Origin of the sequence: Microcoleus sp. B3-D7, from assembly GCF_036705305.1 — a bacterium.
Lineage (GTDB): Bacteria > Cyanobacteriota > Cyanobacteriia > Cyanobacteriales > Microcoleaceae > Microcoleus.
In genome coordinates this window covers 336,677-394,108 of the sequence record NZ_JAUBUE010000001.1, presented here as the reverse complement: position 1 = coordinate 394,108, position 57,432 = coordinate 336,677, and the positions used below count along the sequence as shown (strand labels likewise).

Annotated in this window: 56 protein-coding genes, 1 tRNA gene and 2 pseudogenes (1 of these 59 running past the window's edge); 23 read left to right on the top strand and 36 right to left on the bottom strand. The window is 44.7% G+C overall.

All coding sequences use genetic code 11. The features are described 5' to 3' along the window. Window positions 1-105: 105 nt before the first annotated feature. Window positions 106-537, bottom strand: a complete 432-nt coding sequence (locus tag QUB25_RS01515) for a hypothetical protein (protein WP_333181770.1) — start codon at window positions 535-537, stop codon at window positions 106-108. Between the two features lie 105 nt (window positions 538-642). On the opposite strand from QUB25_RS01515, the gene QUB25_RS01510 reads away from it, so the two are divergent. Together QUB25_RS01510 and QUB25_RS01505 are read left to right on the top strand one after the other, a co-directional pair. Beyond that, window positions 643-876 (top strand): hypothetical protein, encoded by a 234-nt coding sequence (locus QUB25_RS01510; RefSeq protein ID WP_333181769.1) that lies wholly within the window; start codon window positions 643-645, stop codon window positions 874-876. Window positions 877-1,253: 377 nt separating this feature from the next. After that, a complete protein-coding gene (locus QUB25_RS01505) occupies window positions 1,254-1,391 on the top strand; it encodes a hypothetical protein (RefSeq protein ID WP_333181767.1) in 138 nt (45 codons plus the stop codon). Window positions 1,392-1,677: 286 nt separating this feature from the next. On the opposite strand, the gene QUB25_RS01500 is transcribed toward QUB25_RS01505, so the two are convergent. From QUB25_RS01500 to QUB25_RS01485, 4 genes are all read right to left on the bottom strand, one after another. Next, a complete protein-coding gene (locus QUB25_RS01500; protein ID WP_333181766.1) occupies window positions 1,678-7,002 on the bottom strand; it encodes an AAA family ATPase in 5,325 nt (1,774 codons plus the stop codon). A gap of 181 nt (window positions 7,003-7,183) precedes the next feature. Further along, complete coding sequence (locus QUB25_RS01495; RefSeq protein WP_333181764.1) at window positions 7,184-7,636, bottom strand: hypothetical protein; 453 nt, start codon at window positions 7,634-7,636, stop codon at window positions 7,184-7,186. 235 nt (window positions 7,637-7,871) lie between these two features. Further along, window positions 7,872-8,213, bottom strand: coding sequence for a HepT-like ribonuclease domain-containing protein (locus QUB25_RS01490; RefSeq protein ID WP_333181762.1), 342 nt, complete (start codon window positions 8,211-8,213; stop codon window positions 7,872-7,874). Further along, window positions 8,210-8,518 carry a nucleotidyltransferase family protein gene (locus tag QUB25_RS01485; RefSeq protein WP_333181760.1) on the bottom strand — a complete coding sequence of 103 codons (309 nt, stop codon included), beginning with the start codon at window positions 8,516-8,518 and terminating at the stop codon, window positions 8,210-8,212. Before QUB25_RS01485 ends, QUB25_RS01490 begins: the two co-directional genes overlap by 4 nt. A 145-nt stretch (window positions 8,519-8,663) precedes the next feature. Between QUB25_RS01485 and QUB25_RS01480 the strand changes: the two genes are divergently transcribed. Then, a complete protein-coding gene (locus QUB25_RS01480; protein ID WP_333181758.1) occupies window positions 8,664-9,191 on the top strand; it encodes a GNAT family N-acetyltransferase in 528 nt (175 codons plus the stop codon). Between the two features lie 121 nt (window positions 9,192-9,312). Beyond that, complete coding sequence (locus tag QUB25_RS01475; protein WP_333181757.1) at window positions 9,313-9,615, top strand: hypothetical protein; 303 nt, start codon at window positions 9,313-9,315, stop codon at window positions 9,613-9,615. Window positions 9,616-9,709: 94 nt separating this feature from the next. On the opposite strand, the gene QUB25_RS01470 is transcribed toward QUB25_RS01475, so the two are convergent. Further along, on the bottom strand, window positions 9,710-9,868 hold the full coding sequence (locus QUB25_RS01470; protein ID WP_333181754.1) for a hypothetical protein: 159 nt from the start codon (window positions 9,866-9,868) through the stop codon (window positions 9,710-9,712). 178 nt (window positions 9,869-10,046) lie between these two features. Between QUB25_RS01470 and QUB25_RS29710 the strand changes: the two genes are divergently transcribed. Continuing rightward, on the top strand, window positions 10,047-10,466 hold the full coding sequence (locus tag QUB25_RS29710; protein WP_445251919.1) for a GFA family protein: 420 nt from the start codon (window positions 10,047-10,049) through the stop codon (window positions 10,464-10,466). A 460-nt stretch (window positions 10,467-10,926) separates the two neighbouring features. Here QUB25_RS29710 and QUB25_RS01465 read toward each other — a convergent pair whose 3' ends face one another. Then, window positions 10,927-11,028 (bottom strand): DUF72 domain-containing protein, encoded by a 102-nt coding sequence (locus QUB25_RS01465; protein WP_333181753.1) that lies wholly within the window; start codon window positions 11,026-11,028, stop codon window positions 10,927-10,929. Between the two features lie 165 nt (window positions 11,029-11,193). Here QUB25_RS01465 and QUB25_RS01460 point away from each other — a divergent pair, with 165 nt between their 5' ends. From QUB25_RS01460 to QUB25_RS01450, 3 genes are all read left to right on the top strand, one after another. After that, window positions 11,194-13,134: an AAA family ATPase gene (locus QUB25_RS01460; protein WP_333181751.1), complete on the top strand. Its 1,941-nt coding sequence runs from the start codon at window positions 11,194-11,196 to the stop codon at window positions 13,132-13,134. 37 nt (window positions 13,135-13,171) lie between these two features. After that, a complete protein-coding gene (locus QUB25_RS01455; RefSeq protein ID WP_333181749.1) occupies window positions 13,172-13,564 on the top strand; it encodes a hypothetical protein in 393 nt (130 codons plus the stop codon). A 194-nt stretch (window positions 13,565-13,758) separates the two neighbouring features. Further along, window positions 13,759-14,505: a PEP-CTERM sorting domain-containing protein gene (locus QUB25_RS01450; protein WP_333181747.1), complete on the top strand. Its 747-nt coding sequence runs from the start codon at window positions 13,759-13,761 to the stop codon at window positions 14,503-14,505. A gap of 30 nt (window positions 14,506-14,535) precedes the next feature. On the opposite strand, the gene QUB25_RS01445 is transcribed toward QUB25_RS01450, so the two are convergent. Next, window positions 14,536-14,787: a hypothetical protein gene (locus QUB25_RS01445; RefSeq protein ID WP_333181745.1), complete on the bottom strand. Its 252-nt coding sequence runs from the start codon at window positions 14,785-14,787 to the stop codon at window positions 14,536-14,538. A gap of 292 nt (window positions 14,788-15,079) precedes the next feature. Here QUB25_RS01445 and QUB25_RS01440 point away from each other — a divergent pair, with 292 nt between their 5' ends. Further along, window positions 15,080-21,187: an SdrD B-like domain-containing protein gene (locus QUB25_RS01440; protein WP_333181743.1), complete on the top strand. Its 6,108-nt coding sequence runs from the start codon at window positions 15,080-15,082 to the stop codon at window positions 21,185-21,187. Window positions 21,188-21,626: 439 nt separating this feature from the next. On the opposite strand, the gene QUB25_RS01435 is transcribed toward QUB25_RS01440, so the two are convergent. Continuing rightward, the gene (locus QUB25_RS01435) at window positions 21,627-22,370 is read right to left on the bottom strand and encodes a 3-oxoacyl-ACP reductase family protein (RefSeq protein ID WP_333181741.1); all 744 of its coding nucleotides are present in this window, start codon (window positions 22,368-22,370) and stop codon (window positions 21,627-21,629) included. Between the two features lie 112 nt (window positions 22,371-22,482). Between QUB25_RS01435 and QUB25_RS01430 the strand changes: the two genes are divergently transcribed. Continuing rightward, window positions 22,483-23,091, top strand: coding sequence for a TetR/AcrR family transcriptional regulator (locus QUB25_RS01430; RefSeq protein ID WP_333181739.1), 609 nt, complete (start codon window positions 22,483-22,485; stop codon window positions 23,089-23,091). A gap of 344 nt (window positions 23,092-23,435) precedes the next feature. Here the strand turns inward: QUB25_RS01430 and QUB25_RS01425 are convergent, their stop codons facing one another. Beyond that, entirely contained in the window at window positions 23,436-26,297 is a 2,862-nt protein-coding gene (locus tag QUB25_RS01425) for a DEAD/DEAH box helicase (protein ID WP_333181737.1), read from the bottom strand. Window positions 26,298-26,635: 338 nt separating this feature from the next. Between QUB25_RS01425 and QUB25_RS01420 the strand changes: the two genes are divergently transcribed. Together QUB25_RS01420 and QUB25_RS01415 are read left to right on the top strand one after the other, a co-directional pair. Then, window positions 26,636-27,928 (top strand): Rieske 2Fe-2S domain-containing protein, encoded by a 1,293-nt coding sequence (locus QUB25_RS01420; RefSeq protein WP_333181735.1) that lies wholly within the window; start codon window positions 26,636-26,638, stop codon window positions 27,926-27,928. Window positions 27,929-28,277: 349 nt separating this feature from the next. Continuing rightward, window positions 28,278-28,490 carry a hypothetical protein gene (locus QUB25_RS01415; protein ID WP_333181733.1) on the top strand — a complete coding sequence of 71 codons (213 nt, stop codon included), beginning with the start codon at window positions 28,278-28,280 and terminating at the stop codon, window positions 28,488-28,490. A 145-nt stretch (window positions 28,491-28,635) separates the two neighbouring features. Here the strand turns inward: QUB25_RS01415 and QUB25_RS01410 are convergent, their stop codons facing one another. The 3 genes from QUB25_RS01410 to QUB25_RS01400 are packed head-to-tail and all read right to left on the bottom strand — an operon-like array spanning window position 28,636 to window position 29,633. After that, a complete protein-coding gene (locus QUB25_RS01410) occupies window positions 28,636-28,866 on the bottom strand; it encodes an HNH endonuclease (protein ID WP_333181731.1) in 231 nt (76 codons plus the stop codon). Continuing rightward, on the bottom strand, window positions 28,863-29,168 hold the full coding sequence (locus tag QUB25_RS01405) for a hypothetical protein (protein WP_333181730.1): 306 nt from the start codon (window positions 29,166-29,168) through the stop codon (window positions 28,863-28,865). Before QUB25_RS01405 ends, QUB25_RS01410 begins: the two co-directional genes overlap by 4 nt. A 51-nt stretch (window positions 29,169-29,219) precedes the next feature. Further along, window positions 29,220-29,633 carry a hypothetical protein gene (locus QUB25_RS01400; RefSeq protein ID WP_333181728.1) on the bottom strand — a complete coding sequence of 138 codons (414 nt, stop codon included), beginning with the start codon at window positions 29,631-29,633 and terminating at the stop codon, window positions 29,220-29,222. Between the two features lie 221 nt (window positions 29,634-29,854). On the opposite strand from QUB25_RS01400, the gene QUB25_RS01395 reads away from it, so the two are divergent. After that, the gene (locus QUB25_RS01395) at window positions 29,855-30,586 is read left to right on the top strand and encodes a hypothetical protein (protein ID WP_333181726.1); all 732 of its coding nucleotides are present in this window, start codon (window positions 29,855-29,857) and stop codon (window positions 30,584-30,586) included. 519 nt (window positions 30,587-31,105) lie between these two features. Then, window positions 31,106-32,605, top strand: coding sequence for a hypothetical protein (locus QUB25_RS01390; RefSeq protein WP_333181725.1), 1,500 nt, complete (start codon window positions 31,106-31,108; stop codon window positions 32,603-32,605). 563 nt (window positions 32,606-33,168) lie between these two features. Here the strand turns inward: QUB25_RS01390 and QUB25_RS01385 are convergent. The 17 genes and pseudogenes from QUB25_RS01385 to QUB25_RS01305 form a co-directional block, all read right to left on the bottom strand. Next, window positions 33,169-33,516 (bottom strand): hypothetical protein, encoded by a 348-nt coding sequence (locus QUB25_RS01385; protein WP_333181723.1) that lies wholly within the window; start codon window positions 33,514-33,516, stop codon window positions 33,169-33,171. A gap of 40 nt (window positions 33,517-33,556) precedes the next feature. Next, a complete protein-coding gene (locus QUB25_RS01380) occupies window positions 33,557-33,940 on the bottom strand; it encodes a hypothetical protein (protein WP_333181721.1) in 384 nt (127 codons plus the stop codon). 31 nt (window positions 33,941-33,971) lie between these two features. Continuing rightward, window positions 33,972-34,184: a hypothetical protein gene (locus QUB25_RS01375; protein WP_333181719.1), complete on the bottom strand. Its 213-nt coding sequence runs from the start codon at window positions 34,182-34,184 to the stop codon at window positions 33,972-33,974. Beyond that, the gene (locus QUB25_RS01370; RefSeq protein ID WP_333181717.1) at window positions 34,171-34,563 is read right to left on the bottom strand and encodes a hypothetical protein; all 393 of its coding nucleotides are present in this window, start codon (window positions 34,561-34,563) and stop codon (window positions 34,171-34,173) included. The genes QUB25_RS01375 and QUB25_RS01370 overlap by 14 nt, the downstream gene beginning before the upstream one ends. Window positions 34,564-34,648: 85 nt before the next feature. Next, window positions 34,649-34,897 (bottom strand): hypothetical protein, encoded by a 249-nt coding sequence (locus QUB25_RS01365; RefSeq protein WP_333181716.1) that lies wholly within the window; start codon window positions 34,895-34,897, stop codon window positions 34,649-34,651. A 37-nt stretch (window positions 34,898-34,934) separates the two neighbouring features. Further along, the gene (locus QUB25_RS01360; RefSeq protein ID WP_333181714.1) at window positions 34,935-35,603 is read right to left on the bottom strand and encodes an MT-A70 family methyltransferase; all 669 of its coding nucleotides are present in this window, start codon (window positions 35,601-35,603) and stop codon (window positions 34,935-34,937) included. Window positions 35,604-35,831: 228 nt separating this feature from the next. Next, complete coding sequence (locus tag QUB25_RS01355) at window positions 35,832-36,059, bottom strand: hypothetical protein (protein ID WP_333181712.1); 228 nt, start codon at window positions 36,057-36,059, stop codon at window positions 35,832-35,834. Window positions 36,060-36,099: 40 nt separating this feature from the next. Further along, entirely contained in the window at window positions 36,100-36,477 is a 378-nt protein-coding gene (locus QUB25_RS01350) for a hypothetical protein (protein WP_333181710.1), read from the bottom strand. 7 nt (window positions 36,478-36,484) lie between these two features. Beyond that, window positions 36,485-36,844, bottom strand: a complete 360-nt coding sequence (locus tag QUB25_RS01345) for a hypothetical protein (RefSeq protein WP_333181708.1) — start codon at window positions 36,842-36,844, stop codon at window positions 36,485-36,487. Between the two features lie 26 nt (window positions 36,845-36,870). Beyond that, window positions 36,871-37,104: a hypothetical protein gene (locus QUB25_RS01340; RefSeq protein ID WP_333181706.1), complete on the bottom strand. Its 234-nt coding sequence runs from the start codon at window positions 37,102-37,104 to the stop codon at window positions 36,871-36,873. A gap of 82 nt (window positions 37,105-37,186) precedes the next feature. Next, window positions 37,187-37,591, bottom strand: a complete 405-nt coding sequence (locus QUB25_RS01335; protein ID WP_333181704.1) for a DUF6876 family protein — start codon at window positions 37,589-37,591, stop codon at window positions 37,187-37,189. Window positions 37,592-37,818: 227 nt separating this feature from the next. Beyond that, window positions 37,819-38,133, bottom strand: coding sequence for a hypothetical protein (locus QUB25_RS01330; RefSeq protein ID WP_333181702.1), 315 nt, complete (start codon window positions 38,131-38,133; stop codon window positions 37,819-37,821). Beyond that, window positions 38,130-38,465, bottom strand: a complete 336-nt coding sequence (locus QUB25_RS01325) for a hypothetical protein (protein ID WP_333181701.1) — start codon at window positions 38,463-38,465, stop codon at window positions 38,130-38,132. The genes QUB25_RS01330 and QUB25_RS01325 overlap by 4 nt, the downstream gene beginning before the upstream one ends. Before the next feature lie 91 nt (window positions 38,466-38,556). Continuing rightward, a pseudogene (locus QUB25_RS01320) lies at window positions 38,557-38,958 on the bottom strand (DUF6876 family protein). Window positions 38,959-39,076: 118 nt separating this feature from the next. After that, the gene (locus QUB25_RS01315) at window positions 39,077-40,654 is read right to left on the bottom strand and encodes an AAA family ATPase (RefSeq protein ID WP_333181699.1); all 1,578 of its coding nucleotides are present in this window, start codon (window positions 40,652-40,654) and stop codon (window positions 39,077-39,079) included. Between the two features lie 200 nt (window positions 40,655-40,854). Beyond that, window positions 40,855-42,204, bottom strand: coding sequence for a hypothetical protein (locus tag QUB25_RS01310; protein ID WP_333181697.1), 1,350 nt, complete (start codon window positions 42,202-42,204; stop codon window positions 40,855-40,857). An 86-nt stretch (window positions 42,205-42,290) separates the two neighbouring features. After that, entirely contained in the window at window positions 42,291-42,614 is a 324-nt protein-coding gene (locus QUB25_RS01305; protein WP_333181695.1) for a helix-turn-helix transcriptional regulator, read from the bottom strand. Window positions 42,615-43,178: 564 nt separating this feature from the next. On the opposite strand from QUB25_RS01305, the gene QUB25_RS01300 reads away from it, so the two are divergent. From QUB25_RS01300 to QUB25_RS29705, 4 genes are read left to right on the top strand one after another with little or no spacing between them, the layout of a single operon-like run. Next, the gene (locus QUB25_RS01300) at window positions 43,179-43,424 is read left to right on the top strand and encodes a hypothetical protein (RefSeq protein ID WP_333181693.1); all 246 of its coding nucleotides are present in this window, start codon (window positions 43,179-43,181) and stop codon (window positions 43,422-43,424) included. Window positions 43,425-43,441: 17 nt separating this feature from the next. Next, window positions 43,442-43,846 (top strand): hypothetical protein, encoded by a 405-nt coding sequence (locus QUB25_RS01295; RefSeq protein WP_333181691.1) that lies wholly within the window; start codon window positions 43,442-43,444, stop codon window positions 43,844-43,846. After that, window positions 43,846-47,217 (top strand): VapE domain-containing protein, encoded by a 3,372-nt coding sequence (locus tag QUB25_RS01290; RefSeq protein WP_333181689.1) that lies wholly within the window; start codon window positions 43,846-43,848, stop codon window positions 47,215-47,217. The genes QUB25_RS01295 and QUB25_RS01290 overlap by 1 nt, the downstream gene beginning before the upstream one ends. Then, window positions 47,141-47,368: a hypothetical protein gene (locus QUB25_RS29705; protein WP_445251918.1), complete on the top strand. Its 228-nt coding sequence runs from the start codon at window positions 47,141-47,143 to the stop codon at window positions 47,366-47,368. The genes QUB25_RS01290 and QUB25_RS29705 overlap by 77 nt, the downstream gene beginning before the upstream one ends. Before the next feature lie 200 nt (window positions 47,369-47,568). Here QUB25_RS29705 and QUB25_RS01285 read toward each other — a convergent pair whose 3' ends face one another. From QUB25_RS01285 to QUB25_RS01265, 5 genes are all read right to left on the bottom strand, one after another. After that, complete coding sequence (locus QUB25_RS01285) at window positions 47,569-48,729, bottom strand: tyrosine-type recombinase/integrase (RefSeq protein ID WP_333181687.1); 1,161 nt, start codon at window positions 48,727-48,729, stop codon at window positions 47,569-47,571. A 124-nt stretch (window positions 48,730-48,853) separates the two neighbouring features. After that, window positions 48,854-48,927, bottom strand: a tRNA-Pro gene (locus QUB25_RS01280). 37 nt (window positions 48,928-48,964) lie between these two features. Beyond that, window positions 48,965-49,333, bottom strand: coding sequence for a DUF1818 family protein (locus QUB25_RS01275; protein WP_333181685.1), 369 nt, complete (start codon window positions 49,331-49,333; stop codon window positions 48,965-48,967). 372 nt (window positions 49,334-49,705) lie between these two features. Then, the gene (locus QUB25_RS01270) at window positions 49,706-50,254 is read right to left on the bottom strand and encodes a hypothetical protein (RefSeq protein WP_333181684.1); all 549 of its coding nucleotides are present in this window, start codon (window positions 50,252-50,254) and stop codon (window positions 49,706-49,708) included. Between the two features lie 353 nt (window positions 50,255-50,607). Then, the gene (locus tag QUB25_RS01265) at window positions 50,608-50,838 is read right to left on the bottom strand and encodes a DNA-directed RNA polymerase subunit omega (RefSeq protein ID WP_015175138.1); all 231 of its coding nucleotides are present in this window, start codon (window positions 50,836-50,838) and stop codon (window positions 50,608-50,610) included. A gap of 80 nt (window positions 50,839-50,918) precedes the next feature. Between QUB25_RS01265 and QUB25_RS01260 the strand changes: the two genes are divergently transcribed. The 3 genes and pseudogenes from QUB25_RS01260 (at window position 50,919) to QUB25_RS29700 (ending at window position 53,572) form a co-directional block, all read left to right on the top strand. Beyond that, the gene (locus QUB25_RS01260) at window positions 50,919-51,611 is read left to right on the top strand and encodes a GDSL-type esterase/lipase family protein (protein ID WP_333036413.1); all 693 of its coding nucleotides are present in this window, start codon (window positions 50,919-50,921) and stop codon (window positions 51,609-51,611) included. 71 nt (window positions 51,612-51,682) lie between these two features. Next, window positions 51,683-53,128: pseudogene (gene tnpC, locus QUB25_RS01255) on the top strand (IS66 family transposase). Window positions 53,129-53,170: 42 nt separating this feature from the next. Then, window positions 53,171-53,572, top strand: a complete 402-nt coding sequence (locus QUB25_RS29700; RefSeq protein WP_445251922.1) for an ISAs1 family transposase — start codon at window positions 53,171-53,173, stop codon at window positions 53,570-53,572. A gap of 676 nt (window positions 53,573-54,248) precedes the next feature. Here the strand turns inward: QUB25_RS29700 and QUB25_RS01250 are convergent. Further along, window positions 54,249-55,328, bottom strand: a complete 1,080-nt coding sequence (locus QUB25_RS01250; RefSeq protein WP_333036414.1) for a PIN/TRAM domain-containing protein — start codon at window positions 55,326-55,328, stop codon at window positions 54,249-54,251. A 375-nt stretch (window positions 55,329-55,703) separates the two neighbouring features. Between QUB25_RS01250 and hemW the strand changes: the two genes are divergently transcribed. Both hemW and QUB25_RS01240 read left to right on the top strand, forming a co-directional pair. Further along, on the top strand, window positions 55,704-57,071 hold the full coding sequence (gene hemW, locus QUB25_RS01245; RefSeq protein ID WP_333181683.1) for a radical SAM family heme chaperone HemW: 1,368 nt from the start codon (window positions 55,704-55,706) through the stop codon (window positions 57,069-57,071). Between the two features lie 226 nt (window positions 57,072-57,297). Next, window positions 57,298-57,432: the 5' portion of a hypothetical protein gene (locus QUB25_RS01240; protein WP_333036417.1), read on the top strand. 84 nt of this gene lie beyond the right edge of the window; only the first 135 of its 219 coding nucleotides appear in the window; it begins with the start codon at window positions 57,298-57,300; the stop codon falls past the right edge of the window.

Genomic DNA, 57,432 nt, shown 5'->3' with positions numbered 1-57,432 from the left:
TGGTATCACTCATGATTGTACGTCTGAACGCAACTTGGTATGAGATTTGATATATTGTTGGTACTTCGGCGAATGTAACTTTAAGACTTCTCTTTGTAATTAATTTCATCTAAATAGCCAGCAGATTGATTTATCTTGTACTTGGACACAGGTCACGGCCAGTTGGCGGTTTATTGCGCGTTTGTAGCTCTCTTCTTCAGAAATCCGCTGTAAGGTGGTGGGATGGCGGAAATATACCACACCGCAGACACCATCTATGCTCATGCTATCCTCGGCACAAGGTCTTTCTCCGCGCCCTTGTAATCCCCACGTCATTTTTGTTTGCCCGCCATCTTCCCAGCGCAAAGTCCTTCCTCCGCCTCCAGCCCAAGAAACCGATTCATAGATGCAGGTTTGCTGAACTTCTACCTTGTCTCGGCGAAACAACCAACAGGAAACAGATGCTCCCTCAATTCCCCCTGCGCGTGCAGGTGTGACAACAATGCCCAGTGCTAGAATCGGTAGGAAAACCGACAATGTTTTCAAGTTTTTATCCACGGTTAACATATTCGGAAATAAGCCGAGTGTCAGGCTTGGCAATTTCTATTGTTACCATGACCAATCTATTACCAAACTTGTTGCCGATCGCCACCAATACGCCAATTGTTGGAGAAACCGAGCCAAACACCAACTCATGCCCCCAATCTCGAAGAGTGCGGTCGCTACACTTTATATGCACGTAACCCCAGCCCCCATTGCATCGGCAAACTAGCTAAGTATTTCGCGTTTCCTAATGTCAAGGTCGTGCTGCGGGGTTTATACGAGATGAAACCCAAAGTGCGGAGTGATGTTGAGGTGGATGTTCTCAGCTTGTGCTACTTCCCCGAAATCAAATAACCCGTCTTGTGCTGGGTAAGATTTGTTAGGCAACGTGATGCCATTTTCTTTCTTCGTGGATGCTGGCGCGTAATTGGCGAGGTTTGGGATGGATTTGTCAAGGTTGACGCTCGTTAATGACTTCAGTGGCGCAGGATTTCTAAGTTGTTGAAAAATTTTCCTACATTTCGTCCTTTGGTATCGGTGTAAGCGGCATCGAAAACGGATATTTTGAGTCCTTCTTCGGTGGCAATTGTGGCGACTATGAGTTGATGTCTCCTAATATTTGAGGTGTGAGAGTAGGAATTGTTGAAAAGGTATGGCGGGACTATCTAAGCGTTAACAGGTTGAAACTTGGTTAAGTGTTGACCGTTGGAAGTGTTTTTGAGGTGATTGAAATGAATCTAAAGGTTGATGCGATCGTTAGTCCGGTTTTGTTTAAAGAGGAAGATACCGGGCTGGTTGAGTTGGCGATCGCGCCGGAAGATGAGAATAAATACCCGTTCGTGCATCCCAGTAGCGATCCGGTGGACTAGATGGACAGACTGGGGAGAGCGATCGCACAATGGGAGAATGTAGATATGGATTTTGATGAGCGGTTTCAGCCTGACCCTACATATATCGATAGGGTCTAGGTATAAGGGGCGAAACAGAGTGATTTTTGGCTTTTTGGTTCGATGGGAGGGCGGTAGGTGCCCTTTAGGGTTTATTGATTGACTGGACTAGGTAGTGATAGAGTGTTCTTATGCCCGGTACCATCAGAAGTAAAAGTTCCACCTGGTATTCATTGTCAATTGAGCAAAATTCGTAGACTTACAAGCTCTATTTATATGTAGATGAAATTTTCTCTTGACAGCGCTTCAAATAAATCTGTACCACGCGATCGTTGGGATTTTGCTGTAGGCAATTTTCAAACCACTCCACTGCTTCTGTAAATGCGTTGAGGTTGTAATAGGAACACGCTTCTGTATAGGCTTGTAGTGTGGCTAGCTTTTTTTCCTTGATATCAGAGCGATCGGCATCAAACACTTCATAAACCGTTACGACTTCCTCCTTACCTTTAACTTTAACGCGATCGACCTCACGAATGGCATAATCTCTAGGATGCTGCAAGCGGGAAAAGGTCTGCTGCGAGATTAACAAGGATACCCCATATTCTTTAGTTAAACTTTCAATCCGAGACGCTAAATTCACCGCATCGCTAATCACCGTCCCATCCATCCGGTTTTGTCCGCCCACGGTTCCCAATATCAATAAACCTGTATTAATCCCAATCCCATTTTTAATCGGCGCATAGCCAGAATTAGCACGATGTTGATTGTAATCTTGAAGTCGGTGCAGCATAGCAATTCCTGCTTTTACGGCATTGTCAGCCTCGCCGCTAAACAGTGCCATAATCGCATCGCCAATGTATTTATCAATAAATCCATGATGTTCAGTAATTGCGGGTTCTAGACGGCTCAAATAGGAATTGATAAACTTGAAATTATCCTGTGGTGTCATCTTTTCACTAAAAACAGTGAAATCACGAATATCGGAAAACAGCACCGACATTTCTAATTGCACTTGGTCGCCTAATTTCACATCAATAATGCTGGATTTATCCAAATATTGGAGGAATTGGCGTGGCACGAAGCGTTCATAAGCCTTGTTTAGTTCCGCCATTTTATTGTAGAATCTGGCATTTTCTATGGAGATAGCGGCTTGCCCAGATAATAGTTTTAAGACTTCTACTCGTTCGGGAGTAAAAACGCCTGTAGCCGAATTATGTTCTAGGTAAATAATACTGATGAGTTGGCCTTGATTAATCAGGGGAACACACAGAATGGACTGAGGGTGATTTTCTTTAATATAGGAGTCATTTAGAAATTTACCTTCGTAAGTAGCATCATTTAAAACGACACTTTCTTTGGTGCGGGCAACATAATTGATAATGGCCACGGGTAAAGGCACGGTATGCCGTGCCTCTAAAGGAATTGACTGCAACACTGTTACTTGCTCAGAACCTATTGCACCTTCAGCTTCAATAAATAGCTGTCCTTGATTTTCCAAAATGAGGTAACCTTTTTGTGCTCCTGCATTCTCTATGAGAATATTCATCAAGTTAGACAACAACTTATCCAGCAAGATTTCACCGGAAATTGCCTGAGAAGCTTTCATAACTGTGGCGATATCTAAGTTTAAGCCCGAATTATCACTTGTTGGAATAATTGTAGTTTTTATATTTGTTTTCCCCGGTTGGTTTATTCCTAATAACTGACTATATCGCTTCTCTAAATCTTTAACTTTAGCAATAGCACCCCATAGCTGATAGCAGTAACGTGCCTCCTGCATATAAGACCTGGCAATCAGTTCTTTCCCTTTAGATAAATAAAACTTAGCAGCGAGTTCGTAAGCAAGGGCGGCTTCGTGAATATATTCATTTTCTTTGGCAAGAGCAATTGCACGATCGTAATAGTCCATTGCTAAAGCATCTTTACCAAGAACCCGATATTTCTCTGCTTCTACTAAATAAAATTTATGCAAATGATTTATTGGGGCATAATTCGCCCACTTCTTCATCTTTCTCTGATTAGTTAGTACCTTCTTCAGGTAAATTACTTGTTCTGCTTTAGCAGCGGTTGGATACACAGCTAAGTGAGCTAAAGAATCATAGAAATAGAAGTGAGCAACCAAAAGCGACCCGCTTACATTTCTTAGATAAGCTTCAGCATTCACTGAAAGTGATACTGCTTCTGTATATTGTTCAAATAGGTAAGATAGAATGAGTTTATTCAAGTAAAGGTAAAAAATTGCAGTGCCGTGGTTTATCTGCTTAAGCAGTGGTAGAATGTTGTACTCATTATAGGCATTGCCGACCAATGAGAATGTATTTTCTGACTCATTTGTTAAATTAATAACTGCCTGATGAAACGGTTGTATGTGGTATAGAGTTTGGCCTTGCTTTAATTGCTTTGCTAGCTCAATATATGAATTTATTTTCTGTTCAAGTTCAGATAATTCAGAGCCAATCATATAGGAGTAGTGGCAGTAGCCATTAGCGGCATATAGAGACAATTCTAAATCTCCTATTTCTATCCCGCTTTTATAAGTCTCTAAAAGAGGTTGTAGAATATCTTTAATAGGCATTTTCCAAGGCTTGATATAATAGTTGAGATTCATAAGTGCGTGAGTTGGAAATTTTATAGCACTGAATTGCTTTAGAACCATCGAAACGAGTTGACCAAATTCATAACCTAATTCAATATCTTCTACCACACCGCAAAGAACCAATCCATAATTGCTATAGCCAGTTATAGAATCAGGGCTATTTCCATATTTTGTTGACAGAATCACCTGTTGAAAGGATATTAATGGTAAAAGTTCGGGTGCAGAAATATAAGCAGCGGAAGTTATTTTTGATAGAATAGATAGGGCAGATAATCGATAAGGATCGCTCATAGAAGGTCGATCGGCTAAAGCCTCGATGCGTTTCCCTAACAAAGCCACCTTGGTTTCCAAAAATCCCACCAGTGTATTTAATTGGGTAGGTTTTTTGGGCATTTTTACTCTTAGCTGCCTCAAAATTTGAAGCCCCAGAGCTAATGCTTGTTCTAGTTTTCCTTGGGCAATCAGAGCAATAATTTTTATTTCAATTACTTTTATTTTATCTAAGAGATTTTTGGCTTTATTTTGTACAAATTCAGTCAGAGCATCCATCTGCTCGAAATCGCCTTTTAAATAGGTAACTTCTATAATTTCTAAATGTAACTCTAAAGTTAAATTATATCGATTGTGCCAGCTATTGTTGCTTAGTAATTCTTTGCTTAAATGCAGATAATTGAAAGCAGATTGATATGCCGCAGATGCTTTAGCTTTTTTGGCAGCTTGGAGATTCAATTCAGCTAGTTCATCTCTCTCTGACTGATTGGAGATGAGTTTCTTACCAAAATTTAGTTGGTTAACAATATCAAAAAGTTTCTCTTCTTGCTTGTCGGAGGGAGTGCTTTGCAACAATACTTGCCCGATTTTGCGATGGATAATTGGCTTTTGCTGTTCGGAAATTAGAGAGTAAGCAGCTTGCTGAATCCTGTCATGGGCAAACTTGTATTCTGGTAGGAGTAAATTGGTAATGACTAATGGTTCATTAGCAGCTTCTATCTCCATGAGAGCTAATTCCAAGTCCTCCCTACTGCCAAGAAGCCCGATTAAACTAGAGGCAACTGATGCTTGCAAGTCGTTCGCCGTTTCTCTCAGGGACTTTTCACAAATTAAAGCCAGCGTCTTCACGTCAAACTGGTTACCGATACACGCTGCTATCTTTAACATCTCTTGTGTATTATCTGGCAGCTTTTGAATCTTGCTTGCCATCAGTTCGACAACATTATCAGTAAAACCCCGTACTTGAATTCGCTCTAAATTCCAGGACCAATTCAAAGTCTGAAAGTCAAATTCTATCAGCCATTCTGTATAGATAGATTTAAGGAACTCATTCATAAAGAATGGATTTCCCTCGGTTTTACAAAATACTAACTCAGCTAGTGGCTTGGCTTTTTCTTCAGAACAGTTGAGGGTATCACAAATGATTTGAGTGACGGTAGTTAAATGCAAAGCTGAAAGGAAAACTTGATTGACAATTACTCCAGTTTTGCCAATTTCCTCTAAAGTCAGCATTAGCGGATGAGCCGGAATTACTTCATTATCCCGATAAGCTCCAATTAAAAATAAACCCGATGCTCTGGCATCTATTAAGACCTGTATCAATTTCAGAGATGCACTATCCGCCCACTGCAAATCATCAAGAAATAGAGCTAAAGTATGTGAGGTATCAGTAAAGACTTTGATATAATTTTGAAAGACTAAATTAAAACGGTTTTGTGCCTCTGTTGCACCTAGTTCTGGTACGGCAGTTTGCTTACCAATAATCAATTCCATTTCAGGAATGACATCAATAAGGACTTGTCCATTGATTCCCAAAGCTGCCAATAGTTTTTGACGCCACTCTTGAAGCTGTGCTTCAGATTCCATTAAAAGTTGCTTGACTAATTCTCGAAAAGCACTGACTATCGCACTGTAAGGAATGTCACGCTGATACTGGTCAAATTTACCGGAAATAAAATAACTGCGCTTCTCGGTAATGGGTTTGTAGAGTTCCTGAACTAAAGCGGATTTACCGATACCTGAATATCCCGCAATCAGCATAATTTCGCTTCGGTCTGAAGCTCGCTCAAAAGCCTTAAGTAATGTGCCAATTTCTCGCTCTCTGCCATAGAGTTTTTGGGGGATTTGAAATTTATCAGAAATATCCTGACCAGCTAACGGAAAATCTGAGATTCTACCAGTCCGATGGAGTTGATTCAGACATTCTTCTAAATCAGTTTTAATTCCGAATGCACTCTGATAGCGATCCTCGGCATTTTTTGCCATCAACTTCATTACCATATCTGAAACAACTTGCGGAATTTGTGGATTGACTTCAAAAGGTGGTAACGGTGGTTTTGCAATATGACTATGCACGAGCTCTAGTGCGTCTGTTGTCTCAAAAGGTAATTTGTTTGTCAGCATTTCGTAAAAGGTAACACCGAGGGAATAAAAATCAGTCCGGTAATCTAGAGAGCGATTCATTCTCCCCGTTTGTTCCGGCGACATATACGCTAATGTGCCTTCTAAAGCATTGGGATTTTTTAGCGCCTGATTTTCCCGTGATAAAACCGTAGAAATACCAAAGTCAATAATTTTTAGCTGTTTCGTGTCGGGATTGTAAACGATATTGGAGGGGTTAATGTCTTTGTGAATGATGTTAGCGGTGTGGACTTGGGCTAAACTTGCAGTTGTGGCGATCGCAAGTTGTAAAAACTCCTCCAGATTAAGTTGGCGGTCATTCATACAACTTTTCAGGGATTCACCACCAAAATCCTCAAATACAATGACAAAGGTGTTTTGATATTTTTCTAAACTGAGCGAACGACAAACGCCTTCGATTTTGAGTTTATGAGTAATTTCATACTCTTGCGTGTAGCGCACTAATTCTTCAGGGGCGGGGTAGTCTTGTTTGAGGAGTTTGAGGATAACAGGTTGACCTTCTGGCGTTCGGATAGCTCGATAGACAAGAGAGTTGGCGCTTTCGTAAATCTGCCTAAGAGTTTTGTACCCAGGGAGGATGAACATAGAGCGAATCGGGGTAGTAAAAAAGATAAACTAGCGATAATAACGGCTGAATGTAATATTTTTTAGGATGACCCCTGATCTGGTTAGCAGGGTGTTATTGTCTAACTTGCAGTAGTTTTTGCTACTGCCCATACCGATTGCTGAGTAATGTAGAGCGATCGCACCGTCCCGCTCTCCAAATCTAAATAGGTAGCAAACCGTTGGAGATTACCCGCAACCATCCGGTAAGGTAATCCGCCGCCTCAGTCGCCACTCGAATATTCACGCTCTCGCTCTGCAAGTTCAGCATTGCCATCTCATCACAAGATAGGTTATTTGTCAACTCTTGTAGTTTTGGCTTCAAAAGGTCAGGGGCTTGAAGCATCCGAGATGGCAGCCTCGCACATCCCAACCCCCCAAAATGATAGAAGTCAGGATGAGTTTCCAAAAAACTGCCCAGCAAGATTTGTCGGGCTGCGGCATGATGTCCGCAATCCAAATACCACACGCGGGGGATTTCAGAACGGCTGTAGAATTGGTTTAACTCAAGAACCTGGTTAATTGCCGCTCTTCTGGCTGCTGTATCCACGCACCCTACCACGATAGTTAGCTTGTTTCGGTATTCTTTATTTGGGAAAGCCGATCGAAAAACCACTTGAACCCCCAGTGAATTCAGTAACGCTTACAAGGCTTTCAGTAAATGCAATCGATGTGCACGACGAGCAGAATACCCAATCGATCGTCCAGGGGCGTTGAAGTCCCTCGCTCATGCGTTGTTCCACCTCATTCTGTGGCGAATCAAGATGCTTGGAGTGCATTAGACCACGGGGCGCTTTTAGAGTCATCAGAAATTCTTATAAAAAACGCTGCTGCCAGAAACGCTGCTGAACTCACGTATCTAGCAACTCCTGTAAAATCTGTTCTACTGTTACCTTCAGCGGAGGTAAATTATTCTGTACGATCGCCCAAACTAGGTTCAGCGACACTCGGAAATATTCATGCACTACCAGATTTCTAAACGCTACAATTTGCGCCCACGGCACTTGGGGATATCGACCTGTCAACTCGGACGATAACGCATTTGTTGCTTCTCCAATAATCTGCAGGTGATGAACAATCCAAATTTGAATCAATTCTTGGTTGTCAAATTCCTGCCTGCCCAGGCTTGCATATCGCTCAATTGCGGCTATTGCATCTAATATATCTTGCAGTCGTTCCGCTTCTCGCCTCATAGCGGTACAGCTTCCTGCAAAACGCGCCCGCGAATCCGTTCTTTCAACATATCTACTGTGGCGATATCGACCTTGCGATTGAGCAGTTGTTCTAGATCGAACACTAGCCCACCTGGAAACCAAGGCGTGATTTTCTCTAAATCGTAATCCACTAACAAATCAATATCGCTTTCTTGTGTCGCTTCGTTCCGCGCTACTGAACCGAATACGCGCACGTTGTAGGCTCCGTGCTTTTGGGCAATGGCTAGAATTTGCGATCGCTGATAATACAGCAATTCTTGAATGCCTAATCCTGTTTTTTTCATCAAGCCCTCCTCAACTGGGGTCAGTGCTAGTTAATCAGCGAAAGTAGCCTAAATCTGTAAGCATTCAAAGCCAAGCTATCAGACATTGTAGAGTATTGTAGTATGCTCTCATAAGCTTTCAGAGTTAACAGGAATTCATCTGGGAATGCAAATTGAACCCTACGACCCTCACCACCTTGATGCTGTTATTCGTCTTTCGCTTCGAGCATGGACTCCGGTCTTTGATTCGATTCAGAAGGCGATGAGTGCTGATGTTTACCAAGCATTCTATCCCAATCATTGGCGTGTCAGCCAGCAAAAAGCTGTAGAGGAGGTCTGTGCTGCGGAAGACACGAATGTATGGGTTGCGATCGATGCCGGTTCTACTGTGGGCTTTGTAGCAGTGAAACTGCACTCAGAGGACAGCATGGGTGAAATCTACATGGTTGCCGTCGATCCAGACTTTCAAGGTCGTGGCATTGGTAGTGCTCTGATAGAATTCGCTCTGGCTTGGATGAAAGATGCTGGGATGTCTGTGGCTATGGTTGAGACTGGAGGCGATCCCGGTCATGAAAGAGCGCGTCACACCTATGAAAAGGTTGGCTTTGAGCTATTCCCAGTCGCCAGATACTTCAAGAAGCTCGCTTGTGCAGATGTGTTGATTTCGCTCGCGCATTCTATCCTTCAACATTAATGCGATCGCTCGTTCGTTCTTGTAAATCGTTGTTTAGAATCCGTGTCTAGTAGAGTTTTGGCTCAATTAATGTTTGTTTAGGTAATGATACAACTCAAATACGATTTAAGCATGGAATGTAATGATAGAGGAACATACGCGGACAGACTTGCAACAGCGGCAATGGATTTGTGATGTCGAAGATGTAAACCTGATACCGCAAGGAGCTTCATTTGTTAGCTTGTGGAAACAGTATACAAATGGCGTTGCTATTACGCTCTCTATTTATTCTGAGAACGGTCAGTTTGCGTTGTATCAAGATGTCGGTCATGCGGCATCTGGAACAAAAAGAACTAATTGCGGTACATTTTCAACCGCAGATGCTGCGGTACATCAACTGATTCAAGAGTGCTATAGCTGGGATAATACGTGGGGAATGGAATAGCATCAAGGTATTTGAGGTATGAGAATGTGAGCTATCTCAGTTTGTAGCTTGCTCGCGCATCCTATCCTTCAACTTAATGCGATCCCCCGATCTTTTAGGTTGGGTTGAAGTATGAAACCCGATACTCATCACTGCTTCTCCACCGAACCCTGGCGCGATCGCCCAATCGAGTCATGTTTGGTTTCACGTTACCTTGATTCACCAGCAAGGACTTGACAGACTCAACCCAACTTACAGCGAAAGGCGATTGCATTTGAAGATATACGGAAGAATTCAGGCTTTCCTCCAGAAAACACCTAATATATACGGAACAATTCTACCTATCCACTAAATTTGGAATGATATACAGAACGATTCTCGTTATCCATCTAGTTTTGGTGGACAGCTAGAATCGTACAGCCTAATAATATTTAGACAAAAGGAGAGAGCAGATGGATAAGCCCAGCATTCACGGTAGTTGCCTTTGCGGAACTGTGACCTTTGAAGTGAACCCACCGTTCCAGAAAATGGCTCATTGCCACTGCTCGCGGTGTCGCAAAGGCACGGGCACGGGCCACGCCACAAATTTAACCGTTGAGCCGAGCCAGTTCCGATGGCTTTCAGGGGAAGAAGGCATCACACGTTATGACCTTCCTACGGCGATTAGCTTCAGCAAATGGTTTTGCAGTAGTTGCGGGTGCCCGCTCCCGCGTCTAACGCGCAACGGCAAAATTGTGGTTATTCCAGCCGGCTCGTTGGATACAGCACCGCCTATCACTCCGACGGATCGCATTTTCTGGGCATCGAGAGCACCGTGGAGTTGTGCTAGCGGAGGGCTTCCAACCCATGCCGAGTATCCAGAGTCATGGTAGAGCTTTAACGTGCCTAACAAGATCCTCCAGCCGTCGGCTGAGCAAGTGCGTTAGATCGCTATGCGACAGGAACTACAGGTTGCAATCAAAATAAAAGCCGATCATTGGAGGTTCTAATTGGAACTTCTAGAAATTGCAGATATGGCCAATGCTTGGAGAGTCAAGTGTGACTCCTAGATTCACAGTGTGAAATCAGATGCAAGCGATCGCATACTCTCCTTCAACTTACTCTTGTAGAGAGAGGAAAGTTTTAGAATTGCCTACTAAAACAAGCTCAAATCGTCTACCAATTTGAAGCATTTGAATTTTTTCACTTTGCAGGTAGGGGATGCTGGGAACCTAGGCTGCAAACAATCAGAGGAAGGGTGCTGTGAGATTTCGACGGCTCCAATCATGGTTCCGCGATCACTCGATCGTTCTGCGCTTCTCGATCGTCGCCCTTGTCGTTTCAGTCTTGCTGTTAATATCTGCGGTAATAGGTGCTATTAACTTCGACTGCTTGATAGTGCTGAGTATAGCGATCCAGCTCTTTGCGAGGCGGTAGCTGTTGAGGATAAAGCACACCTTACCAATGGGCGTAACTCCAAAATGAAGTGCCCATGTGAACAATCATCGCCTTGTTACTCCAATCAGATTGTGTTTGTGTTTGAATTTAAGTGTATTCAGCCCGCCTCGCTACCGCACCAGGCTCGGAGCGCTCAAGTATCGTTTCGTCAAAAACACAGTTATGTACATCTCCCGTTTCCAATTACTTAATTACAAATCCTTCCAAGATTCTGGGGTATTAGAATTCCAACCTGGCATCAACATTATTGTGGGAGCCAACAATTCAGGAAAAACAGCGCTATTGGAAGCTTTGACCCTAAGTTTTAAGACCAGCCCCCACCGCAGTATCGAAACGCTTCCCCAACGCAATTCAACGCCAATCCGAAAATCAGTCGCCAATGTAACTTTAATCTTCACAAAAGCAGAAATTCACAGCCTGTTCGATAATTTATCACCCAACTGCTATGTAGGATTGTCTTCTGCTAGCAATTCGTACTTGCCCGCATCCGAAGTGCTGGCTTTATTCCAAAAGTGGATGGACAATCCCAGCGATGTAGAGTTAACTGTTTCAAAATCAACGGCTCATTCACTAAACCGGGATAGCATTTCAATCAAAGATTTAGATCCGGCTGTTGAGTTAACGTACTACGGACCAGACCGACTAAGCATGGGGTCTTATAGAGATAGCAGAAAAAATATTATAAAAAAAGATACGAACGATCGCTTTACATTATGCCAAGAAACTGATGAAGCCGACAGGCATATAGGGGAAAATTTTTTCGTAACGCTTTTTGACGAATTCGCAAACCACGTTTCCCAACTTCAAGCCCAGCGGTTCGTTGGACAATGCTCTATTGGAAATGATGAAAAGCTCAATTCAAGTGCTTCAAACCTAGCCGAAGTTATTCATTTATTGGAGTCGCCAAGTAAAAAAGAGGTTTACGAGCGTTTCAATCGGTACGTCTCTACCATGTTTCCACAGTTCGGATTAGTTTCGACTCGAATTCTGGAGAAGCAGAACCGTCAGGGGCCGAACCTTGAAATATTAATTTGGCCCACAAAATCCCTAGAAAGTGGTAGAGAAGACTTGGTATTTTCTTTGTCGGACTGCGGGACTGGTATTGGTCAGGTGTTGGCAATCCTTTACGGGGTAGTGACCTCGCCGCAATCCAGACCGATCGTAATTGACGAACCCCAATCTTATTTGCATCCAGGGGCGGCTAAGAAGCTGATAGAAATCCTCAAAGAGTTTCCGCAGCACCAATATTTTATTACCACTCATTCGGCTGAGATTATTGCTGCTGCCAATCCCTCAACTATCGTGAAGCTTCGATATGAGGATGGCGAAACCCAAGCATCAATGATGAATGCGGGAGATATTAGGGAACAGCGCTCTCTTTTAGCTGAACTGGGGGTGAGTTTGTCTGATGTTTTTGGTGCCGACAGCATCCTCTGGGTGGAAGGGCCCACCGAAGAGCAGTGCTTTCCGCTCATATTGTCCAAGCTAGCTCCAAAACTCTTGACAGGAACTAAAATTGTCAGCATCAAAAACACGGGTGATTTATTGGGAAAGAAAGCTCATTTTGCTGAGGTTATGTTTGACTTATACAAACGCATCAGCGGTGGAAATAATTTGTACCCTCCTGCTATAGGTTTTGTATTTGATAAAGAATGTTTGTCGAAATTGGAAAGTGAGACTCTAAAGAAAAGGAAGCCACATCCTATTGAATTTATCGAACGGCGGATGTATGAAAATTACCTGCTGCATCCTGATGCCATAGCATTCGTACTCAATCAAGAAGATAAGGAGCAAAAACAATGTCTTACCGGGGAAGAAATTCGAGAATGGCTCGCAACCAATAAATCAAATAAGAATTATTTTTCAAAAACTTCTAATGAAGAGGAGCTATCCGATTCCCAATGGGTTGACAAAAATATTGATGCAGCCAAACTTCTAGATGCACTATTTGCCAATTTCTCGGAAGCGCGGGTCGAGTTTAGGAAAACCAAACACTCAGTAATGCTCACGGAGTGGTTGCTTGAAAATAACTCCGATAGCTTTGCTGAATTAGTCCAGTTTTTGCAAGGTATCCTTGATGCGGGTAAAGCACCGGTGTTTTGACTAAAACCCCATTCGCGATCGCCACCAACACCCCCATTTGCGAGAAACTAAACCCAGACCAAAACCCTACACCCCCGCTATGCCCAAAATCCATGAGTGCGATCGATGTCTCCTCTTTGCCCGCAACCCACACCTCATCTGTGCAGTCCATCCCGCAGGCCCTAACACCGATACTTGCATTGACTTTCGAGAAGACCCTAATGCTGAACCGGAGGAACTATGGGAACCCGAAGGGGCAAGCTACTACAACGGCGAACTTATCCTGCAACCAAGGCAGGGGTGGACACCAGAACAACAGTTAGAACTTTTGGACACGCACCCACTGTTTACTGGTCGGTGTCCCCAATGTGAGATCCCGTTCCCCCACTATGAAACCCCGCCTGTTCATTGGGATTGTTCGGCTTGCGGGTGGATGGATGATTCGGTTTGACGCGACGGTTCTGTTTTGATAATGGCGATCGTTACGCTTTCTAAAGCATTTATGCAGCTAACTTCTTGGTTAAGATTGAATAAGCTAAATAAAGAATTATGGTTTTTTAAGTAAGCTAGGTAGTATTTAGGTAATTTGATTACTAAATGGGTTTTCTAGTCAAGTTGTTTACGATAAAAAACAATTGAGTTTTTATGAAAAATCCTTACCGCAAAATTGCAGTTTCCTCTGTTTGCACCGCTCTAAGTTTTGTTCTGGGAGCCAGCCCCGAAGCTAAAGCAGCTTCGTTTACATTGGCACCTACTATCACCTTTGAAGTCATAGATTCTAGCACCTACTTCGGTACTAGCTTTGATGGACGGGGAGATGAGGTTTTTCCTGGGAATTTTGATACTGTGGTGAGGGGAACGGTTGGGGAAGCAGCAGAGTTTGCCGAATTCAATATCGGCAGTTTGTCTCTCGCCCCTAATACAGTTATTAGCAGTGCAGTTCTTCTGGCTGAGATTTACACTTTTCAGACATTTGGTCTTGGCGTGAGCGCCACTAACCCTGGTAGTTTGGGTATCTTCGGCTATGTAGGAAACGGAACAGTCGAAGCATCAGATTTTGAGGCGGGAGTATTCTTAAGTTCTGTAGATATCTCATCCTCGTCACCTGGTGATATTCTTAACTTTGACGTAACTTCGTTTGTTAATCAGCGAGTTAGCAACCGCGATGCTTTTGCTGGGTTTGGCATTCGTGCTTTGAACCTGGGTTCCCTCACCTTGGGAGGCGGTAATTTTCCTGGTATCCAACCAAGGCTGATAGTTGAAACCGCCGACGTTACCGAACCTGTGCCCGAACCAACCACAATGCTCTGTGCAGCTATAGCCCTAGGCTGGGGAGGATGGCTGAAACGAAAGCATTTAAGTCCGCAGCATAAAACAACGCCACAAGATTAATCTACGGTTTGACAGAGTTTAATAAATTTATCAGTTGCGGGCAACAGCTTGCTCGAAAGCCCACTTGGAAGTGCAGCGGACTAATCCCCCAACAAACACCCAGAACGCGCATTGAGGCAGCACAGCGAACCAGACCCACTCGTGTGGCCACGATTGCCAGAAGCGAAACATGATTGCAGCGATCGCGGTTAGTAAGAATATTTTGCCAACAGTTGCTTCACCGATCGTCCAAGCCTGGTAAATTCCCCAGCAACAGGCGATCGTCAATTCAATAAACAGCACCCAGTTCAAAACGCTGATGATGGCGCTGTTGATGTTGCTGTTGATGTTCTACAAAAAAGTTAGTGAATCCATCCAGGGGTCACAAACTCAAAAACTCTGGGGCGCGGTGGTTAAGTACGATAATTGGGGTTTTAGGAGGGCAAGTGCTGGGCATCGCAAGCAATGCCTGTTGCGCCCTGCTGATCAGATATATAAGTGCCTGTTAATTGACGTTATATAGATCAGCTAGATAATATGAGTTTTGACTGGATGTAAAATCGATCGTTCAGATTTTTGATAGGTGGAACCTAAAATGCCTACTTTTGAGGGAACGCAAGAACACGATTTTCTGACTGGTTGGCAATTGGGCGACATCATCCCAGCCGATAGCCGTAACGACACACTCCTTGGAGACGAAGGAAGCGACTTGCTGTGGGGTAATGAAGGCAATGACTACATTAACGGGAAACAAAATAACGATACTATCGACGCCGGTAAAGATAATGACTCCGTACACGGAGGAAAAGGAGATGACCAGGTATTCGGAGATAGGGGCAATGATATCATTTACGGCGACTTGGGCAACGATATCTTGTTCGGAGGTATTGGCAGCAAGCAACCAGCAGGCGATCGAGCTGATTCTGGCATCCTAATCGGCAGCCGCGGAGAAGAAGAACTCAATGGCAATGAAGGTAGTGGCAGTTCGGTGGAAAAAAAAGGCAGCGACATCGTTCTCGCCGGCAAAGATGACGATAAACTCTTAGGCGAAACACTTAATGAGATTCTTTACAGTCAATTAGGCAGCGATACCGCTAATGGAAAAACCGACGACGACATCATATTTGCTGGTTTCGGCAGCGACTTAATTTACGAGGGCGAAGACCATGATACTCTCCATGGCGGTGAAGGTTTAGATACAGTTTACGGCGGTACGCAAAATGACATAATTCGCGGCGGAAAAGAAAGCGATCTCTTATTTGGAGATGAAGGAAATGATGTGCTTTTTGGCGATCACGGGGGCGATACTTTAATAGGCGGCAGCGGTGGCGATTTGTTTGTTATCGGCAGAATCGATCACGTTCCCGGCTTTTTTACTACTGGCGGCACAAATCTATCCGATGCTGACATTATTAGCGACTTCGGTCAAGGATTTGACTTAATTGGATTGGACGGCGGCTTAGCATTTCAAGACTTGAGCATTTATCAAGGCAGCAGCAATTTTGCAAACGATACAGTAATTCAAGATCGAGTGACTGGCGAGTATCTGGCTATTTTAAAAGGAATTAACAGCAACGAAATTACAGCCTCTAAATTTACCAGCGAAATTACTCCTATTAGCTCAATATTAGAAGTGAGCGAGACGAAGTTTGAAAGAAAAGAAGACGGCACGCCGCTCGCTGCAATAACAGTGACACGCAAAGGTGGTGAATTAGATGCAACTGTAGGGGCAACTATATTTATTGTTAATAACTCAGCGACATCCCCCTCGTATGGCAGCGCGACCCCCATAGAGGTCAATTTTGCCCCCGGAGAAACCACTCAGACAGTAACAGTTCCCTTGGTAAATGATGTCGCATTTGAAGGAGGGTTATTTAATTTACGCTTGAGCAACCCTAGAGGAAAGGTAAGAATTGGGTATAGCGATACTGCTGTTTTAGCGATTACAGATAATGACACTCCGCCACCATACTTGTTGATACCGACACCGACGCCATCCATCACTCCAGCACCAAGCGATTCCCCGACGCCAAGCGATTCCCCAACGCCAACGCCAACACCAAGCGATTCCCCGACGCCGGCACCAACACCAAGCGATTCCCCGACGCCGGCACCAACACCAAGCGATTCGCCTACCCCAACGCCTACGCCAACACCAAGCGATTTGCCTACGCCGGCACCATCCATCACCCCAACACCAAGCGATTCCCCGACGCCTACTCCAACGCCAACGCCGACGCCAACGCCGACGCCAAGCGATTCCCCGACGCCAAGCGATTCCCTGACGCCAACACCAACGCCAACACCAACGCCAACGCCGACGCCAAGCGATTCCCCGACGCCAAGCAATTCCCTGACGCCAACACCAACGTCCAGCGATTCGCCAACACCAACCGATTCACCAACACCAACACCAACCGATTCCCCGACGCCAACACCAACCGATTCGCCAACACCAACACCAACCGATTCACCAACACCAACACCAACCGATTCCCCGACGCCAAGCGATTCCCCGACGCCGGCGCCAACACCGATACCATCCGTCACCCCAACACCAAGCGATACGCCGACGCCAAGCGATTCGCCAAGCGATACACCAACACCAACGCCGACACCGACGCCGACGCCGACACCAAGCGATACGCCGACGCCGACACCGATTGCAGACAACGTTCCAGAAATTGACTTGTTCGACGGCACCGCTAACATCGCAGACAATACGGGAACAGTTAATTTCGGTACCGCCGTTTTAGGAACAGAGCTTGTCAAAACCTTTACCGTGAAAAATACAGGCAGTGGCAACCTGAGTCTCAACAATGCGATCGCCCTGCCAACGGGTTTCAGCTTAGTTAGCAGTTTTGGCAGTACAAACCTAACTGCAGGCAGCGAGACTACTTTCTCTGTCAAATTCGATGCAACTGCCATCGGCACTTATAGCGGTCAAATTTCCTTTGCCAACAGCGACAGCGATGAAGATCCCTTTGATTTTCAGATTTCAGGAACACGCCAACCTTTTGACACTACCCCGCCCACAGCAACGCTAAACCCAATTGCCAACATTTCGGCAGGCAGCAATAGCTTGACATTTACCGTCGAATATGCTGATAACACGGCTGTAGATGTCAGCAGCCTCGATAGCAGCGACATTCGGGTGACAGGCCCAAACAACTTCAGTCAGTTGGTGGCATTCTTAAGCGCGAATCCTGGCGGAAACGGCACGCCTCGGACTGCAACTTATCAAATTAACGCCCCCGGCGACAGTTGGGACGCAGCGGACAACGGGACTTACACTCTGCAATTATCAGAATCTCAAGTTTTAGATACCAGCGGCAATGCAGCCACTGCTGTTAATTTGGGCAATTTCAACGTCAGCGCACCTGCATTAGATGCCGAGGTGACGCTAGCAGTTTCGCCCGAGGGCGCGATCGAAGATAGCGGCAGCACGATCGCCTACACCTTTACCCGCACCGATAGCATCAATTCGCCACTGTCTCAACCGTTGACAGTGAGTTTCTCGGCTGGCGGAACAGCTAATTTTGCCAATGATTACACTCAGTCGGGTGCTACCGCTTTTAGTGCCACAACCGGCACAGTTGCGTTTGCAGCGAATTCCGCAACGGCAGCGGTTACCCTAACTTTAGTTGCCGATACTGCTAATGAACCTAACGAGACAGTCGAACTAACTTTGGCAGCAGGAAGCGGCTACACTTTAGGCACAGCAGGCGCGGTGACTGCTGCCATTAGCAACGACGATACTCCCCCTACCTATAATTTCAGTGCATCTACCTTTAATGTGCCTGAAGGGAATGCTGCTAACACTGCCAATGTCGTGACTGTGACGCGATTGGGAGATACATCTACAGCTTCAAGTGTAGATGTAGTCCTGGCAGCAGGTGCAGTCAATCCCGCAGCAAATGGCAGCGACGTGCAAGCAGAACCAATTACCGTTAATTTTGCAGCAGGGGAGACAAGCAAAACGGTACCGATTCAGGTATTGGGCGATGTCAATTACGAACCCGACGAGACAGTAGCGCTGTCCTTTGCCAACTTCACTAACGAGGGAGTCGCGGGAACAGCCAACCCCACTGCTGTGCTAACAATTCAAAACGACGATGCCGAGATTCGCGGCAGCAAGTGGAATGACTTAAACGGCAACGGCTTGCGAGACACTAACGAACTCGGCATACCAGGTTGGACTGTCTTTCTCGACACTAACCAAAACGGCGTACTCGACGCCGGAGAAAATTCCACGACTACAGATGCTAGCGGCAATTACGCTTTTCCGGGTTTGGCTGCTGGCAACTATACCGTTGCCGAACAGTTGCAAGCCGATTGGCAGCAAACATTCCCCGGCATCACCGCACCGGTGGGGACAAACTTTCTGATTCCCCTGCCAACTCGCCGAGACCACGTTTTCGATCGCACCCGCAATCGACTGTACATTACCACTAACAAGGGAACAGTAGAGCGATACGACTTTAGTGCTAACGCTTGGCTAGCACCCCTTGAGGTCGGCAATTCCTTAAACGGCGTCGATATTACCCCCGATGGCAGCACTTTGTACGTTGCGGAAAACCAGCGCAGCGGCGTGCAGGGATTCCTCCGCAAGGTAAACCTCAACACTGGTGCGGTTACTAATCTCCCGTACAATCTTGAACGCGGGGAAAGCGGTTCCTGGGATGTGGCGATCGGGGCTAACGGCAAAGGCATGATGAGTACGCGCTGGGAGGGTTCCGGTACGGTGCCTTTTCGCGAAATAAACTTAGCTACTGATACTTTAACGCAGCGATCGGAAGCCGGTTCAGTATTTGGCAGAGTCAACCAGAACACGCACATCCACCGCAGCAGCGATCGCACTCTGTTTTTCATGACTGAATCCAACAGTTCCGCAGGCCCGATCTTTACTTACAACGGTACAACAGATACTTTTCCCAACCGCGCAGAAACAAACACATTTCACGACGGTACTCTATCTGCTGTCAGCCGCAACGGCGCGTTAATTGCTTTAGAAGAATTCGGGGCTGGCATTTCAATCCGCAATCCAAACCTCACCGAAATTACCACCCTCAGTAATAATTTGGACGGTGGCATGGCTTTCGACCCAACCAAAGATATCCTCTATGCTGTGAATTCCACCACCAATCAAATTGTTGCCTTGAATACAAATACTTGGACTCAGTTATTCAGCCTCAATATTGGTGAAGATGTTCCCAATCCCGCGCTGTTTAACGGCGGGGCTACACCGTTTGACAGCGGGGTGATGTCTGTCAGCGGTGACGGAAAATTGCTGTTTCTATCAACTCCAAGCGGCGTGCGGGTTTTAAGTTTGCCGGGGTCGAACGTTCCGCAAGCGCAAACAGTTAATCTTGCTGCGAATCAATTGGCTGAGAATGTCAATTTTGGCAACAGACAAACTGCACAGCTAAACGAAATTCGAGGTACAAAATGGAATGACTTAAATGGCGATCGCGCACTAACTGCTGGCGAACCTGGCATTGCAGGCTGGACTGTCTTTCTCGATACCAACCAAAATGGTGTATTGGACGCGGGGGAAACTTCTACGACAACGGATGCTAACGGCGATTATTCCTTTGCAGGTTTGGCCGGACCGAGAACTTATGCAGTTGCAGAAGCGCTGCAACCTGGTTGGCAGCAAACGTTCCCCGGTCTCAGCGGCGCGCCGCCAAGTGTTCTCATTCCTGTGGCTAACGGTCGCGATCGCGTTTTCGATCCGACGCGGAATTTGCTTTACATTACCACTAGCGCGGGAACCGTGCAGCGATACGATGTCGCTACGCAAACACTGTTAGCGCCGCTGGCTGTTGGCACTTCGTTAAACGGTGCTGATATTACTCCAGATGGTAGCGCTTTGTACGTTGCTGAGAATCAAATCAGCGGGACGCAAGGTTTCATTCGCAAGGTAAATCTCGCTAGCGGGACTGTTACCAATATTCCTTACACTCTCGATTTTGGAGAGGCCGGTGCTTGGGACGTGGCAATTGGTTCTAACGGCAGGGGGATGGTGAGCACGCGCTACAGCGGTTCGGGTTTGGTGCCGTTCCGGGAACTAAATTTAGCTACCGATACTTTAACGCAGCGATCGGATGCGGGGTCAATATTTGGCGAAATAACACAGGATACCCACATCCACCGCAGCAGCGATCGCAGTTTCTTTTTCATGACTGAATCCAACAGTTCCGCAGGCGAGATATTTACTTACGATGCTGTGACAAACACATTTCCTACCAGGAATGAAACTGACTCTTATCACGACGGTACTGTATCTGCGGTTAACCGCAACGGTTCGCTAATTGCCATGGAATTAAACGGTGGCATCTCTGTAATGGATCGCAATTTTAATGCCGTTGAAAATATCGCTAGCGTTGATGGTGGAATGGCTTTCGATCCGACGCGGGATATCCTTTACGCTGCTAATTCTGCTACCGATGAGTTGATTGCTTACAATACCAATACTTGGGATGTATTGTACCGCAGAAGTATCGGTGAAAATATTAATGCTTCCTCGCCATTTGTTACTGGAGGGATGTCGGTTAGCGATGGCGGACAATATCTGTTTTTGTCTACTCCTTCTGGGGTGCGGATGTTTAATTTGACTGGTACGGGGCTGCCGGAAAGCCACAAAGTAAATGTGGGTTTCGGTCAAGTCGAGCCGGGAATTAACTTTGGCAATGCGATTTAGATTTTGTTTTGCTTCAATAGCACTTTTAAATTATCTCGTCAATTAAGGTCGATCATTCTTTAATATATCGCTACATTACCACAGAAGTATCAGTAGATGTGGCTATATGGGTTTGGGCATCGAGAATCATGGGAAACATATTGGTGAATTCAACCGAGCGTGAATACTTGTCTATTTAATTGCGTTTTAACCGCCCGGAAAACTTAATCGCTCTGTGTACCGCGTGTCATCTGTCCTACCACAACCGCGGTCAGTCTAACGTATCGCCAGGGCAGTTGTCGCTGTTCCCTGATGATGCGATCGATTGGGATATTATGGAGAGATCTCTGGAATGGGCATGAAACAATGTATCCGCATCGATTTTTCCTGAGAGTTTTTGTGACATTAATGATGTTTTTTTGAATAAAGTTTAGTGATTGCAAGCCTGATGACATCTCGTTTAGGCTGTACATCCGCCATCAATCTTGAGGCTTGCGGCAGTGACAAAGGCGGCTTCAGGACTGGCAAGATAAGAAACCATGCTAGCAACCTCGTTATCCCGTCCGTAGCGACCGAGGGCAATGATCTTTTTGAGTCCCTCGGCAAAGTCTCCGTCTGCGGGATTCATATCGGTATCAATTGGACCAGGTTGGATGTTGTTAACGGTGATACCGCGAGGTCCAAGATCGCGGGCAAGACCGCGTGTAAAGCTGGCGATCGCCCCCTTGGTTAAGGCATAGACCGATAGCCCTGCAAAGGGGGTGGAATCACTATTAATGCTGCCAATCATGATGATCCGTCCACCCTCACGCATATGGCGAATCGCCTCCTGAGTTGCTACGAAAACGCCTCTGACATTCACCGCAATAAGTCGGTCAAATTCATCTATCGAGAACTGATCGATCGCAGCTAAAGTTGCAACCCCCGCGTTGTTGACGAGGATGTCAAGGTGGCCCAAGCTATTTACGGTTTCGGCAACCGAATGTTTCACCGCTTCCACATCCGCACTGTCAGCGCGGATTGCCAAAGCTTTTCCCCCTGCCGCCTCAATGTCGCGCACCACCTCATCAGCTTTTTGGGGCGAACTGGTGTAGGTGAGAGCAACTGCTGCCCCATCGTGGGCAAGGCGTTTGGCGATCGCTGCCCCTAAACCGCGTGATCCACCCGTAACCAATGCAACTTTGCCTGCGAGTGTTTTTGTCATGATTTGCTCCGGTAGGCTTGTAATTGCTGATATCGGTGATTTACTTACCGATTGGTACAAAAAATATACCCTGGTTAAATCTGGGCGTCAAGGAAGTTTTATACTGAACGGTATGGAAACGAAAAAGCCTCATAGAGTGCAGGGACGACCTCGCGCTTTTAATATAGACGAAGCCTTAGAACAAGCTTTGCAAATATTCTGGCGCAAGGGCTATCTAGGAACATCCATAACGGATCTAACCGAAGCGATGGGCATTAACCGTCCCAGTCTCTATGCAACCTTTGGCAACAAGGAAACCTTGTTCCGCAAGGCGCTCGATCGCTATCGCGATCAGCAAACTGCCTACCTGCGTGAAGCACTCTCCGAGCCAACTGCCCGGAGAGTTATCGAGCGGATGATGCTTGGTGTTGTTGATTTGGTAACTAATCGGTGCAACCCATCAGGATGTCTCTACGCACAGAGTATGCTTTCCTCTGTCGATCCAGACAATCCCCTCCATCAAGAGTTGGCAGAGCGCCGCATATCAGGCGAGGCTGCTATCTGCGATCGCTTCGAGCGTGCTGTCTCAGAAGGTGACTTGCCCTCTGATGCTGACCCCGCAGCCCTCGCTCGCTTTGTCGTCACGGTCAACTTTGGAATGTCGGTGCAAGCAGCAAGTGGAGCCAGTCGCGCGGAACTCCTACAGGTTGTTCAGACGGCTTTGCGCGCCTGTCCAATGTAAGAAGGGGGATTGAGGCTCACGAGCTCGGCACAGAGATAGGGCGCGAGATCGCGAGTGTCGGCTCAGATGCACTGTTTCCCCTGACAGCACAGGACTTACCCAGGAAGTAACATCAACGAAGTAACGATTAGGGCAGCTAGAGCGATCGCGACAACATTCTCAACAAGAGCAGCAGGAATTGCACCAATCCGCTCAATGGCGGCTATCCACACCGTCCGACCACCATACGCACCGACCAGTGCACTTACAACACCCAGGAGCGCTCCAACGAGTGCAACACTGCTGTTTGCTCGAGTAATGTGAACCATCCCACAATAATTTTTACCAGGAATCGGCACGGGCTGTTAAGTTGAAGAATTTGTAGCTATTGCTTCAAGCAGAAACAGACCGACTTTCTTGTGCAGTCCCTGGTTTTGTTGGGTACAACCAAGCTGAATCAAGCATTTAGGGCACCCGTCAGAGCATTCGCAATTTAAGGCTAGAGACATGGCTTTAGCAGCGAATAACGGTAACTGCTTCCCGATTTCTTCAGATGCTCCATTTCCCCCATCTGTGGTATCAAAAAAATAGGCGACGATACCCGAATCCTCTTGCTCTACCGTACAGTTCACGTCGTGAGTAGAAGAAAGCACGACGAGGGGAACAGCTAATTGAATTTGATGAGCCATACTGTGCAGGGCAACCCCAACTGCATTGCCCCAAAACAAACCCTTTAGCTCTTGAGGAATATCATCTCCATATTGGGTTCTTGCACTAGCTTTTTGGCGGTTAACTTCACTTGTAATTGCTGCAATCAGAGGCCGATTTACTTCGACTTTAACGACGGGAGCTTCATATTGTATTTGATAAGACGGATTGAACGGTACTGATTTAATAAGTTTATTTATTTCGATCGATTTCAAACTCCGACCACAAGACATACATATTTTACCTTCAAGAAGTTGTTTGTGGCGACGGCATTTGACATTAGTGCAAGTTGGTCGGTATTCTCTTTTGAAAAGCTTGTAGCCCGTTACTTCTGATGTAATCTTCCCCCATCCCAAAGTTAATCTCAGCCTCGCTTCTGGTAAGCCTGTAGGGATAATGCGGGGCGCTTCTAGGTTTTCTAAAAGTTCGATTTGCAAACCCAAATCAGGTTCGGTAAACAAGCTGGGGTCTTCTTCAAAGGGCTGGAGTATTGCTTTATTCTGCTCGGTATCTAGGCTCTGACACCGATAAGTAACTAAACTGTTGCTTTCGTCAAAAGCGGTATAAATTGCACCGGGAAAGACTTCTCGATAGGCAATGTCTCGCGACATTTCTTCAAAGAATTCTCCCGTATTCTCATCAATTAATTCAATAGCATCTATAGCGTTGCCTCTAATATTGACTTTTAGATGAGGATTTCCCCACCCTCGGAGCGTACTATTGGGAGATAGGAAGAGTCTGTCTTGATCCAGCAGTGCCTCAGCAACGGCACCTCCCACAGCATCAAATCGACTTTCTACCTCAACAGCAGGCAAACCGCTTTCGACGCAGCAACATTCAATGTGTTTGCTCACAATAGTGGGATAATTAGGATTGAATGCGGCGCTTTCTACTTCTCCTGATAGCAATTGTTTGGGATTCTGGCCGTAATAGTAGTCTAAGGAACTTTGGGCAACTGGCAAAAAGATTACCAATCCCGGACTGATTCTTCCAGCACGTCCTAGTCGTTGACGAAAGGACATAATAGAACCGGGATATCCCTTCACCAAACAGCAATCTAATTCCGGTAAATCCAAACCCGCTTCTAGTGCTGATGTGGAAATAATTACTTTAAGTTGTCCCCTTTGCAGTTGGTTGATAATATTTTGGCGACGATCGCTTTTTAAAGAACCGTAAAAAGCCGTTACTTTTTGGGCTAAATAACTATTTCCCTGTCGGGTACTTTCTTTTTGAATTAAATCTACGAGTTTTTTAACGGCTCCTCTACTATTGCAAAACACAATTCCACTCAAATCTTGTTGCAGCCAAGATAATACAATGTTGCAAGCATCGGAATTCCCTTTGTCGCTAGGAGCCAAACACAAAACAGTTTTTCCAGCAGTACCCGCCCCGCTACCTTCAATTAAATGCAGACGATCGGGTTGAGACGTTCTACCACTAAACCGCATTGCCATGTATCGCGGGTTGCCAATTGTAGCGGAAGAACAAATAAATTGGAGCTTGCTGCTGTTGCCTCGCACGCTGTCAACCGCCCTACGCAAACGGCGCATTAGGTTAGTGAAATGAGCTCCAAAAGCGCCTGTATAGGAATGGCTTTCATCAATAACCACCCAACGCAATCGTCGCAGAAATTCTCGCCAGGGTTCCCATTGTGGGACGCGCGGAATCTTGGATAATTGATAGTGCAGCAAGTCGGGACTGACCGCTAAAATATTGGGGGTACGAGGCACAAAGAGTTTCAAACGTTCGTCACGTGGAGTATCCCCTGTCATTTGCCCTACTTTTACCCGCTGTTCTTGAGGAAAGGTTTCGACAATGCGCTGGAGTTTGCGAAACTGATCGAAAGCTAGAGCTTTCAGCGGAAAAATATAGAGCGCAGAAGTTTGGGGATTCTTCAGACAATCTTCGAGAATTACGAGGTTGTAACACAGGGTTTTTCCCGATGCTGTGGGAGTCACAATACTCAAATCGCAGCCCTGACGCAAGCAATCTAAGGCTTCAATTTGATGCGAATACAGTTCCTTAATTCCCAATCCCCGAAGAGCATTTTGTAAGGGGAAGGGTAAGTCCTGTGGAATGACAGACAACGAACCAGAGGCGGGAGGGGTAATGTGAACAGCGCTAAGATGTGAAGCTAACTCAAGCGCGATCGCTCTAAATTTGGGTTGAGGAATAGCGGCAATTTCTGCTGCACTTACCTGAGAAACGCTAGCAGATTCTACTTCACCTGCACCCTTTTCTTCAGCTTCGGATAAGGATTCAGGTGTTTTAGATGCCTCCCCAGGGGCGATTTCATTCCTTTCAACAGCTTGCTGCCAATTTTTGTATTGAATGGGAATCGAGTATCCGGGAAACTTGACTATAAGTGTGTTACCTACCCAAGAAATAACCGTGCCTTGTCCGTACTTGGGAGAAAAGAGCTGCTGTCCGGGGTCTAACCACTCAGGATGCTTTCGTTCGCTGTTGGGAGTCACAGCGCGGATAAGAGCAGCATAGTCAACGGGTTCGGGGTTTGTCATGGTTTTGGGGATAACACCAATTGCTTCATCATAAGCTTCTTCTCCAAGATTGCTGGTATTCTCTACCTAAGAGCGCGGCATCATTGACTTTGGGATTTGCGATCGCTCTCAGGAATCGGCACGGGGCAATTGATTTGAACTGATTTTTGAATAATCCGCAGCGGAATGCCGGCGTTGCTGCCGAACGTGTGGGGTAAAATATAAGGACACCTCCATTTCTTGTGTGAGCGTGCAGGTTAATCCAAGGGAACTTGGAGGTCTTTTTCTTTCCCTACCCCCAACCCCCTAATTTTTGCCAAATGAAACCAGAATTCAATTTTTTTGAGCATTGGTATCCTATGATACCACTCGAAGACTTAGATCCCAAGCAACCAACTTCAGTAACACTTTTGGGACTGCGTTTAGTTATCTGGAAACCCAAATCATCTGAAACTTTCCAAGTGTTTTTAGATCGATGTCCCCACCGCCTTGCGCCCCTAAGTGAGGGACGCATTGATGACGAAACAGGGAATTTAATGTGTAGCTATCACGGTTGGCAATTTGATGAGCAGGGAATTTGTACTCATATTCCCCAAGCGGAAAATCCAGAACTTGTAAGCAAGAATAAAGAAAATCTGTGTGCTGTAGCACTACCAGTTCGTCAGCAACAGGATTTACTCTGGATTTGGCCAGACGCAAAATCAAGCGAACAAGCTGCAAATACACCCTTACCTTTATCACCGCAGATAGATGCAGCTAAAGGGTTTGTTTGGTCTTCTTTTATACGAGATTTAGAATATGACTGGGAAACCCTTGTGGAAAATGTGGCAGATCCGAGCCATGTTCCTTTTGCTCATCACGGCGTGCAGGGCAATCGCAAACAAGCCAGACCGATGGCGTTCCAAATCGTGCAATCAACACCCAATTTGATTGAAGGGGCAATCGTTGGGCCTTTTCAAACAAAAATCACTTTTGAACCACCTTGTCGCTTAGAGTATGCGTTCAGTTTTGGCGATGGCAGCAAAAAGTTTGGATTGCTCACCTACTGTATACCTCTGTCTCCTGGGAAGTCTAGAATTGTCGCTCTATTTCCCCGTAACTTTGGTCAAACCCTCCAGCGTTTCAAACCCCGTTGGTGGGATCACATCACCAATCGCAATCTTGTTATTGAGGGAGATATGGTTCTTCTACAGCAGCAAGAGTATTTTCTCCAACAAGCAAAATCTACCCAAAGCTGGAAAACTGCCTATAAGTTACCTACAAGTGCAGACCGTTTCGTAATTGAGTTTAGGAATTGGTTTGACCGCTATTGTCACGGACAACTACCCTGGAGTGAAGTTGGAATCAATGTTCCACCGACACGGAATATCAATAACGATCGCCAACAAACACTAGATCGCTACCAACAACACACCCAACACTGTAGTAGCTGTCGAAAAGCACTTTCGGTCGTGCAACGCTTACAAGCATTGCTTTTAGTCTACTTTGTGATTACTGTTTGCGCTGTTGCTCTCTTTCCTGATGAATTGCGACTTTATGTGGGCTTACCCTTAATTGTGATAGCGCTATTAGGTCTAGGAGCTTACACTTGGCTGAGATTCTGGCTTCGTCCTAGATTCTACTTTGTGGACTACATTCATGCACGCAGATAAAGGCAATTTTCAGTCACTTTTGCAGCAGTTTCCTGCTCAAATCTACTAAATGAGCCAACAGGTGCTCACAAGATAAATATACTAATTACCCTAGGTAATTTCCTATTTTAAACAATCATTTTGTGACGTTGCTGAGTTACGGCTTGAAAAGCTAAATATGCCAGTCATATAAACCAGTAGCCACAAAGCTTCTGGATTTTCAAACTATATAGGAAGCTCAAAGTCAACGATTTTCCTGTTTCTAAAGCTCAACGGATTTTCTTTTTATAATGTGCGTAAGGATACGACGGAGAAGTTAAAATGAATCCTGTGTTATGATGAACTAATTAAATTAAAAAGGTATTAACTAATGGAAGGCAATAAGATTTCTCAATTCATTCAAGCTCTTAAATTCTTTGAGTTAGAGCTAGAAGAAATGACCGGGAATCCCGGTTTTGAAGATAGAATAGGCAAAGTGATTGCGGTAAGAAAAAAAGGCGATAAGTCACGGATACTGTGCGCTTATTCCAGCTATGACGAACTGTTGGACTGGGCACAACAACAATTCCGCAACCCTATTTAACGCTTGAGTTGAAGATAATTTTACCCTCTTTCCGACCAAACTGGGACTGCCAACATTTTCGTATTCATGCGTTTTTCCTCTTTTTCGGATAGCCCGGTTTCAGCAGACCCACGCATCGGTACTGTGAGGGATGCGTGGACTTTCCTCAGAACCACAAATCGCCTTCCCTAACCAGTCGCGAGGCTTCCATTTTCTGATGCAGTGACCGGATGTGATATTGCCGATGTACTGAAGCACTCGAACAAACCACCAAGTTTTCTGGTGAGTTATTAGATTTATCTTCATCAAGGTGGTGGACAATTTCACCTGGTCTGAGCTTGCGGCCGATCGATTGTTCGGCAACAATCCTGTGCAAGTAAACAACTTTGTAACTCATGGATTTTCGAGATAAATTGGGAAAATTGCTTGAGAAGTGTCCAAAGTTTTTAGTGGTGTACAATCATCGATCTCCTGAAACCAGGCTAGGTCAGCGTCAAAAACTGCTGCCAGGGTGGCGATTAACCACCCCCACTCTTCATACGGAATGTCAGCGCAATCATTTTCGATTCGACTGACTTCACAGAAACTTACATTCCTTCCAGTTCGAGCGGTCAATTTCTGAGCCAACTTTGTTTTACTCCTAGATTGATACAATCGGGCATTTTTGATTAATCTGCCAAAAGTAATTTCGCAGTTCATAATAGTTTTGAAGAAATTCTACACTAATTTTAATGTAGAACCTCTACCCAATCAAATAACTGACCACCACTTTAATGAACTAATTAAGGCTGTGGCTTTTTCTGTTATTTGTAACTTGCGGGATGCGTCACATTCATCACTTTTCTCATTTGATTCTGCCAAATCTGGCAAACCTAGTTCAATCCTTGCATCAAAACAAGCGTCATTCCAGGCACTTTCTTTGGTTTGGTAGATGCAGATTGCTGCTTCTCCGATCGTCACATAATTCTGAATTGCATAGAAAACTAACTTTGCTATGTCACCAGGGATGAAATCAGGAGCAACGATTTCATGAGTAACTTCGCAAGATACAAGTTCTTCTCCTCGCTCTGGGTGGTCATTGAGCTTCCAACCTTTATCGGTCACGGGCAACAGTCTCAGTTGGTGTTCGACTTTCTCTGGCATGGGCAAATTAAGCGACTTCATAATTAAACCACTAAGGAATCAATATTTTACAGCGAAGCATATAAAGAATTTTTACAATGTTCAACCTCAGCGGAACATCAGAAACATTACAAGAAACGTTACCAAAAACATAGTTAGAAACATAGCCAAGAACGTTTTTGTGTAAATGAAGTAGTTGTTCACCAAGTAAATGAATTAGCGTTAAACTAGAAACTTCCTATTGATTCTTAATTAGAGGGAATATGGGTGAAGCTAAACGGAGAAGAGAGGCGGGATTGGGATTCGATCCAAATCAAAAGTTGGTTACTGGTTGTTATATCACTCCGGCGATGATAAGCGATCGTCACACAGTTTACTTAGGAATTAGAAGTAAAAAGGCTCATCTAGTTTCTAGTAAACCCTTATCAGTTCATACAAGTGTAACAGATGCTTGGAAAGTTCTGACGGGCTGTAAAGAAATCTTAAAGGATTGCTCTTTTTCTATGAATCAATCAGATGAAGAGGTTTTTAAGTTATTCAAAGGAATGCTACTGTCTACCTATGGAAATCAGAGCGAGGAAGGCGATCGCTATCAAGTATCTGGCAATATAGATGCTTTCAATGCTTGGATGAACCAAGGTAACTACCGGGACAAAGATAATCCACCTGTGGGAGTCAAAATTACCCATTTAACTTCGGTTGTCAGGAAACGCTACAAAGTTTTTAGCAGTCCCATTAAGAAGGAATCACCCAAATTCTATGGAAATCCTGAAGATAATTCGATTTTCCATGTAGGCGAAAGTTTTGACCGCCCCATTGCCGGAACCAAAAATGAACTGTTTATCTGGCAAAGTTATGTAATTGCAGGATTCTTCGCTGATTACCTGAATCTAAATAATAAAGATTCTCTGAGCGCTGAGGAAGCCCAAAGACTAACTCACGAAGTACAGGATTTGATGAATCAAGAGCGATCGCCAGGAGTTACCTTTACATGAGTTTGAGGCATTTTCTTCTTCCTGATTGGTAAAACGGTGGTAGATCAAACTTTAGTCGCGTCCCTGGACACTGCCAATGCCGATGCGGAGGGCAGTGACAGTGCCAGTAACGAATTAGGAATGTCGATGGCGGAAAGCGCCCTCGCCCGTGCTACGCATCCCCGTCCAGAATGCGATGCGCTACGCGCCCGCAAGCTACGTAATAATTCACTCACTGCGTTTGCAAACCTTGCCGTCTCGGAAACCGAGTCCATGTCCGGGACATATCCTCTGGCATCCATCTAAGAGACACAGTGGTAGAACCAGTCATCGTAAGATTTAGGTCGCGAACCCAATACTCAATACCCAATACTTCAAAATTACCTACGAGCGATCGCCAAATGAATCTCGCCACTCGATGCAATTCATCTTAACAAGATTTAACTTTTAAAAGTATCGAGAACCGGCGAATGTAGAAGACAATTGTTCAAATTGATTCTGGGGCTCATCTTCAGGTGTGAGCGTGCGAAGGAGGAGTTTATGGGCATTCAAAACCCATCGTCCCGACCGAAAAAGTGCCTTAAATTTCTGGGTGGTTCGGCTGTTCGGTTGGCGGGACTGCTGGCAGTTTGGATTGTGGGTGGCAACTATATCGCCTCTGTGCATGAAAAAGAAATCGAGCAGGATTTAGCAGCTTATGCCCAACGGTTTCCCAAAACAGAGCCGAATGATGCGGCGTTGAAGCTGGCGGCGTCCCTCGCTAAAGTGGGGATCGGTGGAGCCGGGGCAAGTTTCTATTCTGTCGATCGCTCCATCAGGTCTAGGGCTGATTTTAGGTCTTCAGAGGACGATCAAAAGGCATTTGAAGAAATCAGACAAGAATTAACTCAGTACCTAGATGCTGAGATTTCCAAACCAAACGATACCGTAAATCCACCTTCAGAGAAATTACAACGCTATCTCGCCGGACGGCAAACGGCTTTAGCAGAACTTCGCCAGCAGGTTTTAAATAATGAAGTACCGCACTGGGGAACAGATATTACCTGGATTGTGGAAGGAGATGTGACGGCTCCCCTACCCGCTTATTTATCGCAGGTTAATTTCCAACGAGTTTTAGCCCTAGACATTCTCGAAAAATACCGTAAAGGTCAGACGGAAGCAGCAGCAGAAATGCTGGAAGTATCCTGGAAAATCAACCAGCCTTTAACAGAAAGCCCCCTTCTAATCCCTCAACTTGTGGCTTTGATTGTGGCTAAATATCCAGTAGGGGTGATGCGGAAAGCCGAGATCCTTCCCGCCCAGTGGCAGCAGCGCTTGCTGGAACACGATTACCGCGAGTCGATATTGGCATCCTTGCAGGGAGAATATTTGTCTAAGTTCAAATTTTCGCAAGACTTCGTTTGGAAATACTCGTGGTCTTCGATACTAGAAGCATCAGGCGTTTCTAGTAATGAGGGAATACTTTCACTATTTCAGACATTTCCAAGGGAAATTAACGATCCCCCAACTTTACAAGAAAAAATCTTAGACTGGACTTTATCTCATGTCCTGGTGTGGTTCAAGCCGGTGATCAAACCTTATATTCGCTTTTGTGCCATCGATACTTATCAAGTTTATAAACGATCGCTTGCAGCATCTCGCCAGCAGAATGTTTGCGCTTCTGATTCAGTCACGGCAAAGGACTTCGCGTGGTGGAATTATATAGGTAGGACATCTACAAATTTCCCTAGTCAAACCAGTAAAGCAGCAAAATATATGCTGGATTTGGAATTGACTCAGAAAATTTTGCAAGTCAAAGCAGTAGCAGCCAAAACGGGAAAATGGCCGGCATCGGTTCCCGATATGAAGTCGTCTATTTGTCCGGGCGCAAAATGGCTGTATCGCGTTGCTCCCGACGGTACGATGTCGATATCGTTTAGCGAGAAACCCAAATGGTTGGAGGAGAGATTAAAGAGCAACAGAGGGCTACCATTTACCTATACCGACAAGACACCGCCGCCGCTCAAAAACCGAGTCTCTACCCGACCAAAACAACGATGATGGCACATCCCCAACGACAGTTTGCGAACTTCCTCACCGTTGCCGTTTTTAGCAGCACGTTCGCACTGGCAACCGTTGGAGAAGCCTCGGGAAAAAGATTGAAGCCCTGCAGGATAGAGATGAAGGGCGTTGCTTAATCAGGATATGAAAAAAATAAGTTGAAAATCTCCGAGCTTTATTGATGCTAATTACTGACTATCGATCGCTACGCACCCGCCAGCTACGATACTTTAGTCATAGTTTCTGAGAAGTTGAGGGATTATGGATTTAACTTGAATTGCACTTATTAAGAAAAACTTGGTGTTGCTTAATCAGGGTATGAATAGAAAATTTCGGAATTGCTATAAGCCCTCGAAGGGTGAGTTTTGTAACATCAAGGGAAAAGTTTATTCATACCGTGGAGCAGCAACGCCAAAAACTTTTCGTTCGTATCAATCCCTAGAATCAGCAGCAAACCTCGCAATTCTTGTCCCTTTACAGATTGTTATCCATTTTCTTGGTTGTTGTTCTTTTGATAGGTATTTGGAATCAAGCCCCAGAATGAGGGGCATGATTCGTTAGAGCTAACGTGAATTTGCTTGATAGAGTTTGGTTTCTCGTTTCACCAACTCTACCTGCTGCTGAGTCAACAAACAGAAATCTTCCATTTGTGGATCGATCGCCACAACAAGAACTTGTCCTTGAAGGATCACGCGCTTTGGAGTAAGCATAGTTGGCTGATGAGCCTTCCGCAAGAAGTCATCGTCACACAAAACAGCAAGTGATGGGTCAGAATAACAGTGGTAGACCGCCTCAAAGAACGCTTCTTGCCCTGGAATTCCTACAAGCTTTTGAATTTCTGGGATTTGTGGCAGTTCAGTTGCTGCTACTTCTTGAATCCCTGTTGAGTTAATTAAAACGTAAAATTGCATAACGGCTCCTGTGGTAAACGGTGTTGAATTAGAGAAAATCTCAACCCCACAGCGAAGCACTAAAATTTGCTTTGGGATCGGGTTTTGGATGCAGTTTGAGTTCTTCCTTCACCATTTTTACTTGTTCAAGATTTAGCAAACACAAATCTTCCAAGGATTGATTAGTTCCAAGAATAACTACCTGACCGAAAATCACGTGTCCCTTTTTAGTTACACAAGTCGGTTTCAGCCCTTTCGGTTCCAGGTCATCATCACAAATTATGACAATCTTGGGATCAGAAAAGTTAGAAGAATCTAGCACTTCAAAAGTGGCTGGCTCTCCTTCAATGCCAACCAAATCTTGAATTTCTTCTGTGGTGAGCATTTCGGGAGTGGTGTAGACATCTATCTCTTGTTCGTTCGTAACCAAAATGTAGTAAGGCATGAGAAGAACTGGGAGCGACCCAGTTATTACGCTAGAGAGTTGAAACTTTTGGGATTGGCTCACACAAAACTTTGGCTGCCTCAAGATTCTCAGGTGGAACATAGAGGCTAAATTTGCCTTGATACACGTAAAACTCTAGTTGGTGAGGGATTCTGTTGATGGCAGTAACAACCGTGGGATGCTGATTGGATGGAAAGTCTGCTACTCTTTGAAGTCCTAAAATATTGGTGTCAGATGAAGACATTGGTTATAACTGGAAGCGATCCAATTATTGCGCTAATAAGGTTGTGGGCTACCAAACAAATAACCAGATTGTTGGCAAATTCGATCGCATCTTGAATCAATTCAGCTTTTCGTCTAGCAAATTCTGTATGGGATAACTTTGCTAAACGATAAACTTGCTCCTTTGACCATCGGCTTTCTGCGTCATAACCCGGATCTCCACTAACCACCGAGATTTCAATTGTGGTATTTTTGGGCCATTTCGTGATTTGAAGGTAGTAATCATTCCAGCCGTCATCAATGAGAAGCTGACAACGCTCTCTTAGATAGGGGATTGATTTACCTTCTTTAGTTCTCCAAGAACCCTGTTCGGAGAATATGTCTAACTCTAATTCGCTCATTTTTCATGCTAAAAACTCACAAATTCAGAGCGAAGCATGATGGATTTGAACTGGCAGCGACCCAGTTATTACGCTATTAGTTAGGCTAGAAAACTGAACTAAATTCGATTGCAATACAGAGTTCTCTACCTGACTTAACATACTCAGAAGGCACATAAACTCGGAAAGCGCCATCTCTCCACGTTTTCTCGGCATTCGGGGGATAAAGCTCTATCTGATGGGGAATCTCAGCATTTTTCAGTGCGGTTTCGATTACTTCATGCTGATGTGCATAGAAATCAGAGAGTGTTACTAATCCGGTCACATTCATGTCTGGCAATTCATCAGGTTTCATAGGTTTTGTAATTTGGTAGTGGTGTAAAATCGACACTTTACAGCGAAGCATCAATCGGTTGAACTTCAGCTCCCCAGCAATCCCAATTCGAGCGGCGTTCTCTGGCAAACAACTCAATCCTCGACGGTTGCGACAATTGCCCCAATTCCTCACAATTTTCCAGTTTTTCTCCGAGTTTATTAGCGATCGTCCAAAACTCTTCCGGCTTCTGAGAATGCTTACCTTTCCGGGCTCTGATGATGTTGGGGATGTTGGTCAGACCGTGGGTACTGAAACTCCCTGGTTCACCTTTGGTAGCTACCAGGAAGTGCTCAGTGCAGTTGCGCCCGTAGTGACCCATTCCGATGTGGGGTCTGCCATCCTTGGTGACTTTCTCCCATGTGAAAGTCGATCGATGCGTGAATCCCCATTTCTCCAAGCACCGGAAGCCGAGGTATTGATGGTTGTTCGTCACCCATAGCAGCACATAAGCGTGTTCGTGGGCGATGTCATAAATCGGCATCTTCAGAATTTCTTCATCCTTCATTGAGGGGTATGAACACCTGCCCCGGTGAGTTGGGTCATATTCCCTGAGATCGAACTGCCACGGCGGATCGAGTACAATCAGTCGGTAATCCTGTTGCGGAATGGGAGGAAGATCGGGAAGAAATTGAAGTGCGATCGATAACTTTAGTTGTCCAATTGTGTCATCAGATTTATAACGCATAATCAATTCCTTCCTACAATCGTGAACGTGTAACTTGCAATTTTATTCGTGTCATTCTTCTTTCTTTGATTCGGAAAGATAATCGTGGGAAACAGTCGCACCAAAAACTTTCTCTCCTGATAACCATTTAAGTTGTTTGGTCTTTAAAATGTTTTCGTCAATCTCTTTAATTACTTGGCAGGCATTTTCAATCTCAATTATTTGGCTGCTTGTGTTAAAACACTCAGCTTAATCATCAACACTCATATCTCCAATTTTTGCCAATAAATCTACAAGAATTTTTAGCAAATCTGGGGCATTCGCAATTAACTTAGCATTGGCATTTGTTTCTAAGTCTGTTCTTCGAGTATTGTTTCTGTGGCAACTTAGATAAGCGATTGTTTGAGAATCTTCCTCGTCTGTTCCTATGAACTCACCTTGAGCTTTCCATTTTCCGGGTGTATGCTTCGTTTTCATTTACTTATTCCTCACTTTTGTTACTCTGCTTTGTAATTTGTCATTTTCCTGACTGATTTGTAGATTTTGATTCGCTATCAAGAATTTGCAAACCTTGGATAATTAACGAAATTGCACGTTTAACTGCATCTACTTCGCGTAATTTCGATCGACCAGCCAAATCGCTTATCATTTGGTAGGTTTCTTCAGGACTGACATTAGTAGCCTTTTCAAACAATATTGACACTAGAGTTATTTCCGAGATGTGTCCTAGAATTGTTCCCAACCAAATTTTTACAGCAAATTGGTCAGGAGAAAGGTTTTCTTTTTCCGCTTCTCTAAACAATAGAGTAATTTGTCTGCGAACTATTTCAAAAACTTTATTTTTTGTCATTGGTGTGCCTCTATTTTCTTGGATAATAGGCAGAATAACCGCCATGTGTACTCTAATTGTGATTGGTTTTGAGTTCGTTAATTGCTAACCCTTGGGTTATGATTTGAACTCCCTTTCTAATTTCTTGAGAATTGTTTTGATGTACCACATTAATCAAATGTTCAACTAGAGCATAATTTTCTGTTCCAGCGAGATTGGTTGCCTTCTGTATCAGCATTGAAGTAATCAAAACATAAACAGGTTTACGTGCTGCACAATTCGCTAATATTTTGATAGCAAACTGTTGGAGATTCCATTGATTTTGGATAGCTTCTTCAAAGACTAAACTGATTTGATTGTGAAGATTTTCAAGTTGCAATGAGTCAATTAGTTGCAATTGCTCAATTAGTGGCAATTCCGATTCATTATTCATTGGTTTTTCCTAAGTAGTTTTAGTGATTAGATTTGGTCATCAACAATTTCCGGTGTAGAAATTGCAGCTAAAGAACAGCCATACACTTCTTGGTAAAAGTATTTGGTGCAAGAGTTTTCAGCTACTTTTCGAGTAAATAGGAAAAACATTCCCCGCCAGGTCAATACCATCGGCGGTTCTTCAATGACGATCGATTTGTGAGGTTTCGACTCCTCATTTATGTTTTCGTTAATTATGTTCAGAATAGCTACGTGTTTCATTTCCCCAAATTCCACCTACTAACATCACAAAGCAGAGCATTACTTCATTGCACTATTGAAGCGCAATGAAGTAAATCAAAGGTTAATTCTCGCTAGGTAACATGAGAATTGAATCCTTAACGTACAGTTTCATTTCTGGCAAAGGGAAATCGGTAAAGGGAATATCTTGACGAATTACTGGTTTATCACCAGTTTTTGGTGTGTCTTCCCAACAGGTCAAAACTGCATCATGATTGACGGCTGACTTGATAATTTTATGGTCATCTCCAACAATTAGTAACCAAACTTGAAATTGTTTCAGATTTTCTTTTTTTCCTAATTGATGTTGATAGGAGGCGATCGCATCTATCAACCAATAACTCTCAGCATTTTCTGCTAAATACTGAATTCCCTCAGTGTATTGCAACTTAGTCAATGAATGCTTGAAATATTGAGTAGTTCCGGTGCAATGTTGTAGACCTATTTGGAGTTGTTGTGCATCTAACATGGGTTGATTAATTCAAAAACAAAACATCACTCCTCTACAGCGAAGCACTGCATGATTCGCTTCTAGCATTTGACAGATTCTAGTATTTAATAGAAATAATTCTATCGAAACTATCTCGAATTACTTTAGGACTTTTACTCAAACTCATCCCGCAGTTTCTGCACTGGAAATGTTTTAAAAGTCCTAACTTTCCAAGAAATAGTAGTTGACCACCACAAATTTTGCACTCATTTTCCTGACTTATTTTCTGACTCATTTTCAAATGCCTCTGTTAATTGATCTTCAATTGCCAGCGCAATCACGGCGATCGCCTCCCTCACGGCTGTTTCATCTCCCTGTTTGGAACGAATAATCAGTAAAGGAATCTGACTAGAATCAGTAAACAGTGGCTGAGCAATGTTTAAAGCCCTAGAATTGCCTTTGAGAACTTCTGACCAAATTGTTGAAGCAAAAGCCCAAGAGTTGATAACTTCTTTTTTACCTTGCTCCGTATCAATTATTTCAGTGATTGATAAAGGGTGAACAAAATTTTCTAGGTTCATAGGTTGTTGTTGATGACTAAACCGTTATAAATTAACTGTACCGCCCACTGACTTTTTGCAACATTTTGTGCAAGTGTTTCTTTAGCCAGGAACCGGAGAAATGCCAGGTTGTCGTCTTCAATCAAACCTGTAGCCAGATTAATCATCCGCGAGGCGATCGCCACATAAGGTGCTTTCTCTTGCACTGCATTTACCCAAATTTGAACTGCAAAAACCTCTAGCGTTGTTTTGTTATTGATTGCTTCTGCAAAGATTCCATTAACTTGTGCTTGGAGCGATCGAAGTTGTTCCTCTCTTGTAGGGTCTTCGACTGTTTCTGTGTCAAAAGTCATTTGATGCTCCTGATTTGTGTAAGTGATGTAGTGCGAACGTCTGTTGTCGAGCCAGTATCCAGTGTAGGAAAACTGGACAGGCTTTTAAGGCTTAATTTTCGTCTGGCAACAGAAGTATTTTCTCTTGTAGATAAAGCTTGATTTCTGGCAAGGGAAAATCGGTAAACGGTATCTGTTGAATAACTACAGGTTTGGTTTCAGTAGCGGGTGTATCTTCCTAACAAGTCAACACCGCTGCATTGCGTCCTGTGGGCTTGATGAATTCATGTGCATCTCCCACATGAAGGAACCAAAGTTGAAACTCTGTTAGTCTGTGAATTCTGTTAACTCTTGGCTGATGGGAGGCAATCGCATCAATCAACCAAAAGCATTGAGCATTCTCAACCAAGTATTTGACTCCATCGGTGTAGCGAATTCCGAGAAAATGTTTATAATATTGCTCCGTCCCACAAAAGTGTTTTAGATTTTGCAAGAGGGTTTCGGCATCCGTCATCTTTGCCATCTGATTCCAAATTCAAAACATCACCCCCACACAGCGAAGCATTACTTGAATTTGTCCTGACTTTCTCGCTTATTTCTCTACTTTAAAAAAAGCTAGAGGAATCAAATGATTAATTTTCATCAACTTGAAGAGGGGAAAGACGAGAATATGAATTGGATTGCATTTGAACATCAGGGATGCTGGCGGATTTAGCACCCGATCGAATTGCCCAAGTTTTTAGTTCATCAATTTGCGCCTCGGCTATTTGTGCCAGAGGAACACAGCCGGCGATCGAAACGAGTAAATCCTGCTGACCGAATTCAACCCCGGCGCTGAACGAGTTTTGCATCGCATCGTAGACAACTTGCTCAATCTCAGCACCAGAGAAATTTTTCGATCGTTCTGCCAGCAGCTTCAAATCGAAATCGCCTGACTTGACTCGATTGGGCCGGACGCGGGTGAGGTGAACTCGAAAAATTGCCTCCCGCTCTGTGAGGTTGGGCAGATCTACCCAAAACACTTCATCAATGCGGCCTTTACGAATCAACTCGGCTGGGAGAACTTCGGCGCGGTTGGCGGTCATGACGACGAATACCGGTGCGGTTTTTTCTTGCATCCAGGTAAGGAGCGCGCCAAACACCCGCTGGGAAGTGCCAGAGTCGCCATCCATACCAGACGTGATGTTGGCGAAGGCTTTATCAATTTCATCAATGAATAAAATGCAGGGTGCGATCGCCTCAACCAGCTTAATCACCTGTCGGATGCGATTCTCACTTTCACCTACCATGCTGCCGAACACGCGACCGACATCGAGGCGCAGCAGGGGGAGTTTCCATTCCGAAGCGATCGTCTTGGCAAGTAGCGATTTACCAGTGCCCTGAATGCCGGCGAGTAAGACACCTTTGGGGTTTGGTAAACCATATTCACGAGCTTGGTCAGTGAAGGAGCGCGATCTCGATTTGACCCACTGTTTGAGAATTTCGAGCCCGCCAACGACTTCTAGACCTGATTCAAGCGGGATAAATTCGAGAATGCCCGTCTCGCGGATGGTTTGGCGTTTCTCCTCAATGATCATAGGGAGTGCCGCACTATCGACTTTGCCTCGTTTACAACGAGCCAAACATTTTGCCAGAACACGAGATATCCGGCACCGCGTCAACCCCTGGCAAGCTTTGATAAACTGCTGCCGTTGTTCAGTATTGAGTTTGAGATCGGCGGGTGGAACCAATCGAGTGAGCAAGTTCGATATCTCCTCGATGCCTGGTAAAGAGATATCCACCACCGTCGTCTCTTGAGAGAGTTCCTGGGGAATTCTGAGTTGGTCGGAGAGGATGACGAGGCAGCGACGGTCACGGGCTAGTTGTTTTGCGAGGTTTTTCAGTTCGCGGACGATCGCTAGTTGGTTCATTGCTATCTGTCCGTTGGCACCGGGGGCAATCAGACTGCCTAAATCCTTCATGACAAACACTGTTACCTGTTCCATTGCCGGTGCTTTACTGATCCGCTCCAAGGCTTGCATCGGATTTCCCTTGCCCGTGGCATTATCTGTCCAGCCACGTGCAAAGTCCCAGAAATAGATTTGTCCCTCTACCCCTGTGACCACTTGGCACAAGATTTCTTCTGCTGGTTCTTCTTCCGGGCTCACTAGCCACAGCAAAGGAAATCTAGCCAATAACATTAGCTGAATTTCTTTCTTTTGATCTATCATGTCTTTAATCCAATTATCAATTGCTAATTACTCTCTACCCAGCAATCGAGCTTTTGAGTCACCATTTTGCTACAAGCCTTGAGCATCCACCCAAGATGATTAGACCTCTAGCAATATTCATTCTCCCTTCTAAGCTCAGTAACAGTAACAGCAACTGTTAATGAGCTGTTCGTTTCTGTTTCTGTTTCTGTTTCTGTTACTCATTTAGCCACAACAACTTTTTGCTTTTTGTTTCTGGAAACAGGTTCAACAGGTTTAGCTGGAGGTTCAACAGACTCAGAGTTAACAGGGTCAGAGTCAAAGCCAGAGTCAGACTCCGAATCAGACTCCGAATCAGACTCCGAATCAGACTCAGAATCAGACTCAGAATCAGACTCCGAATCAGAGTTAACGGGTTGTAAAAGAGGGTCAACCAAGTCTGAGACTGTTTCAGGGAGGAGTTCTGGAAGTATTTCAGGAAGTAATTCAGCTTGAGATTCAGATTGAGCGACTTGAGTTTTAGCAAGAGCCGCTTTCAAGATTTCAATTTCTCTGAGAGCTTCAGACAAATCAGCATGGAGTGTTTCATTTTCCACCATGAGCTGAGCATCAGTGACCAACTCATCATCTGAATCATCTAAAACTCGATCGACTTGTAAAGCGCCACTAACTTTCTGTTGACTTTGCAGGTTAGTGATTGTGCTCGAAGCTTCTTTGAGTTGCAGTCGAAGTTGTTCTAGTTGAGCTTCCAGGACTTGTTTCTCGCCTGCTTGTGCTTGGAGAGTTTGAATTTGGGAATGAAGGTTAGAAACTTCACGTTCCCGTGCTTCGATTCTTCCTGTGAGTTGTGAAATTTCAGAGAGTCGATCGCGAGAAGCTGTTTCCATTTCAGCGACTTCTGCCAACCGTTTGTCAGCGACTGTAAGTTTTGCTTGTAATTCGTTGCGATCGGCTTGTAAGGAATCCAATTGTTGACGAAATTCTTCAGAGTCTGTCAACTTTTGCTTGTTCAGATTCATGTACGCTTCCCTGAGTTCTAGGCGTTGGCGTTCGTACTCTGACTTGTAAAAGTTCAACTCAAGCTGATTCTGAGGGAAATCCTTGAGTTGTTGCCGAAGAATTTCATTCTCAGCAGCCAAGGATTTCATTCGATCGCCACTCACACTTGTATCCGCTTTCTGAAATGCGAGGCGATAGGTTGCTAGTGCCATTTGTCTAGCCACTGCTAGAAATTCTTCAGGAACTTCTGATTCATCAATCAAACCATCATCTGCTGCCTCTAGCAATGCGCTTGCTAAATCCTTCTCAGATTTTCCTTGTCTCATCAGCGACAGATTTTCTGTCCGCCATTCTCTAACCAATTTGCAGATGACATCGGTGCTGCCCCCTATGCCGTAGATTTCTTTGAGGGCTGCGTTAACCGAGCGGACTACTATCCCTACACGATTTTTTTGCAGCACAGCACAGGCAAAATCCACCATTTCTCGGTTGATTCCTGTGTACTGAGTCGCGCGATCCAACTCAAACCCAGTTAAATCAAGGCTTGTAAACGTTGTCGGTAATTTTCCCATTGGTAAACAGTGGTAAACACTTGTGGAAAGCTATTTACCAAATATAACATATTTACCATTAATGGTAAATATGTTATTAAGCGTTATTAAGAATTTTCAATGCGATCGGCAATGGCGCGCAAGATAATGGCAAGCTCATCATCTGGAATGGTACGAACTTGCTGTACAAGATTTTGTAATTTGCTTGGTTGTCTACTTCCCTCTAGAAATTCTTGAAAGTCTTCAAGAGATTCACCCCGGAGCCTAGCTACACGCTCTAAACTTTCTTTATCTGGAATTCCCTCCAAATTTTCCCAAGCTTTGATTGTGGGGTGCGATACCCCAAGGAACTTAGCAAATGATCGATACGACCTCTCTCCACGCATTTGGGAGATTATTTCAGCAAATTTTTCCCTGGCCTGTACGTCCATCCGGTGTTTCTGGTGATTTTGACAGTGTTGGGCCTCTAACATACAAAAATTGAGGTATTCTGTGCTTTCCATTTGTGGTAAATAAGGTATAGTGGTAAATACAGATGGCAAGTGACTTACCAAGAATCCGGTCTAAAGACACGGGGGTTTCAATAAGCAAACTCAAGCTTTGTTGCCAGCCTAAGCGTTTATTGACTTTGACTACGTTTTTGGGTCGTCAGGAACCTCAGCCTACCTAAAGGCATAAGGGTTGCAAGAAAAGTCAAGTAAGCCGTTCTGGTTCTGACCAGCCAAGTTTTAACTGACTAGGTTTTTTGACGCACCACACCCTGAAATGCTACGCGGTGTTCTTTGCCTGTTACTGACGTTGAAACAGTTCTTAGTTCACGCTTTACATTGCTTTAACCGGCGCAAGCTCGCCATATATGGGCAAAGCTACATTACTCTTTCACGAGCTTTACATATTTCACAATGCAGGGGCAACCACACCGCACTGTAAGGGATTTCAAATTCCATTATTTTGCCGTGAACGCAGCCCTCAAACTTCACACTTACGGAGGTTTTATGATGACCGATTCTTTAAGCTCAATAGTTTTGCTCGAAGAAGTAAAGTTGGTTGAAAAAGTCCAGAAAGTAAATTTGGTTGAAAAAGTCAAAAAAACCAAACGTACCCTAACGCTTTCCGAAGAAATCGATAGGAAAGTTCGTCTGTTTGCTGCCAACCGAAGAATTCCTGTAGGGTCTTTGGTGGAGGCAGCTTTGATTTTTTATTTTTCTCAAAATTTGGAACAAGAAAACACAGAAAACTAAAATTCAGGTTTCTGGATATGACACAAAACGGATGGTGCCGAACTAATTACCATAAAGACGGCAAACGTCGCTTTGGTCGTTTGACGAAAGATGGTTTGTGTTGTGAATGCGAAGCTGAACTTGTCAATAATTCAGAAAATCCAGCCGATAAAGGCAAGATAACTAGGTTGGAACAAACAATAGTGGATTTGGAAATAGAACGGGAGCGGCTTAACTCAAAAATTAAGCGGTTGCGCTATAAATGGCAAACTCTCATGAACTCCTTCAATGAATCTGGAGTTAAAAAATCACAGAAATCTGAGAAATCTGACAAATCTGATAAATCCAAGAAGTCTGACAAATCCAAGAAGTCTGACAAGTTAGACAAGTCAGACAAGTCGGAGAAATCAAGAACAGGAATTAAATCGGGAGTGCCAAACTAATGAACAATATCAATATCGATCGTCAACTGGTTGAGAAACATCTCAATTACCTCGGATATCAACCAGGTCAAGCCTACTTGAGATTTTTCTATCACAGCGAAGACAAACGTAAGAAAAAAGATAAAGGGCGCAAAGAAAATGGTCTGGACTGGGAAAAAATAGAAAATTATCAGGCAGACGGCCGCGGTGTTTATGTCGTGGTCAATGGCGCTGGTGGTAGGGGACACTCAGATGCTGACATCAAACAGTGCTGTGCCATATTTTGTGAGTGGGACGATATCCCATTAGCTGAACAATTTGAAAAATGGAGCGAAGTTGGGTTTGTTGAGCCGACCTTCACCATCTACAGCGGTGACAAGTCGATGCAGCCGTACTGGTTGTTCGAGGAGCCGATCGATCCCGAACAGTGGCGTGAACTGCAAGTGATGCTGATCGAAATCATGGATGCTGATCAAAGTAACAAAAATCCTAGCCGTGTTTTTCGCTTGGCCGGTGCGTGGCACGTCAAACCCGATCGCGAACCCATCAAATCAGAAATTGTTGCAGAGTCCGGCATCCGATACAGCTACAGTGATTTGCGCGATTGGCTTCTCCCCCGATACCAAGAAATACTACGAAGGAAAGAAGAAGAACAACAACAACGAAGACGAGAACTTGAACTTGCACTTAAACTTGAACTTGAGGAACAAGCAAAAATTGCTCTTACTTCCGCATCCTCTCCCTTGGCTACTACTGCTACTGCTACTGCCATTGCAAATACTACGACGGGTACTGCTACAGCTACACTTTTGGAACCGACAGATTTACCTAAATACAAAGACCTCACTGTTCCTGTACCAATACCAATTTCCCTACAGTGCGCTTTAGCAAAACCCAACAAAGAATTTTTGAATGGGGTAACAAATCTCCGCAATACGTCAATGGCGACACTGGCACGGGATTTGCTTGGAGTTCAGGCAGAGTTCACTCGACTCGGACAAATAACTAATGAGGATGCCTACACCCTGTTTCTGGATGCTTGTCGGCGTTGTTCCCCCGGCGGTGGCTGGGATGAGGAAGAATGGGAGCAAATCTGGAGTTATGCAGTTAAGTCGAACCCGATCGCCAGTATCTCCAAATATCTCCCGAACGGTGTCGAAAACTGCATCAAAGGTGAATACTGGCGTTTTTTAAAAGCTCAGTATCCATCATTATCTGAATCTGAATCAGAAGTTGAGTCAGAAGTTGAGTCAGAAGCTAAGTCAAAATCTGACTTTAATATTTTGAGTTCAAATGACAAATTGATCCAGGATTATAAGAAACTAGCCAGACATTTTGGCAAACGAATTCGGTTGAATAAACTGAGTAAGCGAATTGAAATTGATGGGAAACCTGTCTCGCTCGATCGGGCAAAGATTCAACTCGCAACCAGGCATTCCATCCTTGTAAAATCCTCAAAAGAAGACATCCAAGATATCCTCACAGAAATAGCTGAAGAGAATCAGTATTCGCCAATAGAAGATTATCTAAATGGGCTACCACCACCGGAGAATACTTCAATTTTGGATACCCTGGCTCAAAGATACTTCGGTGTTTCTGAACCCATTTATCAAACTTTTGTCCGAAAAAGCTTGATCGGCGCCGTTGCCCGTGCGCTATCTCCCGGCTGCAAATTAGACACAGCGCTCATCCTGCAAGGTAAGCAAGGCTTTAAAAAATCCACATTTTTCAAAATCCTTGCTGGTGATTATTTTGATGATTCCCTCGGTGCTGTCAGCGACAAAGATGAACGGCTGAAACTTCATCGGAGTTGGTTCATTGAATGGTCTGAATTGGAATCGATTTTTAAACGGCGCGATGTTTCGCAGACCAAAGCTTTTCTCTCAAGTTCGATCGATGCCGTCAGACCCCCGTACTGTCGCGACACACAGGATTTTGCCAGAGCCAGCATCATCGTGGCGACCACAAACAAAGATGAGTTTTTATCGGACGAAACCGGGAACCGGCGATTTTGGATAATCCCGGTGAAGAAACGGATCAATACCAAATTGCTCAGGCAAGAGCGGGATGCAATTTGGGCAGCAGCAGTGGTCGCCTATAAATCTGGGGAGCAATGGTGGCTGGATTATGAGGATGAAGAAAAGGCAGAAACTATAGCTGGAGAATTTCAGACTTCCGATCCTTGGATGGATACCATCACCAATTACACCGAATATCGGGAATGGTTACTCATGGGCGATCTGCTCAATCATCTTCAAGTGGATTTGAGCCGGCAAGAGCGATCGCACCAGATGAGAGTCGCCAGCATCCTCAAACTTTTGGGCTGGCAGAAAAATTTCCGTACAGTGGGTGGCAAGCGCTGCCGAGTTTGGTGCAAACCAGAACCCGCTCCAGAACCCGATCCAAAACCCGCTCCAGAACCTGAGACAGAACCTGATTCTGAGTCGGGAACAACAACAAACACTGAAAAAAGGGGGGTTGATCATGAGGATGGCGCTGAAGTTGTGCAAGCTCAAATCCAATCACAGCAAGAGCTGGAGAATCAGACTCAACAAGTGGATCAACATGAACTACCCTTAACACCAAAAAAAGATATTTTTGGCCCAACACAGACAGCAGGGACTATCAACGCTGACTCCCCTGATGAAAAATCCGATAGTTTGGGAGAGAAACTTGAACAGGTCGATCGCACCCATCCGACCCATACACAGCAAGGATTTCAGACTGATCAACCGGAAAATTCCCAAGTTGATCAACAAAAAACAGAAGCAGAGGCACAAGCAGAGGCACAGGAAAAAGAAGAGGCAGAGCTGATCGATTTCATTAGGTTTGCGATCGCCGAAAATGATTCTCAATTTGCCACAGAGATCCAAGTCATTCTCAGAGATGTTTGTGGCAAAGGGGCTGCCGAGCGCCAAAAAGTCTGGGATGCGCTGACGGAAGCCCAAAAAGTCGCTTTCACTGCTTTGCTTGGACAATCGACCTCACCAACTACACCCACACAACCCATAGAACCCACAGAACCCATAGAACAGAGCGGCCAAGTCATAACCACAGAATCGGCTGAACTGAACCAACCGCAGCCCGTGACTGACGCGCCGACTGACACCCGGGCTGATGTTGTGGGTGAGCCACCACCACCAATCGAACAAATCGAACAAATTGACGCGGATTCGATGCGTGAGATTGCCTTGATTTGGTGGGATAAATTTTATCCTGAGCAAATGCAAAGTCTGATTAGTCAACTCTATGCGTGGAAGGCACCGGGGACTAAATATAGCCAAGAGGCGATCGACTGCTGGCTAAATACTCAGGATGAAATTGTCAAAGAAAGAATCAGTGGAATTATTGAGGCTAAAAATGGACAAAGAGTTGATCAAAATAACCACTGAACAGGATTTTCGGTTGAAAGTTTTCAGTGACGAAGTTAAAGAGCTTTCAGCAGTCGAATCGCACATTTTGCTTACTGAAATGATGCGTCAAAACATGATTAAAGACAATGTAATCAAAGGGTTATTAGGAGTTAAACCAAGTGAACGTTAACAACTTTTGTGATGCAAAAACTGCTGGTAAAATCCTCAATTGTAGCGCTCGAACCCTGATGCGGTACAGACAACAAAACAAACTATTAGAAGGGATTCACTGGGGGCGCAATCCGAGCGGGAAAGTTCTCTATAATTCTGTTCTTTTGGATCAATTAATAAGTTGCAATGGGGATATAAGCCATCCAGACCATCAAAGATTTATGGAGAGGTATCTGAGCGATCGACCGGAGAATCAGCCTCTAAAACCAGGTCGGAAACAGGGGACAAAACAGGGAGCAAATCGGGTAGCCGTGCTGGGTTAACGAGTCCGGCATAATTTTCGTAAAGAGTGCGGACATCATGGCCGGTGAGGGCAGCGAGCGCCACTGGGTTCATGCCAGCTTCCAAACCATGCGAAATCAAAGTATGCCGGGTGTTGTAAGGTTTGCGATAATCAATTCCTAATTCTGCTAGTGCAGGTTTCCAGTAGCGGTTGCAAAAATTTTTAGCATCGATCGCGCATCCTTCGACACTGGTAAAAATTGGATCATCCGGCTGCCAATTTTCAGGTCGGCGATCGAGCAGTAGTTGTTGCAAACGGGGAGTTAGCGGCACCGTGCGGTCTTTATTCCGCTTGGCAGCTTTGCGCTTGCCATTTTTGAGAGTTTCTCCGAGCCAAATCCGATCGCACTCACTCGAACAGTGCCGCCATCGCAAGGCCGCTGCTTCCCCAGTGCGGAGTCCTGTCCCAAATTTAAATTCCACATAGTTAAGGAAGTGTTTCAAATTTGGGGAAAAACGAAATTTCTGAACGATCGACTCAATTTCCTTCAAAGTAAAAGGATCTGGGCGCTGTTTTGGTGGAACTGAAACCTTAACTTCGTCCCAAGGATTTTCTACTAGCAGCTTCTTTTTTTGGCCCCACTCCCAACAAGCGTTCATTAACACAATCCTTTCCCGTACCGTCACGGGTTCAAGTTTCTGTGTTTGTCCCAACCAGTCTCTAAATTTCTCAGCCACACTTTCAGAAACAGAAACACAGGTTTTGTTTTTGAAAAACGCAGACACGTGTTTCTCCAGTCCAAGATATTTAGCGAGAGTAGCAGGTTCGATTTTCCGGCGCTTGTACTCGATAAATTGGTGAAACAGGTCAGAAACAGAGATGGATTCTTGTTTCTGTGGCTTGTACTTTACCAGGGAGGGGTCAAAGTTGCCACTAGCCATGTCGAGTTCAATTTGGGTGGCTTGCATCGAAGCAGCTTTACGGTTGGCGAGCGTATCCGGCAGACCGATGTACAACCAAAATCGTTTTCCTTGCCATGACCAAACTAAACGAAGCCGATCCTTAAAAATCTTGACCTTCACAGAGCCTTTTGCCATATCCCAATTTTATCCCACTTTTTGTCTGAGTATGACATATTCTGTCACCCCTTATTGAGAATGGGAAAGGAACGATTTATCGACCAAAAATAATGGAATCCTTAGTGTATAAGGATTCCATCTATCGGAGCGGCGGGATTTGAACCCACGACCCCTACTACCCCAAAGTAGTGCGCTACCAAGCTGCGCTACGCCCCGACAGCTTTAACAGCTTAGCATAGAATTCCCGAAAAAGTCAAAAAACTTTAAAAACTTTTGCAGCCTGCACCAAACTCGGAACCACAGCCGCCGGCCAACAACCCTCGCACCTCCTGCCAGCATTCAAGATCAATTGCACGCTGTAAGCTTCGGGATAGCCTTCCACCTGCACCCACAGCAAGTCGCTTTCGGCTTCAATTGCTATTTTTTCCTCGTCCATTAACTCAGAGGCCATGTGACTCATTGTGCCGGCTAATTGCTCCAACAATCGGCAAAAATCGTTTAACTCAGCCTCTGTGAGTTCGATCGCCCAACCGTCGCCAGCCACTAAACCCTTAAACTCCTCGGCCTCCGGGTTCCATCCCAAACGCCACCCAACACCCGTTTTAATTACACGTTCCACCATTAAGCGATTTTAGATCTTAGATTTTGGATTTTAGATTAGTAGGACTTATATCAATTCCGGTTGCATCGGAATAGTCAAATCCAGTCAACTGTCAACAATTCCCGATGGTGCAACCGTAATCGATCTAATTCATCTGCGTTAATCTGTGTTTATCTGCCCTCATCTGCGGTCAAAAAAAGATAATTTCAGCAAGCGCAGATGACAAGGGATTGACGCGGATTCACGCAGAGGTCGAGAAGAGAGATAGGAATAATTTCGATACTCACAGATTTGATATTACCAATAAATACGAAAGAAAGTGGGTTTTTTACCATTTTCAAAGGCCGGGATGCAATATTTTCGTAAAAACCCCGGTTTCTGCATTCCTGAGTATTAAGGTGCCAGCAACTTCGCATCTCCCGGCTGCGGCTGCGGTATCTCCGGGGAATTCGATCGCCCTTGTGGTTTTTCCCCCGTCGCAGGTGTGCGCCCACCCCGGGAATTCTCCGTAAAAACATCAACCAAAGCTTGAACCAAAGCATCTCGCTGTGCTCTATTTAACCTTTGAATAGCAGCACGATCCTGTTCCATTGGATTTGAGCGCAAAACGTCCTTTCCCGGATAAACGCTTTCAACCAAATAATCAGGAGTTGCCCCCAAATAGTCAGCTAAACTCAACTTCCAATCAAAGCGGTAATTGGGCGGCCGTCCTTTGACAAATACGTGATATCGAATCAACCGCCCGACTAAAGTATTGGTAGGATCGACTTTTCCTGTTTCCTTAGAAATGTAGTTATTTTCGATCGGGAAATCCGGCAATTTTTCGTACACCAATTTCCACGCATCTTGCACCCTAACTTGCGGCGGCGCAGATTGTTGAGCCACCCGCTGCACTGAGGCAGACTCAGAACTCCGCAGCAGCGAAGGTTCCAAAGCGGACATACTCAGTTCCCCGGATTCCAAGACCCAACTCAAAAGCGTGAAAATCGCTACACTCAAAGTAACAAACAGAAAACTTAAGCCCTGCTTTAATCTATTCACGGTTTTGACAACAATTTGAAAAATAGAATAATTTCATACACTTAGCCCCAGGAGATGTCCTAGTTTATACTTTTAGGATTTACGCTCATCCACCCGGTTTATTAGTAAAACAATCAGAGGTTTTTTAACGAGGCAGCTAGGAATAAACCGCGTTTCTCGTCCCGCGCGCCCAAGTCTAGTTTAAAAAAGTTGTGAGTTTTGAGTTGACAAAAATTGCTGGCAATTCACCACTCAAAACCCAAAACTCCTGAAGTCTAGATGTCTCCGATAATTTCCGGCTGAGTCAGTTCGTCCGACATCTCAAATATCGCCCGCATTACAGGTTTCATTTGATGGTCGTCCATATTGTCAAAATCTTCATAGCGACGGCGTTTTGCGCGGTTCGCCACCTGCACCGTAATCCGATAGCGGTTGGATGCACCGTTAATCAACTCTTCCGCCCGACGGGTTAGCTGAGTTGAATCGAAAGTTGGACGCTTAACCATGAGACTCCCTACTTTAGGTAATGTTACATTCTAGTTTAGTATGTCAAGATTCATAATTTATTAACTGAGTATCATTGCTTATGCAGGCAGCAACAGCCTATTTCTTTGGTAACTTGCATCGGGTAAATTCTCATCCCCTCAAATTGGTTGCTTTCGGCGACAGCTTAATCTACGGTTTCGGCGACGGTGTAGGCGGTGGCTGGGTGGAAAGATTGCGACGCCAGTGGATGTTACCGGAGAGTGCAGGACACGTTTTATACAATTTGGGGGTTCGGGGCGATCGCACCTATCAAGTCTCCCAGCGACTCGAAAACGAGTTTCGCCACCGTGGCGAGCTCAGAAACCGTGTCCCGGATGCGATTATTCTTTCAGTAGGTCTCAACGATTCGGCGAGAGTGCAGTCGCCTACCGGGCGCAGCTACACTGATTTTGAACATTTTAAAACTGTTTTGGATCATTTGTTAAACCTGTCCCAACAACTTTGTCCGGTGATATTTGTGGGGATGGTGCCGGTGGATGAAAGTAAAATGCCTTTTCAAGATTGTTTGTATTACAGTCATGCTGACCAATATCGGTATAAAGAAGCAACGAAATTAGCTTGTGAGTTGCGGGGAATTCCCTATTTAGATATTTTTGATAAATGGATAAATCGGGGCAGTGATTGGTGGCAATCGCGTCTGATTGCAGACGGGCTTCATCCCAATGCAGCGGGGTATCAATCTTTATTTGAAGATGTGACAAGTTGGGAACCACTCGCCAGCATTAGTCATTAGTCATTAGTCATTAGATAAGGATTCATGTCAGGGGGTATTGACAAAGATGATTCTGGAGGGAGATTATTAGAATTAGGAAAAAAGAGCAGCCTCTCAAACTAGACAGTGAAATATTGAACCAGTTGGCTCCCTCGCCACTGGTAGAGATAATTATGGAGCAGGCCAAGGCTATAGAGCAATTAAAATCGAGAGTAGTAGAACTAGAAAAAAAAATACAGGAACTAAACGTCAGCATAGATTTAGAAAGTACAATATCATCAAAACCTCCATCGGCCGACCTCCTCAAAAAAGCAGAGAAGAAACCAGAAGATCAACCATCCAAGAGGCAAACACCAAAACGGAAACCAGGAGGGCAACCAGGACATCCGGGAAAAACCAGAAAAGGGTTTGACCGAGTAGATAGAGAGGAGATATTACGGCCGCAAGTGTTTAGATGCTGTGGTCAACAGGAATTCAGTGGCAAACCAATAAAAATAGAAACACAGCAAGTAGCACAGTTAGTGAAGCGGCCAATTGAAATTGTATAATATCAAAAATATACCTGTATTTGCAGCCAGTGTGGGGAAACACTCTTCAGCAGACTGGTCAGCCGAGATAGTAGCAGGACAAGATATCGGAATCAGACTGCAAGCTTTTTTAGGATGGCTCAATCATTACGGGCATTTATCCTACCAAAAACAACAAGAACTATTATGGGAATGGGGAAAAATAGAAATCCGGGTGGGAACATTCGTAGCCACAAATGAACGAATAGACGGTGCAGTAAATCCAAGTATTGACCGGCTTAAAGAGTGGCTCAAGCAAACACAGCCAAATATCCATGTTGATGAAACACCTTGCTTAGTCAAAGGGATAAAAGAATGGTTATGGATTTTTGCCAATACCGACTTCGGTCTATTTCATGCGGCTGATACTCCTTCTCGCGCCCAGTTAGAGACCATCCTGGGTTCGAGCTACTCAGGGGTACTGAATTCTGATGATTATAGCGCTTATAATGGTTATCCGGTGAAAGCAAGGGCAGAAATGTCTGGCGCATTTATGCCGTCATTTCAAGAAGCTGATCAAACTTCCCGGATTAAATAACCAATAGATTGGGGCCTTCTTTCTTAGTCTGGTCGATGAAGCATTTAAAAACTACGCTTTATTCCAATAGAACCAAAATAGTGATGAATTCTTGAGTTGGACATCAGGGTTTCAACTAAAAGTTGAAACTTCAATTCATTCCTGGATGGAGCAAGCCGGAGGGGAAGCTGGTAAACTTTGGCGCTCCTTGCAAAAGAAATCCCATCAGTGGTGGTATTTTTTAGAGCACCCGGAGAGCCCACCGGATAATAATTTAGCCGAACGAACATTACGTGAGAGCCGTCACAAAAAGAAAAGTTAGTGGAGGTTCCCGCTCAATGGAGCGGTTCCAAGATACTGCCAATCTATTGACAGTTATACAAACTTGTCGTCGTCAAAGACGTTCTGTAATTGAGTTTTTTGACCAGGCTATAAAAGCAAGGGTTAAGGGTTAATTCGGCTGTGCAGACCCCATCTTTAATCCCTCAACTTGAGACCTGAATCCTTACGAAGAAAGACCAGTCTGGACTGTTGATGTATCCGAGTTACCACCTCTGCATAATCAAGAATTATGGACGGGATTAAAAATAGTTGTCATGATAGTTAGTGAACGACGGGTGTGGAATAAAACCACGACTGAAGCTCATTTTTACTTGAGTAGTTTAAGCAGTAATGCTGAGACAATTGCTGGGGCGCTCCGCAGTCATTGGGGCATTGAAAATAGCTTACATTGGACGCTAGACGTTACATTTTGTGAAGATGAAAGCATAATTCGGAAACAGAGCTCTCCCGAAAATTTTGCACTTCTACGTCGCGAGTGCTATAAACTTACTGAAACAAGAAAAAACTTCAAAACTAAGTCTAAAAATGAAACGGTATCGAGCAGCAATGGACAATAATTATTTAGTTAAAATTTTAAACTCTGCCAGTTAATACTCCAAATATAATAGCAATCTAAGAAGGAAAATTATCTGGATTTAAGAAGTTCATAAAATCTTAATGTTGTGATTTAATCTGCTCAAGTCGGGTTGAAATTAAGAATTTTAATAAGGTTTTTTTAGTTATTTAGTAATGCACAAGTTCACGTTTTTGTTAAATTAATTTAGATGCGTTTACCCTGACCGCAGAAGGAACCTGTGCGTGGGAAGTGTTTTTGTATTTAGTTGATACTTGTCGCAAAAAAAAGTGAATTTTTACCACTATATTCCCGATCGAATTACACAAGTTTTTGAGCTACCTAAATTGGCATATATCATCAGAAATGCGGCTGTTTGAGCTGACCCACTCATCACTATTTAACATCTATTCTTCCCCTGCCTCTGAACAATTATAGCAGCGTTTGCGCCTCATGAGCTGCACCTGATTCTCTCAATTTAAGGATTGAAGAGCCTTTTTCTATACCTCACCTACCACCTGAAAGGCGATATTTTTTAAATGGCGATCACACCCAACATTTAAGACACAAAAAAACCACTGCCCCGACTCGTCATACCGGGCGGGGTAGAGAGTCGGGGCAGATTGGGAACAACGATCGCAATATTTGATTCTGATTGCCCTGGCCATTGTTACTCTGTTTCAAACAATAACGGACTCTTGAGGGCGGGCGAAAATCATGCGGCCGGCGCTTGTTTGCAGGGCGCTGGTGACTACGACTCGGGCTTCGCCGCCGACATAGCTGCTTCCTGCTTCTACGACAACCATTGTGCCGTCATCCAAGTAACCGATTCCCTGAGAGGGTTCTTTGCCTTCTTTGCGGATTTTTAGTTCGATCGTATCTCCCGGCAAATAAGTCGGGCGCACCGCATGAGTCAAATCGTTGATATTCAAAACAGGCAGTTTTTGGACGGTTGCTACTTTCGATAAGTTGTAATCGTTGGTGAGCAAAATACCGTCGATATCCAAAGCGAAGCGGACTAATTTCGCATCGACTGTGGCAATATCTTCGTAGTCCGCCGAGTGAATTTGAATCCGTTCTGGATATGTTTCTTTGATGCGGTTGAGTACATCTAAGCCGCGGCGTCCGCGCACTCGCTTTTGATCGTTGGCGGAATCAGCTACCAGTTGCAGTTCTTGGAGCACGAATTGCGGCACGATAATTTGACCTTCGAGGAAACCTGTTTCTAGCAAGTTTTCAATTCTGCCGTCAATAATGCAGCTAGTATCGACAACTTTGGCAGTTGCTGGTTTGAAAGTACCTTCGGTTAGCAACACCGTGTCAAAGCTTTTGGGGTTGATCAGTCGCAAGAAAGCGCGGCCGTGGGTGTCTGTCAAACTGACGCCTGTGAAGCCGAACATGACGCTACCCAAGACTGCGACTAAAGGTTTGATGAAGCCGAACTCGCGGGGTATTGGCAGCAGGAATAGCGGAGCCAGCATTAAGTTTGCTACTAGCAGTCCGATGATTAAGCCGATTGCCCGCGTCAGTAACATCTCCACTGGCATATCGCGAACTTGTTTTTCCAGCCGGCGGTAGGTTGTTTGAGCCACTAATCCCATCACGAAGCCGATTAATGCTCCAAAGGAACCTAGTACAGAACTTAAGCCTTGTATATTTGTAACTTGCAGCAGCAGATTGCTCGGCAGGAGTTCGACTCCGTAATAGCCGATACCTCCGCCTGCGATTATGAATGAGATTATTATGATTGCGTCTAGCATTAGTTCTAGGTTAATGAATTTATTCCTATTATATCTTTCCAGTGCTGATACTTGTTTTCATGCTTTGGTCGGATCTCGCTATATCTACTCAAGGATTCTCATAAACTTATATTTCGGGGTTGTACCCTCTGAGGGATGTGCGATCGAGCATATCGGCGTTTACCACGCCGGGGCGAAAGCAGGCACGAGGTGCGAATAAACCGCCCTGCGGGCTGTTCGGGAATTGTGACGCAGCGAAACTGGTACGAGGTTAAATTACAAGAGCCGATCGTTCGCAGCGCTTTTTTGGTAAGCAAATGTCATAATATACATAATTATTCATGATGGTTTAATTAAAACTTTAGATTTGAAGTTGCGCTTTTGGCTTGAAATGTAATGAACCCTACCACAGATTATTTAACATTTAAATTAAAAAAAAGTGTGCAAGCGACAAATCCCAGCATTCCCACTTCGGCTTACCTGCACATACCTTTTTGTCGCCGCCGCTGTTACTACTGCGATTTTCCGGTTTTTGTGGTGGGCGATCGCAAAAATGGCGAGAATTCCGGCACAATTGTGCAATATGTTGCCGTACTGTGTCAAGAAATTCAAGAAACTAAAAATTTAGGCGCATCTCTGAAAACAGTTTTTTTTGGTGGAGGCACACCTTCGCTGCTTTCTGTGAGTCAGTTGAGCAATATTTTAGAGACTCTCGACGGCAAATTTGGGATTGCTGCTGGGGCGGAAATTTCTATAGAAATAGACCCGGGTACGTTTACTTTAGAACAGTTGCGGGGATATGCAGCGGCGGGAGTAAATAGAGTTAGTTTGGGAGTGCAGGCTTTTCAGGATGATTTGCTGCAAGCTTGCGGGCGATCGCACTCAGTCGCTGATATTTTTGAAGCAGTGGAAATAGTGCGATCGGCTGGTATTGTCAATTTCAGTTTAGACCTAATTTCGGGACTGCCTCACCAAACTTTAGAAAACTGGGAAGCTTCCCTAAAATCTGCAGTAGAAATTAGCCCGACTCATCTGTCGAGTTACGACTTAATTGTTGAGCAGGGAACTGCTTTCGGGCGCTACTTTGAAGCCGGTGCGCAGCCGCTACCAGCAGATGAAACCGCTGCTGGAATGTACCGTTTAGCGCGGGAAATTCTGACCGGTGCTGGCTACGAACATTACGAAATTTCTAATTACGCTCGCGATGGCTATCAGTGCCGCCACAACCGCGTTTATTGGGAAAATCGCCCTTATTACGGTTTGGGAATGGGGGCGGCGAGTTACGTGGAAGGCCGGAGGTTGACAAGGCCTCGCAAAACTCAAGAATATTATCAGTGGGTGCGATCGATGTCTGGCCTCAATTCCCCAGCTAATCCTCAAATTGGGGGGGAAACCCAGCCCGATATTTACCCAGCAATTGAGCCAAATTTTCAAGTCTCAGAAAATGACGTTTTGTTAGAAACGCTGATGCTAGGTTTGCGTCTAGCAGAAGGAGTTAGCCTGTCGGCGCTGACTCAAAAGTTTACTCAGGAAACGGTTGATAAAATTTGGCGTTGTTTGCAGCCCTACTGGCGGCAAGGATGGGTGGAAATTATAACTGCGGATGGGGCGATTCCCTACGGGATAGCTCCGCTTCACGCAACTTTAGGCGAGGGCGCGAAACTGCCACTTTCGGGCCATTTGAGGTTGAGCGATCCCGAAGGTTTTTTATTTTCTAATACAATTTTAGCCGATTTGTTCAGCAAGTTAGGCGAGGATAATTAACTCTGTCTGAGGAAGTATATCCCCAGCAAGCGCGATCGACACTAAAGCTGGGGCCGCCAATGCGATGGGAAGGAAATTCAATTGCTCCCTAGCTTGATTATCTCCAAAATAATATATTTTCTATTGATCCCTAAACAAATCTTAAAGGCGAAGTAAGCCTTGAGATAGACGCAACGACTGCACTCCAGCCGCCATACTTAATACTGAACATTTAAAAAGTAATTTAATGAACACTTTAACTATCGAGCGCAACCAAACCCAAAACCAGCCGTGCCTTGTGATTAGCGAGCGCGCTTGCAATCCGGCTTCCAAGTGTAATTTTTGCGGTCACTACCAACAGGCAAGAGGTTCAGTCGGTCAC

Coding starts and splice junctions, on each gene's coding strand:
- QUB25_RS01505 (WP_333181767.1), top strand. CDS start 1,254: ATGAATCTAAAGGTTGATGCGATCGTTAGTCCGGTTTTGTTTAAAGAG.
- QUB25_RS01500 (WP_333181766.1), bottom strand. CDS start 7,002: ATGTTCATCCTCCCTGGGTACAAAACTCTTAGGCAGATTTACGAAAGC.
- QUB25_RS01490 (WP_333181762.1), bottom strand. CDS start 8,213: ATGAGGCGAGAAGCGGAACGACTGCAAGATATATTAGATGCAATAGCC.
- QUB25_RS01485 (WP_333181760.1), bottom strand. CDS start 8,518: ATGAAAAAAACAGGATTAGGCATTCAAGAATTGCTGTATTATCAGCGA.
- QUB25_RS01480 (WP_333181758.1), top strand. CDS start 8,664: ATGCAAATTGAACCCTACGACCCTCACCACCTTGATGCTGTTATTCGT.
- QUB25_RS01475 (WP_333181757.1), top strand. CDS start 9,313: ATGATAGAGGAACATACGCGGACAGACTTGCAACAGCGGCAATGGATT.
- QUB25_RS01470 (WP_333181754.1), bottom strand. CDS start 9,868: ATGCAATCGCCTTTCGCTGTAAGTTGGGTTGAGTCTGTCAAGTCCTTG.
- QUB25_RS29710 (WP_445251919.1), top strand. CDS start 10,047: ATGGATAAGCCCAGCATTCACGGTAGTTGCCTTTGCGGAACTGTGACC.
- QUB25_RS01460 (WP_333181751.1), top strand. CDS start 11,194: ATGTACATCTCCCGTTTCCAATTACTTAATTACAAATCCTTCCAAGAT.
- QUB25_RS01450 (WP_333181747.1), top strand. CDS start 13,759: ATGAAAAATCCTTACCGCAAAATTGCAGTTTCCTCTGTTTGCACCGCT.
- QUB25_RS01440 (WP_333181743.1), top strand. CDS start 15,080: ATGCCTACTTTTGAGGGAACGCAAGAACACGATTTTCTGACTGGTTGG.
- QUB25_RS01435 (WP_333181741.1), bottom strand. CDS start 22,370: ATGACAAAAACACTCGCAGGCAAAGTTGCATTGGTTACGGGTGGATCA.
- QUB25_RS01430 (WP_333181739.1), top strand. CDS start 22,483: ATGGAAACGAAAAAGCCTCATAGAGTGCAGGGACGACCTCGCGCTTTT.
- QUB25_RS01425 (WP_333181737.1), bottom strand. CDS start 26,297: ATGACAAACCCCGAACCCGTTGACTATGCTGCTCTTATCCGCGCTGTG.
- QUB25_RS01420 (WP_333181735.1), top strand. CDS start 26,636: ATGATACCACTCGAAGACTTAGATCCCAAGCAACCAACTTCAGTAACA.
- QUB25_RS01415 (WP_333181733.1), top strand. CDS start 28,278: ATGGAAGGCAATAAGATTTCTCAATTCATTCAAGCTCTTAAATTCTTT.
- QUB25_RS01410 (WP_333181731.1), bottom strand. CDS start 28,866: ATGAGTTACAAAGTTGTTTACTTGCACAGGATTGTTGCCGAACAATCG.
- QUB25_RS01405 (WP_333181730.1), bottom strand. CDS start 29,168: ATGAACTGCGAAATTACTTTTGGCAGATTAATCAAAAATGCCCGATTG.
- QUB25_RS01400 (WP_333181728.1), bottom strand. CDS start 29,633: ATGAAGTCGCTTAATTTGCCCATGCCAGAGAAAGTCGAACACCAACTG.
- QUB25_RS01395 (WP_333181726.1), top strand. CDS start 29,855: ATGGGTGAAGCTAAACGGAGAAGAGAGGCGGGATTGGGATTCGATCCA.
- QUB25_RS01390 (WP_333181725.1), top strand. CDS start 31,106: ATGGGCATTCAAAACCCATCGTCCCGACCGAAAAAGTGCCTTAAATTT.
- QUB25_RS01385 (WP_333181723.1), bottom strand. CDS start 33,516: ATGCAATTTTACGTTTTAATTAACTCAACAGGGATTCAAGAAGTAGCA.
- QUB25_RS01380 (WP_333181721.1), bottom strand. CDS start 33,940: ATGCCTTACTACATTTTGGTTACGAACGAACAAGAGATAGATGTCTAC.
- QUB25_RS01375 (WP_333181719.1), bottom strand. CDS start 34,184: ATGTCTTCATCTGACACCAATATTTTAGGACTTCAAAGAGTAGCAGAC.
- QUB25_RS01370 (WP_333181717.1), bottom strand. CDS start 34,563: ATGAGCGAATTAGAGTTAGACATATTCTCCGAACAGGGTTCTTGGAGA.
- QUB25_RS01365 (WP_333181716.1), bottom strand. CDS start 34,897: ATGAAACCTGATGAATTGCCAGACATGAATGTGACCGGATTAGTAACA.
- QUB25_RS01360 (WP_333181714.1), bottom strand. CDS start 35,603: ATGCGTTATAAATCTGATGACACAATTGGACAACTAAAGTTATCGATC.
- QUB25_RS01355 (WP_333181712.1), bottom strand. CDS start 36,059: ATGAAAACGAAGCATACACCCGGAAAATGGAAAGCTCAAGGTGAGTTC.
- QUB25_RS01350 (WP_333181710.1), bottom strand. CDS start 36,477: ATGGCGGTTATTCTGCCTATTATCCAAGAAAATAGAGGCACACCAATG.
- QUB25_RS01345 (WP_333181708.1), bottom strand. CDS start 36,844: ATGAATAATGAATCGGAATTGCCACTAATTGAGCAATTGCAACTAATT.
- QUB25_RS01340 (WP_333181706.1), bottom strand. CDS start 37,104: ATGAAACACGTAGCTATTCTGAACATAATTAACGAAAACATAAATGAG.
- QUB25_RS01335 (WP_333181704.1), bottom strand. CDS start 37,591: ATGTTAGATGCACAACAACTCCAAATAGGTCTACAACATTGCACCGGA.
- QUB25_RS01330 (WP_333181702.1), bottom strand. CDS start 38,133: ATGAACCTAGAAAATTTTGTTCACCCTTTATCAATCACTGAAATAATT.
- QUB25_RS01325 (WP_333181701.1), bottom strand. CDS start 38,465: ATGACTTTTGACACAGAAACAGTCGAAGACCCTACAAGAGAGGAACAA.
- QUB25_RS01315 (WP_333181699.1), bottom strand. CDS start 40,654: ATGATAGATCAAAAGAAAGAAATTCAGCTAATGTTATTGGCTAGATTT.
- QUB25_RS01310 (WP_333181697.1), bottom strand. CDS start 42,204: ATGGGAAAATTACCGACAACGTTTACAAGCCTTGATTTAACTGGGTTT.
- QUB25_RS01305 (WP_333181695.1), bottom strand. CDS start 42,614: ATGGACGTACAGGCCAGGGAAAAATTTGCTGAAATAATCTCCCAAATG.
- QUB25_RS01300 (WP_333181693.1), top strand. CDS start 43,179: ATGATGACCGATTCTTTAAGCTCAATAGTTTTGCTCGAAGAAGTAAAG.
- QUB25_RS01295 (WP_333181691.1), top strand. CDS start 43,442: ATGACACAAAACGGATGGTGCCGAACTAATTACCATAAAGACGGCAAA.
- QUB25_RS01290 (WP_333181689.1), top strand. CDS start 43,846: ATGAACAATATCAATATCGATCGTCAACTGGTTGAGAAACATCTCAAT.
- QUB25_RS29705 (WP_445251918.1), top strand. CDS start 47,141: ATGAAATTGTCAAAGAAAGAATCAGTGGAATTATTGAGGCTAAAAATG.
- QUB25_RS01285 (WP_333181687.1), bottom strand. CDS start 48,729: ATGGCAAAAGGCTCTGTGAAGGTCAAGATTTTTAAGGATCGGCTTCGT.
- QUB25_RS01275 (WP_333181685.1), bottom strand. CDS start 49,333: ATGGTGGAACGTGTAATTAAAACGGGTGTTGGGTGGCGTTTGGGATGG.
- QUB25_RS01270 (WP_333181684.1), bottom strand. CDS start 50,254: ATGTCCGCTTTGGAACCTTCGCTGCTGCGGAGTTCTGAGTCTGCCTCA.
- QUB25_RS01265 (WP_015175138.1), bottom strand. CDS start 50,838: ATGGTTAAGCGTCCAACTTTCGATTCAACTCAGCTAACCCGTCGGGCG.
- QUB25_RS01260 (WP_333036413.1), top strand. CDS start 50,919: ATGCAGGCAGCAACAGCCTATTTCTTTGGTAACTTGCATCGGGTAAAT.
- QUB25_RS01250 (WP_333036414.1), bottom strand. CDS start 55,328: ATGCTAGACGCAATCATAATAATCTCATTCATAATCGCAGGCGGAGGT.
- hemW (WP_333181683.1), top strand. CDS start 55,704: ATGAACCCTACCACAGATTATTTAACATTTAAATTAAAAAAAAGTGTG.